53 protein-coding genes (2 of these 53 only partly in view) are annotated in these 54,746 nt (G+C 64.7%); 32 read left to right on the plus strand and 21 right to left on the minus strand.

The window, feature by feature from the left end:
• The 5 genes in view from lysA to ACZ415_RS05290 are tightly spaced (at most 55 nt apart) and all read left to right on the plus strand, a layout consistent with a single transcriptional unit that may run on beyond the window.
• On the plus strand, positions 1–16 hold the 3' end of the coding sequence (gene lysA, locus ACZ415_RS05270; protein WP_344704815.1) for a diaminopimelate decarboxylase. It extends 1,262 nt beyond the left edge of the window; the window shows 16 of its 1,278 coding nt (coding positions 1,263–1,278); the start codon falls outside the window, past its left edge; it ends in the stop codon at positions 14–16.
• Entirely contained in the window at positions 16–849 is an 834-nt protein-coding gene (dapF, locus tag ACZ415_RS05275) for a diaminopimelate epimerase (protein WP_344704816.1), read from the plus strand. Before lysA ends, dapF begins: the two co-directional genes overlap by 1 nt.
• 55 nt (positions 850–904) lie before the next feature.
• Positions 905–1,633 (plus strand): DUF484 family protein, encoded by a 729-nt coding sequence (locus ACZ415_RS05280; protein ID WP_344704817.1) that lies wholly within the window; start codon positions 905–907, stop codon positions 1,631–1,633.
• On the plus strand, positions 1,623–2,552 hold the full coding sequence (locus tag ACZ415_RS05285; protein WP_344704818.1) for a tyrosine recombinase XerC: 930 nt from the start codon (positions 1,623–1,625) through the stop codon (positions 2,550–2,552). Before ACZ415_RS05280 ends, ACZ415_RS05285 begins: the two co-directional genes overlap by 11 nt.
• Before the next feature lie 17 nt (positions 2,553–2,569).
• Positions 2,570–3,304 (plus strand): HAD family hydrolase, encoded by a 735-nt coding sequence (locus ACZ415_RS05290; RefSeq protein WP_344704819.1) that lies wholly within the window; start codon positions 2,570–2,572, stop codon positions 3,302–3,304.
• A gap of 28 nt (positions 3,305–3,332) precedes the next feature.
• On the opposite strand, the gene yihA is transcribed toward ACZ415_RS05290, so the two are convergent.
• Positions 3,333–3,968 carry a ribosome biogenesis GTP-binding protein YihA/YsxC gene (gene yihA, locus ACZ415_RS05295; protein WP_344704820.1) on the minus strand — a complete coding sequence of 212 codons (636 nt, stop codon included), beginning with the start codon at positions 3,966–3,968 and terminating at the stop codon, positions 3,333–3,335.
• A gap of 299 nt (positions 3,969–4,267) precedes the next feature.
• Here yihA and ACZ415_RS05300 point away from each other — a divergent pair, with 299 nt between their 5' ends.
• From ACZ415_RS05300 to dtd, 5 genes are all read left to right on the plus strand, one after another.
• The gene (locus ACZ415_RS05300; protein ID WP_344704821.1) at positions 4,268–4,900 is read left to right on the plus strand and encodes a c-type cytochrome; all 633 of its coding nucleotides are present in this window, start codon (positions 4,268–4,270) and stop codon (positions 4,898–4,900) included.
• 56 nt (positions 4,901–4,956) lie between these two features.
• Positions 4,957–5,610 (plus strand): thiol:disulfide interchange protein DsbA/DsbL, encoded by a 654-nt coding sequence (locus ACZ415_RS05305; RefSeq protein ID WP_344704822.1) that lies wholly within the window; start codon positions 4,957–4,959, stop codon positions 5,608–5,610.
• 45 nt (positions 5,611–5,655) lie between these two features.
• Entirely contained in the window at positions 5,656–6,459 is an 804-nt protein-coding gene (locus ACZ415_RS05310) for an endonuclease/exonuclease/phosphatase family protein (RefSeq protein ID WP_344704823.1), read from the plus strand.
• Between the two features lie 135 nt (positions 6,460–6,594).
• Complete coding sequence (gene thiD / locus ACZ415_RS05315) at positions 6,595–7,425, plus strand: bifunctional hydroxymethylpyrimidine kinase/phosphomethylpyrimidine kinase (RefSeq protein ID WP_344704824.1); 831 nt, start codon at positions 6,595–6,597, stop codon at positions 7,423–7,425.
• Positions 7,426–7,452: 27 nt separating this feature from the next.
• Entirely contained in the window at positions 7,453–7,902 is a 450-nt protein-coding gene (dtd, locus tag ACZ415_RS05320; protein ID WP_344704825.1) for a D-aminoacyl-tRNA deacylase, read from the plus strand.
• 18 nt (positions 7,903–7,920) lie between these two features.
• On the opposite strand, the gene ACZ415_RS05325 is transcribed toward dtd, so the two are convergent.
• Entirely contained in the window at positions 7,921–9,891 is a 1,971-nt protein-coding gene (locus ACZ415_RS05325) for an ABC-F family ATP-binding cassette domain-containing protein (protein ID WP_344704826.1), read from the minus strand.
• 45 nt (positions 9,892–9,936) lie between these two features.
• Here ACZ415_RS05325 and ACZ415_RS05330 point away from each other — a divergent pair, with 45 nt between their 5' ends.
• The 3 genes from ACZ415_RS05330 (at position 9,937) to ACZ415_RS05340 (ending at position 12,555) form a co-directional block, all read left to right on the plus strand.
• Complete coding sequence (locus tag ACZ415_RS05330) at positions 9,937–10,455, plus strand: TIGR02444 family protein (RefSeq protein ID WP_464387773.1); 519 nt, start codon at positions 9,937–9,939, stop codon at positions 10,453–10,455.
• 150 nt (positions 10,456–10,605) lie between these two features.
• The gene (locus ACZ415_RS05335; protein ID WP_344704828.1) at positions 10,606–11,187 is read left to right on the plus strand and encodes a TRAP transporter small permease; all 582 of its coding nucleotides are present in this window, start codon (positions 10,606–10,608) and stop codon (positions 11,185–11,187) included.
• 84 nt (positions 11,188–11,271) lie between these two features.
• Positions 11,272–12,555: a TRAP transporter large permease gene (locus ACZ415_RS05340; RefSeq protein WP_344704829.1), complete on the plus strand. Its 1,284-nt coding sequence runs from the start codon at positions 11,272–11,274 to the stop codon at positions 12,553–12,555.
• A 125-nt stretch (positions 12,556–12,680) separates the two neighbouring features.
• Here the strand turns inward: ACZ415_RS05340 and dctP are convergent, their stop codons facing one another.
• Positions 12,681–13,715 (minus strand): TRAP transporter substrate-binding protein DctP, encoded by a 1,035-nt coding sequence (gene dctP / locus ACZ415_RS05345; protein ID WP_344704830.1) that lies wholly within the window; start codon positions 13,713–13,715, stop codon positions 12,681–12,683.
• Positions 13,716–13,903: 188 nt separating this feature from the next.
• Here dctP and ACZ415_RS05350 point away from each other — a divergent pair, with 188 nt between their 5' ends.
• Positions 13,904–14,581, plus strand: a complete 678-nt coding sequence (locus ACZ415_RS05350) for an FKBP-type peptidyl-prolyl cis-trans isomerase (protein ID WP_344704831.1) — start codon at positions 13,904–13,906, stop codon at positions 14,579–14,581.
• A 20-nt stretch (positions 14,582–14,601) separates the two neighbouring features.
• On the plus strand, positions 14,602–15,573 hold the full coding sequence (locus ACZ415_RS05355; protein ID WP_344704832.1) for a PHB depolymerase family esterase: 972 nt from the start codon (positions 14,602–14,604) through the stop codon (positions 15,571–15,573).
• A gap of 28 nt (positions 15,574–15,601) precedes the next feature.
• Here the strand turns inward: ACZ415_RS05355 and ACZ415_RS05360 are convergent, their stop codons facing one another.
• A complete protein-coding gene (locus ACZ415_RS05360) occupies positions 15,602–16,108 on the minus strand; it encodes a hypothetical protein (RefSeq protein WP_344704833.1) in 507 nt (168 codons plus the stop codon).
• A gap of 210 nt (positions 16,109–16,318) precedes the next feature.
• On the opposite strand from ACZ415_RS05360, the gene ACZ415_RS05365 reads away from it, so the two are divergent.
• On the plus strand, positions 16,319–17,221 hold the full coding sequence (locus ACZ415_RS05365) for an AEC family transporter (protein ID WP_344704938.1): 903 nt from the start codon (positions 16,319–16,321) through the stop codon (positions 17,219–17,221).
• A 222-nt stretch (positions 17,222–17,443) separates the two neighbouring features.
• Here the strand turns inward: ACZ415_RS05365 and trmB are convergent, their stop codons facing one another.
• Genes trmB through thiS form a run of 3 tightly spaced genes read right to left on the minus strand, consistent with a single transcriptional unit; the run spans position 17,444 to position 19,236 of the window.
• Positions 17,444–18,193 (minus strand): tRNA (guanosine(46)-N7)-methyltransferase TrmB, encoded by a 750-nt coding sequence (trmB, locus tag ACZ415_RS05370; protein ID WP_344704834.1) that lies wholly within the window; start codon positions 18,191–18,193, stop codon positions 17,444–17,446.
• A gap of 17 nt (positions 18,194–18,210) precedes the next feature.
• Entirely contained in the window at positions 18,211–19,005 is a 795-nt protein-coding gene (locus ACZ415_RS05375) for a thiazole synthase (protein WP_344704835.1), read from the minus strand.
• A gap of 21 nt (positions 19,006–19,026) precedes the next feature.
• Positions 19,027–19,236, minus strand: coding sequence for a sulfur carrier protein ThiS (thiS, locus tag ACZ415_RS05380; RefSeq protein WP_344704836.1), 210 nt, complete (start codon positions 19,234–19,236; stop codon positions 19,027–19,029).
• 129 nt (positions 19,237–19,365) lie between these two features.
• Here thiS and ACZ415_RS05385 point away from each other — a divergent pair, with 129 nt between their 5' ends.
• Complete coding sequence (locus ACZ415_RS05385; RefSeq protein WP_464387774.1) at positions 19,366–19,812, plus strand: DUF423 domain-containing protein; 447 nt, start codon at positions 19,366–19,368, stop codon at positions 19,810–19,812.
• A gap of 51 nt (positions 19,813–19,863) precedes the next feature.
• On the opposite strand, the gene ACZ415_RS05390 is transcribed toward ACZ415_RS05385, so the two are convergent.
• The gene (locus ACZ415_RS05390; RefSeq protein WP_344704838.1) at positions 19,864–22,044 is read right to left on the minus strand and encodes a malate synthase G; all 2,181 of its coding nucleotides are present in this window, start codon (positions 22,042–22,044) and stop codon (positions 19,864–19,866) included.
• Between the two features lie 309 nt (positions 22,045–22,353).
• On the opposite strand from ACZ415_RS05390, the gene ACZ415_RS05395 reads away from it, so the two are divergent.
• Positions 22,354–23,358 carry an alpha/beta hydrolase gene (locus ACZ415_RS05395; protein ID WP_344704839.1) on the plus strand — a complete coding sequence of 335 codons (1,005 nt, stop codon included), beginning with the start codon at positions 22,354–22,356 and terminating at the stop codon, positions 23,356–23,358.
• Between the two features lie 112 nt (positions 23,359–23,470).
• Complete coding sequence (locus ACZ415_RS05400) at positions 23,471–24,139, plus strand: TetR/AcrR family transcriptional regulator (protein WP_344704840.1); 669 nt, start codon at positions 23,471–23,473, stop codon at positions 24,137–24,139.
• Here the strand turns inward: ACZ415_RS05400 and ACZ415_RS05405 are convergent.
• The 3 genes from ACZ415_RS05405 to ACZ415_RS05415 all read right to left on the minus strand — a co-directional run bounded on the left by ACZ415_RS05405 (position 24,136) and on the right by ACZ415_RS05415 (position 27,669).
• Positions 24,136–25,518, minus strand: coding sequence for an NCS2 family permease (locus ACZ415_RS05405; protein ID WP_344704841.1), 1,383 nt, complete (start codon positions 25,516–25,518; stop codon positions 24,136–24,138). The two genes, ACZ415_RS05400 and ACZ415_RS05405, sit on opposite strands and share 4 nt — an antisense overlap.
• A gap of 110 nt (positions 25,519–25,628) precedes the next feature.
• Complete coding sequence (locus ACZ415_RS05410) at positions 25,629–27,140, minus strand: YifB family Mg chelatase-like AAA ATPase (RefSeq protein WP_344704842.1); 1,512 nt, start codon at positions 27,138–27,140, stop codon at positions 25,629–25,631.
• Between the two features lie 178 nt (positions 27,141–27,318).
• Positions 27,319–27,669, minus strand: coding sequence for an accessory factor UbiK family protein (locus ACZ415_RS05415; RefSeq protein ID WP_344704843.1), 351 nt, complete (start codon positions 27,667–27,669; stop codon positions 27,319–27,321).
• A gap of 229 nt (positions 27,670–27,898) precedes the next feature.
• On the opposite strand from ACZ415_RS05415, the gene ACZ415_RS05420 reads away from it, so the two are divergent.
• The 3 genes from ACZ415_RS05420 to ACZ415_RS05430 all read left to right on the plus strand — a co-directional run bounded on the left by ACZ415_RS05420 (position 27,899) and on the right by ACZ415_RS05430 (position 29,791).
• Positions 27,899–28,237, plus strand: a complete 339-nt coding sequence (locus tag ACZ415_RS05420; RefSeq protein ID WP_344704844.1) for a P-II family nitrogen regulator — start codon at positions 27,899–27,901, stop codon at positions 28,235–28,237.
• Positions 28,238–28,366: 129 nt separating this feature from the next.
• Entirely contained in the window at positions 28,367–28,795 is a 429-nt protein-coding gene (locus tag ACZ415_RS05425; protein ID WP_344704845.1) for a host attachment protein, read from the plus strand.
• A gap of 219 nt (positions 28,796–29,014) precedes the next feature.
• On the plus strand, positions 29,015–29,791 hold the full coding sequence (locus ACZ415_RS05430) for a ferredoxin--NADP reductase (protein WP_344704846.1): 777 nt from the start codon (positions 29,015–29,017) through the stop codon (positions 29,789–29,791).
• 62 nt (positions 29,792–29,853) lie between these two features.
• Here the strand turns inward: ACZ415_RS05430 and hemE are convergent, their stop codons facing one another.
• Positions 29,854–30,966, minus strand: coding sequence for a uroporphyrinogen decarboxylase (gene hemE / locus ACZ415_RS05435; protein WP_344704847.1), 1,113 nt, complete (start codon positions 30,964–30,966; stop codon positions 29,854–29,856).
• Between the two features lie 278 nt (positions 30,967–31,244).
• Here hemE and ribA point away from each other — a divergent pair, with 278 nt between their 5' ends.
• Positions 31,245–31,880 carry a GTP cyclohydrolase II gene (gene ribA / locus ACZ415_RS05440; protein ID WP_344704848.1) on the plus strand — a complete coding sequence of 212 codons (636 nt, stop codon included), beginning with the start codon at positions 31,245–31,247 and terminating at the stop codon, positions 31,878–31,880.
• Positions 31,881–31,900: 20 nt separating this feature from the next.
• Here ribA and djlA read toward each other — a convergent pair whose 3' ends face one another.
• The 4 genes from djlA to xseB all read right to left on the minus strand — a co-directional run bounded on the left by djlA (position 31,901) and on the right by xseB (position 35,974).
• On the minus strand, positions 31,901–32,662 hold the full coding sequence (djlA, locus tag ACZ415_RS05445) for a co-chaperone DjlA (protein ID WP_344704849.1): 762 nt from the start codon (positions 32,660–32,662) through the stop codon (positions 31,901–31,903).
• A gap of 80 nt (positions 32,663–32,742) precedes the next feature.
• Positions 32,743–34,665 carry a 1-deoxy-D-xylulose-5-phosphate synthase gene (gene dxs / locus ACZ415_RS05450; RefSeq protein ID WP_425552763.1) on the minus strand — a complete coding sequence of 641 codons (1,923 nt, stop codon included), beginning with the start codon at positions 34,663–34,665 and terminating at the stop codon, positions 32,743–32,745.
• Between the two features lie 128 nt (positions 34,666–34,793).
• Positions 34,794–35,687: a farnesyl diphosphate synthase gene (locus ACZ415_RS05455; RefSeq protein ID WP_344704851.1), complete on the minus strand. Its 894-nt coding sequence runs from the start codon at positions 35,685–35,687 to the stop codon at positions 34,794–34,796.
• Positions 35,681–35,974, minus strand: coding sequence for an exodeoxyribonuclease VII small subunit (gene xseB, locus ACZ415_RS05460; RefSeq protein ID WP_344704852.1), 294 nt, complete (start codon positions 35,972–35,974; stop codon positions 35,681–35,683). The genes ACZ415_RS05455 and xseB overlap by 7 nt, the downstream gene beginning before the upstream one ends.
• A gap of 261 nt (positions 35,975–36,235) precedes the next feature.
• On the opposite strand from xseB, the gene serA reads away from it, so the two are divergent.
• The 4 genes from serA (at position 36,236) to ACZ415_RS05480 (ending at position 42,091) form a co-directional block, all read left to right on the plus strand.
• Positions 36,236–37,471, plus strand: coding sequence for a phosphoglycerate dehydrogenase (gene serA, locus ACZ415_RS05465; protein WP_344704853.1), 1,236 nt, complete (start codon positions 36,236–36,238; stop codon positions 37,469–37,471).
• A gap of 156 nt (positions 37,472–37,627) precedes the next feature.
• Positions 37,628–38,629 (plus strand): oxygen-dependent tRNA uridine(34) hydroxylase TrhO, encoded by a 1,002-nt coding sequence (trhO, locus tag ACZ415_RS05470; RefSeq protein WP_344704854.1) that lies wholly within the window; start codon positions 37,628–37,630, stop codon positions 38,627–38,629.
• Between the two features lie 152 nt (positions 38,630–38,781).
• A complete protein-coding gene (locus ACZ415_RS05475) occupies positions 38,782–39,621 on the plus strand; it encodes an IclR family transcriptional regulator (protein WP_344704855.1) in 840 nt (279 codons plus the stop codon).
• A gap of 97 nt (positions 39,622–39,718) precedes the next feature.
• Complete coding sequence (locus tag ACZ415_RS05480; RefSeq protein ID WP_344704856.1) at positions 39,719–42,091, plus strand: mechanosensitive ion channel domain-containing protein; 2,373 nt, start codon at positions 39,719–39,721, stop codon at positions 42,089–42,091.
• An 85-nt stretch (positions 42,092–42,176) separates the two neighbouring features.
• Here ACZ415_RS05480 and ACZ415_RS05485 read toward each other — a convergent pair whose 3' ends face one another.
• The 4 genes from ACZ415_RS05485 to ACZ415_RS05500 all read right to left on the minus strand — a co-directional run bounded on the left by ACZ415_RS05485 (position 42,177) and on the right by ACZ415_RS05500 (position 47,939).
• A complete protein-coding gene (locus ACZ415_RS05485; protein ID WP_344704857.1) occupies positions 42,177–43,745 on the minus strand; it encodes a BCCT family transporter in 1,569 nt (522 codons plus the stop codon).
• 193 nt (positions 43,746–43,938) lie between these two features.
• Positions 43,939–45,603, minus strand: a complete 1,665-nt coding sequence (locus tag ACZ415_RS05490) for a BCCT family transporter (protein ID WP_344704858.1) — start codon at positions 45,601–45,603, stop codon at positions 43,939–43,941.
• Positions 45,604–45,755: 152 nt separating this feature from the next.
• Positions 45,756–47,498 (minus strand): methyl-accepting chemotaxis protein, encoded by a 1,743-nt coding sequence (locus ACZ415_RS05495; RefSeq protein ID WP_344704859.1) that lies wholly within the window; start codon positions 47,496–47,498, stop codon positions 45,756–45,758.
• Between the two features lie 66 nt (positions 47,499–47,564).
• A complete protein-coding gene (locus ACZ415_RS05500; protein WP_344704860.1) occupies positions 47,565–47,939 on the minus strand; it encodes a hypothetical protein in 375 nt (124 codons plus the stop codon).
• Between the two features lie 202 nt (positions 47,940–48,141).
• Between ACZ415_RS05500 and ACZ415_RS05505 the strand changes: the two genes are divergently transcribed.
• The 5 genes from ACZ415_RS05505 to ACZ415_RS05525 all read left to right on the plus strand — a co-directional run bounded on the left by ACZ415_RS05505 (position 48,142) and on the right by ACZ415_RS05525 (position 52,626).
• Positions 48,142–48,483, plus strand: a complete 342-nt coding sequence (locus tag ACZ415_RS05505; RefSeq protein ID WP_344704861.1) for a zinc ribbon domain-containing protein YjdM — start codon at positions 48,142–48,144, stop codon at positions 48,481–48,483.
• 161 nt (positions 48,484–48,644) lie between these two features.
• The gene (locus tag ACZ415_RS05510; RefSeq protein ID WP_344704862.1) at positions 48,645–49,706 is read left to right on the plus strand and encodes an HlyD family secretion protein; all 1,062 of its coding nucleotides are present in this window, start codon (positions 48,645–48,647) and stop codon (positions 49,704–49,706) included.
• A 52-nt stretch (positions 49,707–49,758) separates the two neighbouring features.
• Entirely contained in the window at positions 49,759–50,760 is a 1,002-nt protein-coding gene (locus ACZ415_RS05515) for a DUF2955 domain-containing protein (protein ID WP_344704939.1), read from the plus strand.
• 43 nt (positions 50,761–50,803) lie between these two features.
• Positions 50,804–52,501, plus strand: coding sequence for a sodium:solute symporter family protein (locus tag ACZ415_RS05520; protein ID WP_344704863.1), 1,698 nt, complete (start codon positions 50,804–50,806; stop codon positions 52,499–52,501).
• Complete coding sequence (locus tag ACZ415_RS05525) at positions 52,498–52,626, plus strand: putative transporter small subunit (protein ID WP_344704864.1); 129 nt, start codon at positions 52,498–52,500, stop codon at positions 52,624–52,626. Before ACZ415_RS05520 ends, ACZ415_RS05525 begins: the two co-directional genes overlap by 4 nt.
• On the opposite strand, the gene ACZ415_RS05530 is transcribed toward ACZ415_RS05525, so the two are convergent.
• Positions 52,623–54,746 carry the 3' portion of a heavy metal translocating P-type ATPase gene (locus ACZ415_RS05530; RefSeq protein WP_344704865.1) on the minus strand. Its footprint extends 51 nt past the window's final position, so 2,124 of the gene's 2,175 nt are visible here — the last part of the coding sequence; the start codon falls outside the window, past its right edge — the gene reads right to left on this strand; its stop codon occupies positions 52,623–52,625. The two genes, ACZ415_RS05525 and ACZ415_RS05530, sit on opposite strands and share 4 nt — an antisense overlap.

Here is a 54,746-nt window from a genome sequence, read left to right on the forward strand (position 1 = left end):
CGGAGCGTCGCGCTGATGCTTGTGCACTTCACCAAGATGCACGGGCTGGGCAACGACTTTGTGATGATCGACCTGATCACCCAGCGCGCCCGCATCGACGCCGCCCAGGTGCGCCGCCTGGCGGACCGGCGCTTCGGCATCGGCTTTGACCAGCTGCTGGTGGTGGAGCCGCCGCGCGACCCGGACATGGACTTTCGCTACCGCATCTACAACGCCGACGGCAGCGAAGCGGAGAACTGCGGCAACGGCGCGCGCTGCTTCGCCCGCTTTGTGCGCGACCAGCGGCTGACCCACAAGCGCGAGATCCGCGTGGAAACCGCCGGCGGCCCGCTGATGCTGGCCGTGCAGCACGACGGCCGGGTGCGGGTGGACATGGGCCAGCCGCGCTTTACGCCCTCGGCGCTGCCCTTTGACGCCCCGGGCGACCGGCCGCTGCACGCGCTGGAGGTGGACGGCGCGCGTTTGGAAATCGGCGTGGTATCCATGGGCAACCCCCACGCGGTGCTGCAGGTGGCCGACGTGGACAGCGCACCGGTGGCCGAGCTCGGGCCGCTGATCGAGGCGCATCCGCGTTTTGCCTGCAACGTCAACGCCGGCTTTATGGAAGTGGTCGCGCCGGACTATATTCGCCTGCGCGTATTCGAGCGCGGCACCGGCGAGACGTGGGCCTGCGGCACCGGGGCCTGCGCGGCGGTAGCCACCGGCATTCGCCAAGGGCTTTTGAAAAGCCCGGTGACGGTGGCGCTGCCCGGCGGCGAGCTGTCCGTCGAGTGGGCCGGCCCTGACGCGTCGCTGGTGATGGTCGGCCCCGCCGAGCGCGTGTTCGACGGCCGCGTGGCGCTGCGCTGAGGGCATGCCCGACGGCCGGGCAGGGCTTTACTGGTTTGACAGGGAGAATATGGCGATGACCCGGACCCCGGAACCCCGCAAAACGCTGGAACCGGATCAGGTGGCGTTCTGGCTGGCGCGCCACCCCGACTTTTTCGTCGGCCGCGAGGGGCTGTTGCAGCAGCTCAAGGTGCCGCACCCGCACATCGACGGCGCGGTATCGCTGCTCGAGCGGCTGGTGCTGGATTTGCGCACCCGGGCCGAGCGCGCCGAAGGCCGGCTCGATCACCTGCTGGACACCGCCCGCCACACCGAAAGCCAGTACCGGCGGCTGCGCGATACCCTGCTGGTGCTGCTGGAAGCACCCGACCGGGACGCGCTGGCCCAGGCGCTGGCCACCCAAATGAGCGAGCGCTTTGCCACCCCGGCGGTAGCGCTGTGGTGCGCCCCCGAGCTCAGCGACGCCGAACCGGCCATGCCCCAGCCGCCGCGCCAGGTGCTGGATCACCACGCCGGCACCCGGCTCAACGCGCTGCTCGACGGCCGCACCAGCCGCTGTGCCCGGCTGGGGCTGAGCGACTGGAAGCGCCTGATCCCCCACGCGCCGGCCCCCGAAAAGCCCGGCTCCTGCGCGATTACCCGGCTTGCCGCCGGCGATACGCTGGGGTATCTCGTGCTGGCAAGCCCCGACGCCGAGCAGTACCGTGCGAGCATGGATACCCAGTTCAGCGAGTATCTGGGCGACGTGGTGGCCCGGCTGCTGACCCGGCTGGGGCCGGTGGAAAAGGCCTGGCATGAGCGCTGAAGACGTGAGCGCCGAGGCGGAAGGCCGCTCGTCGCTGAACGACGGTATCGCAGCCTTTCTGGCCGACCTTGGCCGGCACGCAAGCCCGGCGACCGTGGACGCCTACCGCCGGGATTTGGCCGCGTTCGAAGCGTTCGCCCGGCGGCGTGAGGCCAGCGCTGTCAAACAGATCGACACCGCCCTTGCCCGGGGCTTTTTATCCGCCGAACGCACCCGCGGGCTGGCCCCGCGCAGCCTCGCCCGCCGCCGTGCGGCGCTGTCGCGGTTTTGTCAGTACGCCGTGGCCGAAGGCCTGCTGGCAGATAACCCGGTGACGCTTCTGCGCACCCCCAAACAGCCCGATCATCTGCCGCGCCCGGTAGACGTGGACGTGCTGGCGCGCTTTCTCGACACCCCTCACGACGGCTCGGCGCTGGCGCGGCGCGACCAGGCGGTGCTGGAGCTTTTCTATACCGCCGGGCTGCGCCTGGCCGAGCTTGCCGCGCTGGACACGGGCGATATCAAGGCCACGCACGCCCGGGTGCTGGGCAAGGGCGGCAAGCCTCGGCAGGTGCCGGTGGGCCGGCGCGCCGGCGAGGCGCTGGATGCGTGGTACCGCGTGCGCGGCGAGCTTGCCGCGGCGGGGGAGACGGCGCTGTTTGTCAGCCGCCGGGGCGGGCGGCTTGGCCACCGGGCGATTCAAAAGCGCCTGGCGCGTCTTGCCCTTGAGCGCGGCCTGCCCGAGCACCTGCACCCCCACCGGCTGCGCCACTCCTTCGCCAGCCACCTGCTGGAGTCCAGCCAGGACCTGCGCGCGGTGCAAGAACTTCTGGGCCACGCCAACCTGTCCACCACCCAGGTGTATACCCGGCTGGACTGGCAGCACCTGGCAGAAAGCTACGACGCCGCCCACCCCCGGGCGAGGCGGCGCGATACTTGAGCAAAAAGGCCGGTTTCATGCTTGATGCGATGACCTTTGATCTGGACGATACCCTGTGGGACAACGCCGGTGTGATGGCGCGCACCGAGCACGGCCACTATCGCTGGCTGCGCGAAGCCCTTGCCGCCTGGTGCCGGGCCCGGGGCGAGCCGGAACGGATGCCGAGCCATGAAAACGGCTTGGCCGACTACGCCGAACGCCGCCGGCGGCTGGCCCGGGAAGTGCCCGAGCGAGGCGGGGACTTTACCTGGCTGCGCCTGCGCGCGCTGGAAGAGCAGCTGCAAGCCTGCGGGCTCAACCGCAGCGCGGCGCTGATGTGGGCCGGGGCGGCGATGAACGAGTTTCACCGCCTGCGCCTGGGCGTAACCCCGCACCCGGAGGCCGATGCGCTGCTTGAAGCGCTGGGCCGGCGCTATCGGCTGGCGGCGATCACCAACGGCAACATCCAGCTGGCCCGTCAGCCGCTTGCGCATCGTTTTCCCGTGGCGATTGCCGCCGGCGAGCTGCTGATCCCCAAGCCTGACCCGCGCGCGTTTCTTACCGCGCTTGAGCGCCTTGATGCTGCGCCTGCGCGCGCCATGCACGTAGGCGATTCCTGGGAAGAGGATATTCTTCCGGCCGCCGAGCTTGGCATGTACGCCGCCTGGGTGTCCGAGCGCGATGACCGGGCGCTGCCTGCTGGGGTGGCGCGCATTGCGCATATCAAAGAGCTGCCGGAGCTGCTTGAGTGGCGAGAAAGGCGCGGCAGGTAAAGGCGCTGCGCGGCCCGCCCGGCCTTAGTTAGAGCATGGCGTCCGGGTGGGCTCCCAGCCACTGATCCAGCCGGTGGGAAAGCGTGTCCAGGCCGTCTTTTTTCAGCGCCGAAAACAGCTGCACTGTCACCAGGTCTTCCCATTCAAACAGCTGGCGGCGGACTTTTTGCAGGGTGGCCTTGGCCGGGCCTTTTTTCAGCTTGTCGGCCTTGGTCAACAGAATATGCACCGCCAGGTCACGCTCGTCGGCCAGCTCCAGCAGCAGCTGGTCAAACTCGGTAAGCGGATGGCGTACGTCCATCAGCAGCACCAGGCCACGCAGGCTCTGGCGACGGCGCAGGTAGTCGGAAAGGTGCGCCTGCCACTCGCGCTTGACCGCTTCCGGTACTTTGGCATAGCCGTAGCCGGGCAGGTCAATTAGCCGCAGGGCATCGTTGCCCATCAGGCTAAAGCTGTTGATAAGCTGAGTGCGCCCGGGCGTGCGCGAGGTGCGCGCCAGGGCCTTTTGCCGCGTCAGGGTGTTGATGGCGCTGGACTTGCCGGCGTTGGAGCGCCCGGCAAAGGCCACCTCGGCGCCGCTGTCCGGCGGGCACTGGGCAAGGGTCGGGGCGCTTTTCATAAAGTGCGCGGTGGCGTAGTTCAGCGTCTGGGGCGATGCGGGCATGGTGTGGGTCCTGGGAAACGGTCTCCGGCAAAAAGCCGGCAAGCGGTGGTGATACAGGCGACGAATCCGCCGATCACAGGCGTATCGCCGGCGGTCAGCACGTTTTAGGATAGTTGTCAGCGTGAACGCGCATTCCCGCAGCCTGGGGGATTCGTTATACTCGGGCGAGTTTATACCTGCGCTCCGGGGCGCTAGTCTAGCACTGTGCGTCCGTCTTGGTGCACGGCCGACTCCGGGGAGCGCCCAGGGCATATTCGCCATCGATCAACGGGATTACACAACGAGATAATGGAAGCGCAATGAGAAAGTTACTGGCAAGCCTGGCAATTATCATGGGTGCCGCGGGCACCGCTCATGCACAGTCGGCAGAGCTCTCCGCCAATGCCGACGCGGCGGCAGGCGAGGAGATGGCGCAAGCGTGCGCAGCCTGCCACGGGGACGGCGGCGTAAGCCAGATGGGCATGTTCCCCAATCTCGCCGGCCAGCAGGCGTCCTATCTGGCCAAACAGATCATGGATATTCGCGACGGTGATCGCGTGGTCGCCCAGATGGCCGGTCAGGTAGACAACTATTCCGATCAGGACGCCTGGGACGTAGCGGCGTACTTCGCCAAGCAGACGCCCAGCCGCGGCCAGGCCGACGACGCCGATTCCGAAATGCTGGAACGGGGGCAAAACCTGTACCGGGCGGGGGATCTAAGCCAGGGTATTCCCGCCTGTGCGGCTTGCCACACGCCCACCGGTAAGGGCATCGGCAGCGCGGTGTATCCGGCGCTTTCCGGCCAGCATCCGCAGTACGTGGTCTCGACGCTTAGCGACTTTGCCGCCGGTGAGCGTGCCAACGATCCGGGGGCTGTGATGCGCAACATCGCCGACAAGATGCGCGACAGCGATATGGAAGCGGTGGCCAACTACGTGCTGGGCCTGCACTGATTGCTTGGCCGCGCCGCCACGGCGGGCGAACGGCTTTTTTCAAGGAGAATCAGCGTATGTTCAAATCCGCTATCGTGGCGCTGGCAGGCTTGGGCCTGTCGGCGGCCGTCAGCGCGCAAACCCTGACCGAGGGTGAGGACTACACGCGGCTGGAAACGCCGGTCACGACCCAGGCGGCAGACGACCAGATTGAGGTGACCGAGGTGTTCTGGTTCGGCTGCCCGCACTGCTATCGTCTGCAGCCGGCGGTGACCGAGTGGTACTCGACCCTGCCCGACGACGTTGTGGTCGTGCAGCAGCCGGCCACCATGGGCGGGGCCTGGAACGTGCATGCCGGGGCGTTTTATGCCGCCCAGGCGCTGGGCATCGAAGACGAGCTGCACGCAGATTTCTTCGACGCCCTCCATGAGCAGGGCCGTGAACTGACCGATACCGACACGCTCGCTGCGTTTTTTTCCAACTACGGCGTCAGCCAGGACGCGGCTCGCAAGGCGCTTGATTCCTTCGGCGTGAAAGCCCAGGTCAACAAGGCCCACGCTCGGCTGCGCAACATGCGCCTGAAAGGCGTGCCGGCGCTGGTGGTCGACGGACGCTACGTCGTTACGCCGCAAAGCGCCGGCAGCCTTGCCAACATGCCCAAGGTGGCCGAGGCGCTGATCCAGCGCACGCGAAAAGAGCAAGGCGGCGGTAGCGACAGCGACGACGCGTAGCGGCGCCCGGGCCAACGTTATTTTCTCAAACAGGCGGTCATACCCATGTCGGATACTCTCACCTCACCGTTGAGCAGCGGCCATTTGCGGCTGCTGACGTTCAACCTTCAGGTGGGTATCCAGACCTCGGCGTATCACCACTATTTCACGCGGGGCTGGCAGCATTTGCTGCCGCATCCGCACCGAACCCGCAGGCTTGCGCTGATGAGCCGGGTGCTGAGCCGCTATGACGTAGTGGGGCTGCAGGAAGCCGACGGCGGCAGCTTTCGCTCCAACAGCGTCAACCAGGTGGAATACCTTGCCGCCCAGGCGGGGTTTGCGCACCACTATCAGCAGCTCAATCGCAATCTGGGCCGCGTGGCCCAGCACAGCAACGGGCTGCTTTCGCGGCTGGCGCCGGACGCCGTGGAGGAGCATCGCCTGCCGGGTATGCTGCCCGGGCGCGGGGCGATACACGCGCGTTTCGGCACAGGGCCCGAAGCGCTGCACATTTTTGTTGCCCATCTGGCACTCAGCCAGCGCGGGCGCAGCCGCCAGTTCGACTACCTCAGTGAGATCATCCGGCCGCTGCGCCATGTGGTGGTGATGGGGGATCTGAACACTACGCCGGAGCAGATCCACGCCCACAAGCGGTTTCGCACCTCTCTGGATCTGCATCCGGTCAAGCCGCTTTTAAGCTATCCGGCCTGGCAGCCGCGCCGAGCGCTGGATCATATTCTGGTCTCGCGCAGCATGGAGGCAACCGAGGTGCGCGTGCTGAACCATCTGTTTTCCGACCATCTCCCCATCGCGGTAGATCTGCCGCTGCCGCTTGCCTGCCTGGATGTGATACGCAACGCCCGGGCCTGATCCCTCGATTGATAATGCCACGAGACTTCGCTATGCCCCGACCCACCCTGCCTCCTTGGCTGAGCGCCGCTGGACCGGTGATCAGCGCCGGCTCGCGCCCTTGCTTTTTCGTCCCTTTGTTCATCAAGGAGCGTCATGTCTAGCCCCTCTTTCATCCCCCGCGTGCTGACCGTTGCCGGGTCGGACCCGTCCGGCGGTGCCGGCATCCAGGCCGATCTGAAGGCGTTTTCGGCGCTGGGCGGCTACGGCGCCAGCGTAATAACCGCGCTGACCGCCCAGAACACCCAGGGCGTGCGCGGCGTTCACCCGGTACCGGCGGCGTTTATTGCCCAGCAGCTGGAGGCCGTGCTCGATGACATTCGCCTTGACGCGGTAAAGATCGGCATGGTGGCAAGCCTTGAGGTGGCCGAAGTCATTGCCGAGGCGCTGCGTGCGCGCCGCCCGCGCTGGATCGTGCTCGACCCGGTGATGGTCGCCAAAAGCGGCGATGTGCTGGTGGACGATGCCGGCATTCGCGCGGTGCGCGACGTGCTGGTGCCGCTGGCTGATGTGATCACTCCCAACCTGCCCGAAGCCGCCGTGCTGCTGGATGCGCCCACGCCCACGACGACCGCGGAAATGGCGTCGCTGGTGAAGCCGCTGACGGCGCTGGGCGCGCCCTATGCGCTGCTCAAGGGCGGGCATCTGAAAGGCGAGCAGTGCTCGGATCTTCTGGCCACGCCGGCGCGCTACGAGTGGCTATCCGCGCTGCGGGTGGCCACGCACAACCTGCACGGCACCGGCTGCTCGCTGTCCTCGGCCATTGCCGCCACCCTTGCCCGCCTGCCGGCCGCCAGCACGGACGCCGACGCCGTGGCCGCCATTGGCAAGGCCAAGCGCTGGCTGCACGCAGCGCTTGAGGCAAGCGAGCGGCTGAACGTGGGCCAGGGTTGCGGCCCGGTGCATCATTTTCATGCCTGGTGGTAGGCGCTATTCGCTCAAGGAGAGCGGCCCATGAAAGCATTGATTCAGCGCGTGCGCCGCGCAAGCGTTGAGATTGACGATGAAGCCGGACGCCGCACGGCAGGCGCTATCGGTAGCGGGCTGCTGGCGCTTGTCGGCGTGGAGAAAGGCGACACCGAGCAAAGCGCCGATAAGCTTTTGCACAAGCTTTTGCACTACCGGGTGTTCAGCGACGAGGCCGGCAAGATGAACTGCAACGTGCAGCAGGTCGAAGGCGAGCTTTTGCTGGTATCGCAGTTCACCCTGGCGGCGGACACCCGCAAGGGCCTGCGGCCGAGCTTTTCCAGCGCCGCGCCGCCCGCTGACGGCGAACGCCTGTTTGACTATCTGGTGGCGCAGGCGCGCCGCCATTCGCTTGCGGTGGCCACCGGCGAGTTCGGCGCGAACATGCAGGTGGCGCTGGTCAACGACGGGCCGGTGACGTTTTTGCTGGAAAGCTGACGTTGCCTTGCGGTTGCGCTACGCGCCGCTGTTCTCAAGCGCTTCCTCTGCTTCCAGCCACGCCTGCTCGGCGGCGTTGAGCCGGCTCTGGGCCTTGGCCTGCTCGGCCAGCGTCTGTTCCAGCTCGGCCTTGCGCGCGGCGTCGGTGTAAAGTGCAGGGTCGGCCAGGGTTTGTTCCAGCGCGGCCAGCGAGCGCTGTTCTTTCTCTACGGCTTTTTCTGCCCGGTCGCGCTGCTTTTTCAGCGGGCGCAGCTTTTCGCGCGCCTCGGCGGCGGCCTTGCGCGCCGCTTTTCGCTCATCGGCGGTGGCGCCGGCGGAGGCGGCCGGCTCGGAGCGGGTTTCCGCTCGGGGGGCCGGCTCGGCCTTGGCGCTCTGGCTTTTACGTTTGGCCTCCCGGCGCTGGGCGTCCAGGCGGGTTTTCAGCCAGACGTGATAGTCGTCCAGATCGCCGTCGAAGGGCTCGACTCGCTGATCGGCGACGACCCAGAAGTCGTCCACGCTTGCGCGCAGCAGGTGGCGGTCGTGAGAGACGATGATCACGGTGCCGTCAAAGCCGGCGATGGCCTGGGTCAGCGCCTCGCGCATTTCCAGATCCAGGTGGTTGGTGGGCTCGTCGAGCAGCAAAAGGTTGGGTTTTTGCCAGGCGATCAGCGCAAGCGCCAGCCGGGCTTTTTCGCCGCCGGAGAAGTTGCCCACGGTGGCGAAGGCATCGTCGCCTTTAAAGCCAAAGCCGCCGATGAAGTTGCGGATGGCCTGATCGCTCGCCGTGGGCGACAGGCGCTGCACGTGAACAAACGGCGTGGCGCCGGTATCCAGCCCTTCGAGCTGGTGCTGGGCGAAGTAGCCGATGGACAGGTGCTCGCCGGGCACGCGCTCGCCGCCGAGCAGGGCAAGCTCGCCGGTGAGTGATTTGATCAGGGTGGACTTGCCCGCGCCGTTGGGGCCCAAAAGGCCAATGCGGCTGCCGGGCAGCAGCGTGAGGTTGACGTGGTCAAGCTGGGTGCGCTCGCCTGAGTCGGTGACGTAGCCCAGCCTGGCCTGATCCAGCACCAAAAGCGGGTGGGAGGTCTTGTCTGCGGCGGGCAGAGTGAAGTGAAACGGCGAATCCACGTGGGCCACGGCGATGTCTTCCATGCGTTCGAGCATCTTCACCCGGCTCTGGGCCTGGCGGGCCTTGGTGGCCTTGGCCTTGAAACGGGCGATGAAGCGCTCGATCTCTTCGCGCCGGGCCTGCTGTTTTTCAGCTTCGGCCTGCTGCAGGGCGAGTTTTTCGGCCCGGGTGCGCTCAAAGCGCGAATAGTTGCCGCGGTAGAGCTCCACCGTTTTATGGTGCATGTGGACGATGTGATCGCACACCGCGTCTAAAAAATCGCGGTCGTGAGAGATCAGCAGCAGCGTGCCCGGGTAGCGCTTGAGCCACTGTTCCAGCCACAAAAGGGCGTCGAGGTCCAGGTGGTTGGTGGGTTCGTCAAGCAGCAAAAGATCCGACGGCATGAACAGCGTGCGCGCAAGGTTGACGCGCATGCGCCAGCCGCCGGAAAAGTCCGAAAGCGGCCGGTCCAGATCAGCCTGAACAAACCCCAGCCCCACCAGCAGCTGGGCGGCCCGGGCCTCGGCGGTGTAGCCGTCGAGGGTGTCGATCATGCCGTGCAGCTCGGCTTCGCGATGGGCATCAGCGGCGGCCTGTGCGGCTGCCAGCTCGGCCTCGACCCGGCGCAGGGCGTGATCGCCGTCCAGCACGTAGTCGAGAATCGAACGCTCAAGCGCCTGGATTTCCTGGGCCATGTGGGCAATGCGCTGGCCGCCGCTGATGACCACCTCGCCCTGATCGGTGCCGATTTCACCCAGCAGCAGCTTGAAAAGGCTGGTTTTACCCGTGCCGTTAGCGCCGATGATGCCGGCCTTGATGCCGTCGTGCAGGGTCAGCTCGGCGCCGTCCAACAGCGTTTGCGTACCGCGTTGCAGCGCGACTTCGCGCAGTGCGATCATGCGTTCTCCCGTAACCGATTGGCGTGTTTTGTGAATAGGGCAACCATGATGGCCGATTCTACCCGATTGACCGGCGTTCAGCAGGATGCGCTGTGGGCGTTTGCGCGGGATTTTTATGCGCGCCCCGGCGTGGCCGGCCGCCTGCTCTTTTTGCAGGATGAGGCCGGCATGGACGTGTGCGTGCTGCTGTGGCGTTTGTGGCTGTGCGAACGCGGCCTGATGCCTGCCGCCTGTGCCGAGCGCGACCTGGATGGCCTTCATGCCTGGCAGCGTGACTATACTCGCCCGCTGCGCGAGCGCCGCCGCTGGCTGAAGCCGGCGGCGGCCAGTGATCCGGCGCTTGCCCGGCTGCGCCAGACCCTCAAGGACGCCGAATTGCAGGCGGAAAAGCAGGCGCTTGCCCGGCTGCAGGCCATGGCCTGCAGGCCCGGCGGGGTAGTCAAAGCGAGCGCAGGAGAGCCCGTTTCCTGGCTGGCCCCGGGCATGGCGCTGACCCCGGCACAGCGTGAAGCGCTGGAGGCATTGGCCGAAGGGCTTGAGGCCTGCGGCGCGCAATCGCGTTGAAGCACCTGCCCGGGTACGCTACCGTTAAAACGTAGAGTGAGGATTTTTCGTGTTTGCCGCGCTATGTCCCAACGGTGGCCGTCGGCAGCCGTTTCAAACATCTGCCGACATTGATGCCGCGCTTTGGCGGCAAACCAGAAGGTAGCTTCCATGACCGATAAGCCTGCAACGCAACACTTGTCACAAAGCGGCCTGCTGCGCGCGCTAAGCGCGCTCGATACGGCGCTGGGCGCCGTGGAGAAATGGATCATTACCGTTTGTATCCTGGGCATGGCGCTTTTGATGAGCACCCACGTGGTCAGCAACCTGGTGTTTCAAACCGGTATACCCGGCACCTACGAGGTGACCGAAATGCTGATCGTCATCATCACCTTCGTTGGCGTGAGCTATGCCGCGCGCCATGCACGCCATATCAGCATGTCGGCCATTTACGAGCAGCTCAGCGGCCGGGTACGCAAAGGGCTTTTGATCATTATTTGCCTTGGCAGCGCGGCACTGATGTTTTACTTCGCGTATCAATCGGTGGGCTATGTGACGACGCTGCACGACCGGGGGCGCACAAGTTCATCGCTGCATATTCCGCTGTGGATGGTCTACACCGCGCTGCCCGTCGGCTTTTCGCTGGCCGGCGTGCAGTATGTGTTGACCGCCGTGCGCAACATGATCAGTGGGGATATCTATCGCAACTTCCGCGAAAAGGAAGGGTTTGCCGAAACGCCGGTGGAAGAGTAACGCGGCGGTCGTCTACCGAAGACAGCTGCTGCCACGCTGTTTGGCAACCGATATGGAATCAATAACAACACTGAGGATACGCGCATGCTAGCCGGACTGGGTATTTTAATGCTGGTGCTGCTGCTGATGGGCTTCCCGATGATGGTGCCGCTGGCGGTGGGCACGTTTTACATGATGTTCACCGACATGACCTTTTTCGGGCCGGATCAGGCGGTGAGCTGGATGATCAACGGCGTCGGCAGCTGGGTGCTGGCGGCGGTGCCGATGTTTATTTTTGCCGCCGATATCTTGACCAAAGGGCATACGGCCAACCGCCTGCTCGACGTGGTGGATGCCTTCACTCGGCATATTCGCGGCGGTTTGCCGATCACCACGGCGGCCTCCTGTGCGCTGTTTGGCGCCGTATCAGGGTCTACCCAGGCAACGGTGGTGGCCATGGGTGGCCCCATGCGCCCGCGGCTTTTGGCCAAGGGCTATACCGATAGCTTTACGCTTGCGCTGATCATCAACGCAAGCGACATTGCGCTGCTGATTCCGCCGAGCATCGGCTTTATCATCTACGGCGTGGTGATGAAGGAATCCATCGGTGATCTGTTTCTGGCCGGCGTGCTTCCCGGCGTGATGATCCTGATGCTGTTTTCCGTTTACTGCTACATCGATGCCCGCCTCAAGGGTATCGAGCCCGAAACGCGTACGAGCTGGGCCGAGCGCGCCACGGCGATTCGCAAAGTGCTGTTGCCGATGGGCTTTCCGGTGCTGGTGGTCGGCGGTATATACGGCGGCTTTTTCAGCGCGGTAGAAGCCTCGGCGGTGGCCGTGGCCTACGCGCTGGTGCTGGAAGTTATCATCTATCGCCAGGTTTCCATCCGTGACCTGGGAGGGTTGGCGCTGTCGACCGGCATGATCACCGCGGTGGTGTTCATTCTGGTGGCGATCGGCGCGGCGTTTTCCCAGACGCTGGGCACCGCCGGCGTGCCCGAGCAGGTGCTGGGCCCGCTGATTGACGGCATAGGCGATAACCAGCTGCTGGCGCTGATGCTGATTGCCGCGGCGTTTTTCATCGGCTGCATGTTCGTCGACCCCATCGTGGTGATTTTGATTCTGGTGCCGATCTTCAAGCCGCTTATTGTCTCTACCGGGCTTGATCCGGTACATGTGGGCGTTATCGTCACGCTGCAGGCGGCGATCGGTTCGGCCACGCCGCCGTTTGGCTGTGACATCTTCACCGCGATTGCCGTATTTCGCCGGCCGTATATGGACGTGATTCGCGGCACGCCGCCGTTTATCGTGATTATGCTGCTGGCCACCATACTGCTTATTCTCTTCCCGCAGATCTCGCTGCTGCTGCCCTCGCTGGGCGGCGAGTAACGCGCACCCAGGCCCGCCGGGTAACATGGCAGGCCTGGGTGCGGGGCCAATACCGGCGCAAAAAAGCCGAGCGGAACGCTCGGCTTTCTATTGCGCAGGCTGCATGGCTTTCAGGCTGCGTGGCTTTACTGCTCGCTGCTTTCTTCGCCTTCGGCGCTGTCAAACGCTGTCAGCAGCTTGTCCAGCGCTTCGCCGCCGCGTTCACCGACGTCGTCGACAAAGCTTTGGCGTACCGGCTTGGCCAGCTTGCGGAACTCGTCGCGCTGCTCTTCGGTGAGCTCGATGATTTCGATGTCGCTTTTGTCCTTGATGGTCTGCAGGCGCTCGGAGTTGAACTGCTCCTGGATGCGGTAGCCCTTCTCGACGAGCTCGTCGGTCACGGCATCAAGCATGGACTGCTGATCGTCGCTGAGGTCTTCGTACCAGTTTTCGTTGGCCATGAGCGTGGCAACGAACTGGGCCTGCTTGGCAAAGATCATGTAGTCCTGCACTTCGTAAAAGCCCATTTCCTCGTGGGCGAATACCGGCTGAATGTTGCCTTCTGCCTGGCCTTGCTGCAGCGCGCTGTAAAGCTCGCCGTAGGCAATGGAGATCGGCGCTGCGCCGTAGGCTTTGTAGCCTTCACGCAGTAGGCTGTTATCCATTACGCGAATCTGCAGGCTTTCCATGTCCTCGGGCTTGTTGATGGCCTTGTTGGTCGTCCACACCTGGTAGCCTTCCGCGAGCTCGGCAAGCGGCACCAGGCCACGCTGGCGAAACGATGCTTGCCAGGCGTCGCTTTTGAGAAATGCGTCGGAGTTGAGCACCTCGGCCGTTTTCATCTGGTCGGCCGGCATGACGAAGTTAAGGCTCAGCAGCTGGCTTTCCGGTACGGTGCCGCCCAGCGCCCCGGAGCCGAAGCCCAGCTGAATAGCGCCGCTTTGTACGGCGTCGTAAAGCGCGGTATACGAGGAGCCCCAGGTGCCGTAGGGCAGCAGGTTGACGGTAATGTCACCGCCGGATTTTTCTTCGATGAGCTTTTTGAACTCCACGGCATAGCCGTGCTGCACGCTGCCTTCGATTTCTTCCAAGCCAAAACGCCATGTTTCCGCGTTTGCCGCGGCGGCGGCGCTGAGCAGGCCACATGCGGTAATACCGACAACCAGTTTGTGCAGTTTCATGATGTGCTCCTTTTTGTAATGACATGTGTAGAGAAGAGGAATCCTGCCGCTGTGTCAAGGCTGCGGCATCGGGCTGTGCCGGTGCGTCAGGCGCGCAGATGCGCTGGACGGACTGCCCTGTTAAGGTAGCGTGGAGCGCGTACTTTCCGTGTAGTTGCCCTCTACGTTGCAATAAAAAAGGTGCCCCGATGAAAACATTGCTAACCGCTATTCCGTTTGCCGCCCTGGTAGCGGCACCGCTGGCGCTTGCCGCGCCGCAGACAGACGACGAGCGTCTGGCGTATAGCCTTGGCGTCACCCTGGGAAAAAGCATGCATGCCGATATCGAAGAGCTGGATATCGATACCTTCAGCCAAGGGATGCGCGATGTCTTCGAGGGCAGCGAGCTGGCCCTTGGCGAAGACGAAATGAAAGAGGCGCTGGCGGCCTTTCAGCAAAACGCTATGCAGGCCCGCCAGCAGGAAGCCGCCGCGCTGGCAGCGGAAAATCTTGAGCAGGGCGAAGCCTTCCTGAAAGAAAACGCCGAGCGTGAGGAGGTCACCGTGACCGACTCCGGCCTGCAGTACGAAGTGCTTGAATCAGGCGATGGCGCAACGCCGGCCGCCGATGACAGCGTCAAGGTGGACTATGAAGGCACGCTGCGCGACGGCACCGTGTTTGACAGCTCCATCGAGCGCGGCGAGCCGGTCAGCTTCAAGGTCAATCAGGTGATCAAAGGCTGGCAGGAGGCGCTGCAGCTGATGAGCGAAGGCGACGTGTGGAAGCTTTACATTCCCGCCGATCTGGCCTACGGCGAGCGCGGCCAGGGCCCCATCGGCCCCAACAAGGTGCTGATCTTCCACGTTGAACTGCTGGACGTCGAATAGTCATGCAGGCCCCGGCGAGTGTGAGCCACAGCGTGCCCCGGCTGTTAGCAGCGGCCGGTCTGGCGCTGCCGCTATCGGTAATCGCAGCAGAGGAGGTATCGCCGCCCCCGGCGCTGCCGGCGCTGGGCACGATAAGCGAGGCGGCAAGCGCGGTGGGCATGGGATCAGGCGGCTATATGGCGACCCAGCTGGCGGTGGCCTGGCCCGAGCGCTTTCACGGCCTGGGAGCGCTGGGGGCCGGCCCCTGGGGCTGCGCCCAGGGCAAGCTCAGCCTGGCGCTTAACCAGTGCATGATGGTCCGGCGCGGCGAGCCGTCGCTGGCCGCGCTTGACGCCCGCCGCGCGGACTATCAGTCTCGGGGACAGGTGGGAGACGACGCCGCCCTTGGCCGGCTGCGTGGCTATGTCTGGCACGGCCAGCAGGACGACGTTGTGGCCCCGATACTGGGTGATCTGCTGGCCGAGCAGCTTCAGGGCTGGCTGGGTGACGCCCGAGTCAAGAAGGTGAATGACGCTGACGCCGGCCACGGCTGGCCGCCGGCGCCGGTGGCCGGCGAGATGATGAACTGGCTGTACCCGCAGCGGGCGTTACGCAGCGCGCCCGAGGCGGGTGCGCTGCGCGCCTTCGATCAGCGCGATTTCAACGCCCGGGGGCTTGCCGATACCGGCTACGTCTACGTGCCTGAGGCCTGCACGGACGGCGGCTGCGGGGCGACGCTTGCCCTGCACGGCTGTAACGCGAACGCGGCCACGCAAGGAAAAGCCTTTGCCGGGCAGACGGGGCTCAACGCCTGGGCCGATGCCCATAACGAGGTAGTGCTCTATCCTCGGGCCGAAAGCACTCTGGCTAACCCGCAGGGCTGCTGGGACTGGTGGGGGTTTGCCGAGAGTTCCTGGCAGCTTTACCCGCTTCACGATACCCGGGAGGGTACCCAGGCCGGCGCGCTGCTGGCCATGCTTGAGCGCCTGCAAGAGGCCGTCGCACGCGACTAGCTGCTGTTTGACCTGTGCACTGCGCGGGTCAGCTTTTGACCACGTCAAAATCAAACCAGCTGCCGATGCGCCCATCCGGTGTATCCACCACGACCCGGGCACGCCAGGGCATCACGTCGTGAACGCAAAGGCCCACCTGCCCCTGGCCGGTAAAGCGATCTTCGCGGCGCGCCTGCAGCACAAAGCGATGAAGGCCCATGTCCATCTCGCGGCCGATAAAGTCCACCGTGGCGCTGCGGGCGTCGATGCCCTGAACGGTCACTTCCAGCGGCAGCATTTCCAGCGCCTCGATGCGCCCGTCCGCGGTGGCGACGGTAAAGGTGAGCTGACCTTTTTCGCCGAGCACGGCCGTACAGCTTTCCTGATGCAGATTGCAGCCTTTTGCAGGCGGGTACCAGGCGGTTTCCTCGCTACCGTGCAGCCAGTGGGACAGGGCGTACCAGCCAAACGCGGCCAAAGCGAGGCCGGTGACCAGGATCAGCGTTGGCAGTACGGGAAAAGACGGCCGGCCGGCAGGATCGGACGTCTTTTTCATGGCAGAGCACGTGGTAGCGTGCATGACGGATATAACATTCACAGCGACCTGAGTCGTGGGACGTAAAGGCGCCCGGAAGGCAGCATGGATACCGGCATGATAGCAGCTATTATGGCCGCTCCCCTGTGCTGGGATGTCGCAGGGCCAGCGTCCGGGAGCTAAGCGCCAAACAAGACGGCAAAAGCCAAGGAGAGACGGGTGAGCGAAATTATGGAGGCCCTGCTGCCGCTGTTTGCGCTGATCGCCCTGGGCGCTGTGCTGGGTGCCGGCCGTTTTCTGCCGGCGGCTTTCTGGCCGCAGCTTGAGCGGCTGGTGTATTTTGTGCTGTTCCCCGCCATGCTGGTCGCGACGCTGGCCACGGCCGATATCCGCCAGGTGCCCGTAGTGCGCCTGGCCGCCGTGCTGCTGGGAGCGATGGCGGTGTTTGCCTGGGGGCTATGGCATCTGCGCCAGCGTTTGGGCCTGGAAGCGGCGGCGTTCACCTCGGTGTTTCAGGGCGCGCTGCGTTTTAATAGCTACGTAGGCGTCGCCGGCGCGGCGGCGCTGCACGCAGGCCCGGGGGCGACGGTGGCGGCGGTGGCACTGGCGCTGATGGTGCCCACGGTCAACGTGATCTGCGTGGCGGGCTTTGTGGCCGCCGGCACGCTGGGGCGCGGCGGTGTGAAAAAAAGCGCGCTGGCGGTGATGAAAAACCCGCTGATTCTCGCCTGCCTGCTGGGCGTGGGGCTCAACCTTGCCGGCCCCGGGCTACCCGGCTGGAGCGAGCAGGCCGTCTCACTGGTGGGGCGCGCGGCGCTGCCTCTTGGGCTGTTGGCGGTGGGGGTGGCGCTGCGCCTGTCAGCGCTGATGCGGCTGAACCCAGGGGTGCTGGCAGCGCTTGCCATTAAGCTGGTATTGATGCCGGGGCTTGCGCTGGCGCTGGCCTGGGGGGTGGGGCTGGACCCGGTTGCCCGGGATGTGGCGCTGTTGTTCGCTGCGCTGCCCACCGCCACGTCGGCCTATATCCTGGCGCGCCAGCTCGGCGGCGATGCCGAGCTGATGGCCGCGATTATTACCGGACAGACGCTGCTGGCGATGGTGACGCTGCCGCTATGGCTGCGGCTGGTTGCCTGAAAAGTAAATAAAAAGCGTTCGCATTTGTATTGACGTATAAAATGCGACGTTTTACAGTAAAGGCGTGGCACGTAATGAGGCGCCACGGCCACGGCAGCCACCGCCAGTTGGCTGCCACGGATTCTCCCTCTCATTGCTATTCAAGATAGCGATTCACGGCTTTGCACCGCTCCTCCGGGAGCGGTTTTTTTTGTGCCGCCAAGCGCTGCGGCAAAGCCAGATTCAGCCGATGCGGCGGTAGATCAGATCCCAAACGCCGTGCCCCAGCTTTTCGCCGCGCTGTTCGAACTTGGTCAGCGGGCGAAACGCCGGGCGCGGCACGTAAGGCGCGCTATCGCCGCTGGCGGTGTTGGTAAAGCCGGGTGCTGCATCCAGCACCTCGGCCATCCACTCGGCGTAGGGCTCCCAGTCCGTGGCCAGATGAAACTGCCCGTTGATGGCCAGCCGCGAGCGTACCAGCGCGACAAACGCCGGCTGCACGATACGCCGCTTGTGATGTTTGGTCTTGGGCCAGGGATCGGGAAAAAACAGCTGCAGCGTGTCGACGCTGTCGGCGGGCAGGCATTGCTCCAGCACGGCCAGGGCATCTTCGCGGTAGACGCGAATATTGCGCAGGCCGCGCTTGTCAGCCTCGTCGAGCAGCTTGCCCACGCCCGGGGCGTGGACCTCGATGCCGATAAAGTCGGTCTGGGGGTGGCGCTCGGCCTGTTCAATCAGCGAGGTGCCCATGCCAAAACCGATCTCCACCACCCGCGGGGCACGGCGGCCGAAAAGCGCGTCGAGATCCTGGCAGCCGTCGGCAATGGATAGCCCCAGCCGTGGCCAGATGTCGGTTAGCCCGCGCGTTTGCGCTTGGGTCATGCGCCCGGCGCGGGTGACATAGCTTTTAATGCCGCGCCGGTGCAGCGGGGCATCTGCGCTTTCCGGGCCGGTGGTGCTGTGAGGCGGTGCGTGTGTGTCTGTGTCTGTCATGTTGCGCTGGGTGTCCGTCAGCCGTTGATACGGCCGGCAAAAGGGGTGGAAGGATCGGCGCTCTGGCGCCGCGGCATGCGCCCGGCAAGAAAGGCGTCGCGCCCGGCCTGTACCGCCTGCTGCATGGCGCGCGCCATGCGTACCGGGTCGTTGGCCTGGGCAATGGCGGAGTTGAGCAGAACGCCGTCGCAGCCCAGCTCCATGGCCATGGCGGCGTCCGAGGCGGTGCCGATGCCGGCGTCAATGAGCACCGGCACGCGGCTGCGCTCGACGATCAGGCGCACGTTATGCGGGTTTTGAATGCCGTGGCCGGAGCCGATCAGCGAGCCCAGCGGCATGATGGCCGCGCAGCCCATGGCCTCAAGCTCCCGGGCGACGATGGGGTCGTCGCTGGTGTAGACCATGACATCGAAGCCGTCGTCGAGCAGCGTCTGTGCCGCTTTAAGGGTTTCGCTGACGTTGGGATAGAGGGTCTCATCGTCGCCCAGCACTTCAAGCTTGACGAGGCTGTGGCCGTCGAGCAGCTCCCGGGCCAGCCGGCAGGTGCGCACGGCCTCCCGGGCGCTGTAGCAGCCGGCGGTATTGGGCAGCAGGGTGTAGCGTTTTGGCGATATGTGATCGAGCAGGTTCGACGCGTCGGCGTTTTGGCCCAGGTTGGTGCGGCGCACGGCAAAGGTGACGATCTCCGCAGCGCTCTGCGTGATGGCGGCACCGGCCTCGGCGAAGTCTTGATACTTGCCCGTGCCGACCAGCAGGCGAGAGCGGAATTCGCGGCCGGCAACGGTCAGCGGCGCGTCATGCAGTGTGGTCATAAGCCTTCCTTTGTGTACGTGCTAGCCGCCGCCGATGGCATGCACAATTTCGACCTTGTCGCCGCTGGCCAGGCGCGTTTCGGCCAGCCGGCTGCGAGGGACGATTTCTTCGTTGATCTCAACGGCAATGCGACGCCCGCCAAGGCCAAGCTGCTCGACCAGATCGGCTGCGCTGGCCCGGGGCTTTACGGTGTAGGGTTCGCCGTTAAGCGCGATGGTATGCTGTGTCATGGCATTATTTTCCTACCGCTTGGGTGAGTATCGCAAGCGCCGGGCGCGAAAAACCGTCAACGCGCCCGGGCCGCCCTGACGGGGTGCTATTGTAGCCGTTTTCCAGACGTGTTTTTTCAGGAGTGTCTTATGCCCGTAAACGATGATCGGCCTGGCTTGGATAGGCCGCCTGCGAGCGGCGCGCTGGGGCCGTGGCACAAAGCGGCGTGGGGCTTGGTGGCATTGCTGGGTGCCACGGCGGTGGGGCTGGGAGCGTATGCCGCCCACGGCATGGCGTCCTGGGCGGAGCAGTCGACCATTGCCACCGTTAACACCGCCGTGCGCTACCAGATGTGGCATACGCTTGCGCTGATGGGGGCGCTGGTCTGGCAGCAGCTGGCCCCGCGCCTGCCCCTTTGCCCGGTGATTGCGCTGTGGCTTGGAGGAACGGCGGCGTTTTCCGGCTCGCTCTACGCCCTGGCGCTGGGCGGGCTCAGCGTTGGGCTGGTGACGCCGCTGGGCGGCCTTTTGCTGATCGCCGGATGGCTGGCGCTGGGCGTAACGGCCTGGCGCTCCGGGCGCTGCCGGCAGGCATAAAAAAGCCCCCTCAGGGCAGGGCCTTGAGGGGGCTTTGGCGATTGATGACGTTTACTGCGCCTTGGCTTTTTCCACTTGGCGCCACTGATGAAGCAGCGGTTCGGTGTAGCCGGAGGGCTGTTCCAGACCCTTGAAGATCAGATCGGACGCGGCCTTGAACGCGGTGGAATCGTCCAGGTGCGAGGTCATCGGCGTGTAATTCGGGTCACCGGCGTTTTGCTCGTCGACGACCTTGGCCATACGCTTGAGCGTTTCCTCGACCTGGGCGTGTTCCACAATGCCGTGATGCAGCCAGTTGGCAATGTGCTGGCTGGAGATGCGCAGCGTGGCGCGGTCTTCCATCAGGCCGACGTTGTGGATGTCGGGCACCTTGGAGACGCCTACGCCGTGTTCCACCCAGCGGACCACGTAGCCGAGAATGCCCTGGCAGTTGTTGTCCAGCTCCTGCTGGATAGCGTCAGCGCTCCAGCTCGGATCGGGCTCGACCGGGATGCTCAGCAGATCGTCAAGCAGGTCGGTCTCTTCCTGGCTTGCCAGCTCGTGCTGTACGGCGTCAACGTCTACCTGATGATAGTGCAGCGCATGTAGCGTTGCCGCCGTTGGCGAGGGCACCCAGGCGGTATTGGCGCCGGCCTTGGGATGGCCGATTTTCTGTTCCAGCATGTCGTGCATCAGATCGGGCATGGCCCACATGCCCTTGCCGATCTGGGCGCGGCCGCGCAGGCCGCAGGCCAGGCCCGTCTGCACGTTGTTTTTCTCATAGGCGTTAAGCCAGGCGGTGGCTTTCATATCGCCCTTGCGCACCATCGGGCCGGCTTCCATGACGCTGTGCATTTCATCGCCGGTGCGGTCGAGAAAGCCGGTGTTGATAAAGACCACCCGAGAGCTTGCGGCGTTGATGCAGGCCTTGAGGTTGGCGCTGGTGCGGCGCTCTTCGTCCATGATGCCCATTTTCAGCGTGTCGCGCGCCAGGCCGAGGAGGTCTTCGACGCGGCCGAACAGCTCGTTGGCAAAAGCGACTTCCTCCGGGCCGTGCATTTTCGGCTTGACAATGTACACCGAGCCGGTGCGCGAGTTGCGCGGCTGGTCGGCGGGTTTTTGCAGGTCGTGCATGGCGATCAGAGACGACATCACCGCGTCAAGAAGGCCCTCGGGCACTTCGTTGCCCTGGTCGTCGAGGATGGCCGGGGTGGTCATCAGGTGGCCGACGTTGCGGATAAACATCAGCGCGCGGCCCTGAAGCGTTACGTCGCTGCCGTCAACGCCCTGCCAGGTGCGATCCCCGCGCAGCTCGCGAATAAAGGACTTGCCGCCTTTTTCGACGGATTCCTGCAGGTCGCTTTTCATCAGGCCAAGCCAGTTGCGGTACACGCCGACCTTGTCTTCGGCATCTACCGCGGCGATGGAGTCTTCGCAGTCCATGATGGTGGACGTGGCGGCCTCCATGACCACGTCTTTGACGCGCGCCGGGTCGGTTTTGCCGATGAAGTTGTCGCCGTCGATCTGGATTTCCACGTGCAGGCCGTGGTTGACCAGCAGAATAGAGCTTGGGTCGGCGGCGTCGCCGTTAAAGCCGACCAGCTTGTCGGCCTCTTTGAGGCCGGTCTCACCGCCGCCGTCCAGCGTGACGACCAGCTTGCCGTCGCGGACGGCGTAGCGGGTGGCGTCGCGGTGAGAGCCGTCGGCCAGCGGTGCCACCTGGTCGAGCACGCCGCGGGCATAGGCGATGACCTTGTCGGCGCGCTTGAAGTTGAACTCGCGGGTGATGTCAGCGCCGTCGTCTTCGGCGATGACGTCGGTGCCGTAGAGCGCGTCGTAGAGGCTGCCCCAGCGGGCGTTGGCGGCGTTGAGCGCGTAGCGGCCGTTGTTGACCGGCACGACCAGCTGCGGGCCGGCCTGGGAGGCAAGCTCGGGGTCCACGTTGGCGGTGGTGGTGGTGACGCTTTCGGGGACATCGGTCAGATAGCCGATGTCGGTAAGAAAGCGGCGGTAGGCCGGCATGTCCGTAATCGGGCCGGGGTTGTCGCGGTGCCAGGCGCTGAGCTTTTCCTGCAGCGCGTCGCGCTTTTCAAGCAGCTGACGGTTTTTCGGCGTCAGGTCGTGAAACAGGGCATCGACGCCTTCCCAGAAAGCGTCCTGGTGAACGCCTGTTCCCGGCAGTGCCTGCTCGTTGATGAAGCGGTCCAGGTCGGCTGACACCTGTAAACGGTGACGCGTGATACGCTCGCTCATGAAAACTCTCCCTTAGCGTGCCCGTGGCCCGCTGTGGTACCCAAGAGTACCGAGGCCTGCCACGGCCATGGTGAATGCAAGTGCTGCCCTATGCCGGCCGGCGTGGCCATGGCGACACGGCCCCGAATACCGGCAAATCCATTTGCGGAAAATAATTCCACAAATGCGCAGGCATGTAAATAGCGCGGCCCGGAAGGGGGCGTGACCCTCGACTAAATGACGATGAACCACCGTATTTGACCGTTGTTTTTGACCGTTTTGACCGCTGTTGCCCGGCCTGTGCGGGCAGCGTTTGGAGAGGAGAGGCGGATGGACGAGTTTAGTGCGCTGCGGGCCGCGTTTGGCGCGACGGCCGGCGAAGGGTTGGCAGCGCTGGGGCAAAAGCGTGCCCTGGCGGATGCCGTGGCACCGTATCTGCAGCGCTATGGGCTAACGCCTTGCCGCCATCAGGCCCGCGAGGTGTATGCCGGCATGGTGCCGGCAGGGCGGTTTGTGCTGTGGTGTCAGGTGTGGGCGCCGCCGGCGCCGCGGGGCACGGTGTTTGTGGTGCACGGCTACTTTGATCACGCGGGGCTTTATCGCCACCTGCTGGCGATGCTGCTGGCCCGGGGCTTTCAGGTGGTGCTGTGGGATCTGCCCGGCCACGGGCTTTCCAGCGGTGAGCACGCAGCGATCGATGATTTTGCCGCGTACGTTGCGTGTTTGCGCACCGTGCAGGCGGCGGTGCAGGCCCAAACGCTAGCCCCCGGCCCTTGGCTTGGTATCGGCCAAAGTACCGGCGCGGCGATACTGGCAACCGATGCGCTAGAGCGCCCGCGCGTCGCGCCCTGGGCGGGGCTTGCGCTGCTGGCCCCGCTGGTGCGCCCCTGGGGCTGGCACCGGGCCAGCGCCCTGCATCGTCTGGTTCACCCGTTTACGCGCACGATAGCCAGACGCTACCGGCCCAACTCCCACGATGCGGCCTTTGTGGCCTTTATTCGCCGGCACGATCCGCTGCAGCACTGGCAGCTTAGCCTTGTGTGGGTGGCGGCGATGCGGCGCTGGATGGCCCGGTTCAAGCGGTATGCGCCCTGCGAGCTTCCAACGCTGATGCTGCAGGGCGAACAGGATCGCACCGTTGACTGGCGCTATAACCTGGCGGCTATGGCGGAGAAGTTTCCCCGGGCGCAGATCTACCGCCATCCCCGGGCGTGCCATCACCTGGTCAACGAAGCCCTGCCGATACGCGAGGCGCTGTTTGCCGAGCTGGGGGGCTTTTTGGAGCAGCGGGCCACACCGCAAGCAACGCTCGCCGGCGAGCGCGGCCGGCGGTAGCGCCGTGGCCCGCTTCGCAGGGCGTCTGCATTGCCTTGGCGACGGCTTTTCAGGCAAGCTTTGGCTTTTCTTTGGCGCGCCCACGGGCGGGCCGCCTAACAAAGCGAGAACCATGGCCAAGGCGGATTTCCCCCACGAACAGCAGGCCGGTGCCATTCGCCGGCGCAACGAGCAGGCGATTTTGCAGGCGGCCGAGGGCGTATTTGCCCGTCACGGCTACCGCGGTGCCAGCCTTCAGGACATTGCCCGGCAGGCCGGTCTGCCCAAGTCCAACGTGCTGTATTACATGGGCAGCAAGCGCACGCTGTACGTGCGCCTGCTTGAGCGCATGATGGCCCGCTGGAACGCGATGCTCGATCGCATCTCTCCCGATGATGACCCGGTGGAGGTGGTTTCGGCCTTTATTCGCGCCAAGATTCGCCTGGCGCGCAGCCACCCGGAAGGCTCGCGGCTGTTTGCCAGCGAGATTCTCGGCGGCGCGCCGTTTTTGCAGGAGTATCTGGCAGGTGATCTGCGCGCGTGGGTCAAAGACCGCGCGGCGGTGTTTCGCCAGTGGACCGAGCGCGGCCTGATGGATCCGGTAGATCCGGTGTGGCTGATCTTTTTGATCTGGTCGTCGACCCAGCACTACGCCGACTTTGAGTCCCAGGTGCTGGGCATTACCGGCCGCCAAACGCTTGACGATGACGACCTGGAGGAGATCACGCAGTTTCTCATTCAGATTGTGATCAAAGGCTGCGGCATCAAACGCCCGGAGTGGCCCGATCGGCCGCGCGCTTAGGTGGTGAGCAGCATCACCACCGACAGCGCGGCGGTGATCCACATGGCCGGTTTGATCTCCACAAAGCGCCCGGTGAGCACCTTGATCAGCACAAAGCTGATAAAGCCAAAGGCAATCCCCAGGGTGATCGAATAGGTCAGCGGCATCAGAATGATTGCCAGAAACGCCGGGAAGGCCTGGTCAAAATGCTCCCAGTCGATCTTGCGGATCGGCGCCATCATGAAAAGCCCCACCATCACCAGCGCGGGGGCTGTGGCAATGGCCGGCACCAGCGAGAGCAGCGGTGAGAGAAACAAAAACGGCAGAAACAGCAGCGCGACCACCAGCGCCACCAGGCCGGTGCGCCCGCCCTGGGCCACGCCGGCGCCGGATTCGATAAACGTCTGTGCCGCGCTGGTACCCAGCGGCGCGGCAATGATCGAGGAGAACGCATCCACGGTCATGGCGCGCTTGAGGTTGTGCGGGTTGCCGTCTGCGTCTTTGAGATCGGCCGATTCGGCCAGCGCCATAAAACACGACATGGCATCGAAGAAGTTGGTGAACAGCATCACAAAGATAAACGGCAGATAGGCGACCTTCAGCGCGCCCATGACGTCGACCTGCATCACCGCGCTGAAGTCCGGCCAGGCGGCAAGGCCGGTCCAGGCGACCATCACCTCCTCGCCCCACAGCCGGCCCATGGGCGCAGCGGCCAGGGTGGTCAGCGCAATGCCCATCACCAGCGCGCCGTTAAAGCGCAGAATCACCAGTACGGCGGTGGCGATCAGCCCCAGGAAAAACGTTGCCAGGTGGGCGTCGATCTCGCCAAGGGTGACCACCGTGGCCTCGCTTGACACGATAAAGCCGGCGTTTTGCAGCCCGATAAAGGTGATAAACAGCCCGATGCCGCAGGTAATCGCATAGCGCAGCGACAGCGGAATCGCCTCGATTACCGCCTTGCGCACGTTGAACAGCGCCAGCACGGCAAAAAGCACCCCGGACCAGAACACGCAGCCCAGTGCCACCTCCCAGCTAAGCCCCGCGCCCAGCACCAGGGTATAGGTAAACAGCGCGTTCATGCCCATACCCGGCGCTACCAGAATCGGATTGCGGGCGTAGAGCGCCATGGCCAGGCTGCCCAGAAAGCTGATGATGACCGTCGCGGAGAGTGCGGCGGTGAAGGGGATGCCGGCGTCGCTGAGCACGGCGGGGTTGACCACAATGATGTACATCCCGGCCAGAAAGGTCGCAATGCCGGCAAGGATTTCCGTTTTGACGGTAGAGCCGCGCCGGGAGACGTTGAAAAAGCGGTCAAGAGACGGCGGGCAGCGCTTCGCCCCGGCGGCGTCGGTACGGTCGCCACGCAAGCGCGGCTCGGAGGAGCGGGGGGGCTCGTTCATGTCTTGGTCTTTCGGTCCGGTCGTGAGTTCAGCCCGGCCACCCGCCCGGCGCCGGCCAAGGGGAGGAAAAACGCCGCAGGAAGTGTTGCAAAAACGCCTTTCCCACAGCGCTAACCGCCCTTCAGCATGCGATCAAGCTGGCGGTAGCCGATAGCTTCAATAAAGTGTGGCTGGACGGGCTTGGGCGCGCCCTCCAGGTCGGCAAGCGTCAGCGCGACGCGCAGCACGCGGTGATAGGCCCGCGCTGACAGCCTGAGTTTTTCCAGCACGCCGGCAAGCCAGGCGCGCTCGTCGTCGTCCAGCGCGCAGGCGGCTTCCAGTGCTTTGCCCGAAAGCCGGCTGTTGAGCGCGCCGCGCTGTTGCTGGCGCTGGCGCGCGGCCAGCACGCGCCGGCGTACGCTGGCAGAATCTTCGCCCTGGGTGTGCGCGGTGAGCTGCTCCGGCGGCAGCGCCGGCACCTCTACCTGCAGGTCGATACGGTCCAATAGCGGGCCGGAAAGCCTTGCCTGATAGCGCTGAATCTGGCTTTGGGTGCACTGGCAGCGGCTGCGCGGATCGCCCAGATGCCCGCAGGGGCAGGGGTTCATGGCGGCCACCAGCTGAAAACTGGCCGGGTAGCGGCGCTCGTGGCTGGCGCGTGCCAGATGAATCTCGCCGGTTTCCAGCGGCTGTCTGAGCACCTCCAGCACGTGGCGGGAGAACTCCGGCAGCTCGTCGAGAAACAGCACGCCGTGGTGGGCCAGCGAGATTTCCCCAGGCTTGGGCTTGGAGCCGCCGCCCACCAGTGCGGCGGCGCTGGCGCTGTGGTGGGGCTGGCGAAAGGGGCGCTGGCCCCAGTGGGTTTCCAGCGCCATACCGCATACCGAGCGCACCGCCGCGACCTCCAGCGCATCGTCGTCGGCAAGCGGCGGCAAAATGCCCGGCAGGCGGCTGGCCAGCATGGTCTTGCCGGTGCCGGGCGGGCCGGCAAAGATCAGGTTGTGGCCGCCGGCGGCGGCGACTTCCAGCGCCCGGCGGGCCTGCTGCTGGCCGCGCACGTCGGCAAGGTCGGCCATGGGAGCGCTGGCCGCAGGCGGCGTGGCCAGCCGATGCGGGGCAATGGGCGTTTGGTCGAGCAGGTGGGCGACGACTTCCCACAGCGAATCCGCCGGCAGCACGGTGAGCTCGCGGCCGGCAAGGGCGGCTTCGTCGGCGCACGCCTGCGGGATAATCAGCCGGTTGCCGGCGGCCTTGGTGGCAAGCGCCAGCGGCAGTACGCCGGGCACCCCGCGCAGCTTGCCGTCCAGCGCCAGCTCGCCGGCGCACTCGATGCCTTCAAGGGCCTCTACCGGCAGCTGGCCGGAGGCGGCAAGAATGCCAAGGGCAATGGGCAGATCAAAGCGCCCGCCTTCCTTGGGCAGATCCGCCGGGGCCAGGTTCAGGGTGATGCGCCGGGTATTGGGAAAATCAAAGCCGGCGTTGACCAGCGCGCTGCGCACCCGTTCGCGGCTTTCCTTTACCGCCGCCTCGGGCAGGCCTACCAGGGTCAGCCCCGGCAGGCCGTTGGCCAGGTGGACTTCTACCTGCACCGGCGGGGCCTCAAGCCCCAGCCCGGCCCGGGTCGTCACAATGGCAAGCGTCATGGCGTTCCCTCGCAGTTGACGTGTGTTTTTTCGACGCGACTACGCTAGCGGATTTCCGCGACGCTGGGTAGCAGACGCCGCCCCGGGATAGCGCCGTTGAAAAAAGCAGCCGGTGACGGCCGGGCGCAAAAACCCCCGGCACGGCGTACCGGGGATGCGCTCGGCGCCTGGCCCTTGCTTAGCCCTGGGCCGTATCGTCCTTGCTGCCGGCCGCCGGGCCGTCGTCGGCCCGAGGAAAAGTGCTGTCGGCGTCGTGGTGCTGTGCGGGAGCGTCGTCCTTGGTGTCGGGGTCGACGGCGGATTCCAGCGCGGCGACCTGGCTTTCCAGCGCCTCTACCCGGGCGCGGGTGCGCTGGAGCACGTCCATGAGGATGTCGAAGTCTTCCCGGGAAACCAGCTCCAGGCGGTCAAACGCGCCGCGCACCGCCTGCTGTACGCCTTTGTGGATGTCTTCCGGCGCCTGGGAGGCGTTTTGTAGACGCTCGCCGATCTGCTGGGCAAGCTGGCTGATGCGGTCTTGTGCGGCCATGGCATTCTCCTTGATGTTGCAAAAAAGCGGGGTCTTCCCCCGCAGGATACCCAACCCATCGCCGATACGCATGCACGAAACAAGCGCCGCCCGGCCGCGGTGCGGTTTTTTCTTCGCGCTCGATGGCAGTGTATGCTTGACGCTACCGTATCGCCGGGGTGACAGGCCTCGCGCTGCGTCGCTCTCGCATCAAGTCAAAAGTTCTTGCATCAAGTCAAAGGAAGCTGTCATGAAACTGATTTCTGCCATTATCAAGCCGTTCAAGCTTGATGACGTGCGTGAATCGCTCTCCGATATCGGCGTGCAGGGCATTACCGTCACCGAGGTCAAGGGTTTTGGCCGCCAGAAAGGCCACACCGAGCTTTATCGCGGTGCCGAGTACGTGGTGGATTTTCTGCCCAAGGTCAAAATCGAAGTAGCGGTAGACGATGTGCTCACCGAGCAGGTGATCGAGGCCATTACCCAGGTGGCCAACACCGGCAAGATCGGCGACGGCAAGATTTTTGTCATGCCGCTGGAGCAGGTCATCCGCATTCGTACCGGCGAGACCGGCAAGGACGCGGTTTAACCCACGCGGCCGTGTTGACCGGCGCCAGGACGCTTGCCATGGTGAGCGAGTCGCCAACGGTTTTGTTTTTCGTCTGTGATACCCAGGGCCACTTGGCAAGGCCCGCTTTCAACAGGAGAAAACCCAACGATGACAACGTATATCGTGGTAGCCGACACCGCGCGTGCGCGCCTTTTTACCCGCGATGCGCTGACGCTCATCGAGCAGGAAGACCTGGTGCACGCCGCCGGGCGTTTGCACGAGGGAGATCTGGTAACCGACAGCCCCGGCGCCTCGGTGCAGGAGTCTGCGTCAAACGCACCGCGCGCCTCGGCGGAAGGAGCCGCGCTGCAGCGCGAAAACGAACTGTTCGCCAAGCAAGTGGCCGAACGCTTGTACACCGCCCGCATCGACAACAGCATGGAAAAGCTGATTGTGGTGGCCCCGCCCAAGTTTTTGGGGCTGCTGCGCGAAAAGATCGACGGCGCGACGCAAAAGCTGATCATCCACACCCTGACCAAAAACCTGACCAAGTCCACCCTGGCAGAGATTCAGGACGCCGTAAGCGAGCTGCGCTGACGGCCTGACAGCGGCAGCGCCTGGCGGCCGTAGCCCCGGCGCCGCGCAAGGCCCGCAGTGCCGGGGCTTTCCGGCGAAACGCCAAGGGCTTGAGCCTGCGCCGGCCTGCCGCACCTCGGCGGCGGCGCGAAACGTTGCGGGCAGTGGTAAAGTAGGCGGCCAGAAAAGCCGGGCCGGCCCGCGGGCCGGCCGTGTACTGCCATTGTCAAAGGAGCCGTCATGAGCAAGTTCGCCAAGGCCGAAGTGCTAAGCGTTCACCACTGGAACGACACGCTGTTCAGCTTTCGCACGACCCGAGAACCCAGCCTGCGTTTCAAGTCCGGCCAGTTTGTGATGATCGGGCTGGAAGTCGACGGCAAGCCGCTGGTGCGGGCCTACTCCATCGCCAGCCCGCACTACGAAGAGCACCTGGAGTTTTTCAGCATCAAGGTGCAAGACGGCCCGCTGACTTCGCGCCTGCAGCACCTGGAGGTGGGAGATGAAATCCTCGTCGGGCGCAAGCCCACCGGCACCCTGGTCACCGATGACCTGCTGCCCGGGCGCAACCTGTATTTGCTGTCCACCGGCACCGGCATGGCCCCGTATTTGAGCCTGATCCAGGACCCGGACGTCTATGAACTGTACGACAAGGTCATTCTGGTCCACGGCGTGCGCTACGTTTCCGAGCTGGCCTACGCCGACTTCATCACCCAAGAGCTGCCCGAGCACGAATACCTGGGCGAGGAAATCCGCGAAAAGCTGGTCTACTACCCCACCGTGACCCGGGAAGACTTCCACACCCAGGGGCGGCTGACCGACCACATCCGAAGCGGCAAGCTGACCGAGGACAAGGGCCTGCCGCCCATTGATCCGGCCCACGACCGCGCCATGATCTGCGGCAGCCCGGCGATGCTCGACGATACCAGCGCGCTGCTCGACGAGCTGGGTTTCAAGATCTCGCCGCGCATGGGTGAGCCGGGCGACTACGTTATCGAGCGTGCCTTCGTGGAAAAGTAAGCGTCACACAAAAGCGCCCGGCCCGCAGAAGCGGCGCCGGGCGCCTGTGCGCAGCCGGTGGATCAGGTGTTTTGCCGGGCCGGAATGCCGCGATGGTATTGCGGGCTCAGCTCGTGCAGCGCGTCGATGAAGGCGCCGACGTGATCCGGGTCGGTGAACTGGCTGACGCCGTGGCCCAGGTTGAACACGTGGCCCGGGCCCTCGCCGTAGCTTTCCAGAATGCGCGCGACCTCGGCGCGAATGGCGCTGGGGCGGGCGAACAGCACGTTGGGATCAAGATTGCCCTGCAGCGCCACCCGGTGGCCTACCCGAGCGCGCGCGTCGGACATCTCGGTGGACCAGTCAAGGCCCACGCCGTCGGCGCCGACGGCTGCGATATGCTCAAGCCACTGGCCGCCGTTTTTGGTAAACACGATCACCGGCACTTTTCGACCGTCGTGTTCGCGGATCAGCCCCGAGATGATCTGCTCCATGTAGCGCAGCGAAAACTCCAGATAGGCCGGCGTGGACAGCGCCCCGCCCCAGGTGTCGAAAATCTGCACCGCCTGGGCGCCGGCGCGGATCTGGGCGTTGAGGTAGTCGGTAACCGCGTGGGCGAGCTTGTCGAGCAGCTGGTGCATGGCGTCCGGCGTGTCATAAAGCATTGACTTGACGTGGCGGAAGTCTTTGCTCGAGCCGCCTTCCACCATGTAGGTGGCCAGCGTCCAGGGGCTGCCGGAAAAGCCGATCAGCGGCACCCGGCCGTTGAGCTCGCCGCGAATGGTGGACACCGCGCGCATTACGTAGTCCAGGTCGCGCTCGGCGTCGGGCACCTTCAGCGCCTCGACTTCTTCAGGGGTGCGCACGGTTTTTTTGAACTTGGGCCCCTCGCCGGTGACGAAGTAAAGCCCCAGATCCATGGCGTCGGGGATGGTGAGAATGTCCGAAAACAGGATGGCCGCGTCCAGCGGGTAGCGCTCCAGCGGCTGCAGCGTAACCTCGCAGGCCAGATCCCGATTGCGGCACAGATCCATAAAGCTGCCCGCCACGGCGCGCTTTTCGCGATACTCGGGCAGGTAGCGGCCGGCCTGGCGCATCATCCATACCGGGGTGCGGTCCACCGGCTGGCGCGCAAGCGCCCGCAAAAAGCGGTCGTTGTGTAGCGGTGAAGCGGATGCCACAGATGCTGAAGTCATAGAATACAAGCTCTTGAAAAATAGCCTGCCTGATAGGCATGCCAAGGGTGTAAAATGGATTGTATGGCATGGAAGGTGTTTTGCTAAACTTGTCTGTCACCATCCGGCGCCCGTAGGGTCATGCGCCCGGCAGATGCCGCCCTGATTATACCTGTCCTGCGCCGGCGGTGCTGCCGCGGCGAGCGGCGGTGAAAACGCTGTTAAAACCCGGAAAGCGCACCTGCGCACCGTATCCGCAACGCTGGATCCGCAAGGGTGTCCGATTATCGAGGTAACCTGTGACAATTCGCTTCATTGCCGCATCCCGGCTGCCCACCCCCTGGGCAACATTTACCCTGCACGGCTTCGAGGATGAAGCCACCGGCAAAGACCACGTGGCCCTGACGCTGGGCGATGTCAGCGGCGAGGCGCCGGTACTTGGCCGGGTGCATTCCGAGTGCCTGACCGGCGATGCGCTGTTTTCCATGCGCTGCGACTGCGGCTACCAGCTGCAGGAGGCGCTTAAGCGCATCGCCGGCGAGGGCCGCGGGGTGCTTTTATACCTGCGCCAGGAAGGCCGCGGCATCGGCCTTTTGAACAAGATTCGCGCCTACCACCTGCAGGATAACGGTGCCGACACCGTTGAGGCCAACGAGCGCCTGGGCTTTGGTGCCGACATGCGCCGCTATGATCTCTGCGTGCCGATGCTCGATCACCTGGGCGTCCAGGCTCTCAGGCTGATGACCAACAACCCGCGCAAGGTCGATGCGCTGACCCGGGACGGCGTTAACGTCACCCAGCGCGTGCCGCTGACGACCGGGATCAACCCGCACAACGAAGGCTACTTGGCCACCAAGGCCGGAAAGCTCGGCCACATGATGGCGCTGGGGGATTTTACGCCCGTCAACCGGGTAGACGTAGAGCGCAAAAGCTGAGCGATGCATGACGGGGCGGCTTACTTGTTGCCCCGGGCCTTTTGAATCTGCTCGTAGGCGTTGCCGATTTCCGCTGTGCGCTCCTTGGCCACTTCGCGCATGCTCTCGGGCAGGCCCTTGGCGGCGAGCTTGTCGGGGTGGTTGTCGCTCATCAGCTTGCGATAGGCTTTTTTCACCTCCGCGTCGCTTGCGTTTTCTGAAACGCCTAATACCTGATAGGAATCTTCAAGCGATGGCCCCTCGTTGGCCGCTGTGTGGGCGCCGCCGCGCAGCATGGCCTCGACCTGTGCGATTTCCGCTTCGCTGCAGCCAAGTCCGCGCACCACGCGCATGATCATGTCGCGTTCGGCCGGATGCAGCTCGCCGTCGGCGGCCACGGCGGTAAGCTGCACCTGCAAAAACAGCTGGCGCAGCGCCGGCTGGCTGCTGGCCATCTGGCGCACTCGGGCAAGCTCGGCGTCCAGGTCAAAGTCCGCGCTTTTGCCGCGGTTGAAGTCGGTGCGCGCCCGGGCTCGCTGCGCTTCGTTCAGGCGCAGCTTGTCCCATAGCTGGCGCGAGGCTTCCAGCTCGTTTTCGGAGACCCGCCCGTCGGCTTTGCACAGACAGCCCATCACCGCAAAGATGGATGACAAAAACTGCTGCTGGGTACCCAGCAGCTTTTCGACCATTTTCCGGCGCAGGCGCCTGGCCAGCCAGTAGCCTGCCCCGCCGCCGATCAGCAGGCCGATAAAGCCGCCGAACTGGTAGCCGATGAAGGCGCCGATTAGCGTAAGAATCAACATGGCGTCTCTCTTGCAAGTAAGCAGTGAATAAAAAAGCAGCGCTGAGTACGTTCGGTGAGCGCGGCGAGTACGCCATGCGCTTACGCCCGGGCGGCCAGGCGCCGGCGCACGGCACGTTCGATGCCCGGGGCATCCAGTCCGCAGTCGGCCAAAAGCTCGGCCGGGGTGCCGTGTTCAACAAAGGCGTTGGGCAGGCCCAGGTGCAGCACCTCGGCGGCTACGTGCTCGGCGGCAAGAAGCTCGCTGACCGCACTGCCGGCCCCGCCGGCTACCACGTTTTCTTCTACGGTGACCAGCAGATCGTGCTCGGCGGCGGCGTCAAGCACCGCGTCGCGGTCCAGCGGGCAGACCGAGCGCATGTTGAGGTGCGTGGCGTCCAGTGCCCCGGCTACCTGGGCGACCGGGCCGTTCATGCTGCCAAAGGCCAGCAGGGCAACGCGCGGCTCGGCGCTGCCACCGGCCGTACGACGCAGCTCGGCCCGGCCGATCTCCAGCGGTTCCAGATTGTCGGCGACGGCTACGCCGGGGCCGGTGCCGCGGGGGTAGCGTACCGCCGCCGGCCCCGGGTGGTGATAGGCCGCACTCAGCATGGCGCGGCATTCGGCCTCGTCGGCCGGGGCCAGAATCACCATGCCCGGCACGCAGCGCAAATACGAAAGATCCATGCTGCCGTGGTGGGTAGGGCCGTCTTCGCCAACGAGCCCGGCGCGGTCGATGGCGAAGGTCACGTCCAGCGCCTGCACCGCTACGTCGTGAATCAGCTGGTCGTAGCCGCGCTGTAGAAATGTCGAGTAGATCGCCACCACGGGCTTGGCCGCCTCGCAGGCCATGCCGGCGGCCAGCGTTACCGCGTGCTGCTCGGCGATCGCCACGTCGAAGTAGCGCTCGGGGTATTCCTGGGAAAAGCGCACCAGGTCGGAGCCTTCGCGCATGGCCGGGGTAATGCCGATCAAACGCGGATCGGCGGCGGCCATGTCGCACAGCCACTCGCCGAACACCGCGCAGTACTTGCGCTTGGCCGGTGCCGGCGGGGCGGGCCTGGCGGGCGCTTTGCCGGCATCGCCGGGCTTTTCCAGCTTGGTAATGGCGTGATAGCCGATGGGGTCGGCCTCGGCGGGCAGAAAGCCCTTGCCCTTGCAGGTCTTGATGTGGAGAAACTGCGGCCCTTCGGCCCGGGAGAGGGCGTCGACGGTGCGGGTCAGCGCTGCCAGATCGTGGCCGTCTACGGGGCCTGTGTAGCTAAAGCCCATTTCTTCAAACAGCGTGGCGGGGCTGACCATGCCTTTCATGTGCTCTTCGGTGCGCTTGGCGATTTGCAGCGCGCCGGGCAGATGCGACAGCACCTTTTTGCTTTCTTCGCGCATTTTCAAATACGGCGGGCTGGAAAATATCCGTGCCAGATAGGTGGCCATGCCGCCGACGTTTTCTGAAATCGACATTTCGTTGTCGTTGAGAATCACCAGCATGTTGGCGTTGACGTGGCCGGCGTGGGCCAGCGCTTCAAACGCCATGCCGGCGGTGAGCGCGCCGTCGCCGATGATGGCGCAGACCTTGCGCGCTTCGCCCTTGGCGCGCGCCGCCAGGGCCATGCCCAGCGCGGCGGAAATCGAGGTGCTGGAATGGCCCACGCCGAAGGTGTCGTACTCGGACTCGGCCCGGCGGGGAAACGCCGCCAGTCCGCCGTAGCGGCGGATGCTGAGCATGGCCTCGCGCCGGCCGGTGAGCACCTTGTGCGGGTAGGCCTGATGGCCCACGTCCCACACCAGCCGATCGTGGGGCGTGTGATAGACGTGATGCAGCGCCACGCTGAGCTCAACCACGCCAAGCCCTGCACCGAAGTGGCCGCCGGAAACGCCGACGCTGTAGAGCAGGTAGGCGCGCAGCTCGTCGGCCAGCCGTGTCAGCTGATCCGGCGACATCGCGCGCAGCGCCGCGGGATGGTCAAAGGTATCGAGCAGCGGCGTGGCCGGGCGCTCGCGGGGGATCTCGTCGAACAGCTTCATGGGCATAACTTTGTGGGCGACCGTTTCGTGAACGACCGTTTTGTGAACGACAGCGTTGTGAACGATAGCTTCGTAAACGACAGCTTCGTAAACGACAGCTCTGTAAATAATCGCTTCATGGACATGGCCTAATGGTCGCGCTCGATGATGTAGTGGGCAAGGTCGGCAAGCGGGGCGGCCGGCTCGCCCAGCGGTGCCAGGGCGGCGATGGCGTCGTCGATCAGCGCGCGGGCCTTGCCTCGGGCGGCGTCCAGCCCCAGCAGGCCGGGGTAGGTGGGCTTGTGCCGAACGGCATCGGCGCCGGTGATCTTGCCCAGAGTGGTGCTGTCGCCGATGACGTCAAGCACGTCGTCGTGCACCTGAAACGCAAGGCCGATGGCCCGGGCGTAGCGCTCAAGCGCCTCAAGGCGCGGGTCGTTTTCGTCCACGGCGGCAAGCCCGCCCAGGCGCACCGAGGCTTCGATCAGCGCGCCGGTTTTGTGCGCGTGCATGGTGGCAAGCGCGGCGGCGTCGGCGGGCTGGCCCACGGCGGCCATGTCCAGCGCTTGGCCGGCAACCATGCCGTTACGCCCGGAGGCGCCGGCCAGAGCGCGGATCATAGCGCCCAGACGCGGATGATCATCGGCGGCGATGAGCTCAAAGGCCAGCGCCTGCAGGGCATCGCCGGCAAGAATCGCGGTGGCCTCGTCAAAGGCTCGGTGCACCGTGGGCTGGCCCCGGCGCATAGCGTCATCGTCCATGGCCGGCAGGTCGTCATGAATCAGCGAGTAGGCATGGATCAGCTCTACCGCTGCCGCCGGGGCGTCAAGGGCGGCGTCGTCAGCGCCCAGCGCCCGGCCGGCGAGATACACCAGAAGCGGCCGCAGGCGCTTGCCGCCTCCCAGCAGGCCGTGGCGCATGGCCGCTTCAAGCCGGGGCGAGGCGGCCGGGCGGGCATCGAACAGCGCGGCGAGCGTAGCTTCCACGCGGGCAATGCTGGCTTGGCGGCGCGCGTCAAGCGTTGCGGCGTGAACGGCTACCATGGCGGGGTCTCCTCACTCGATGGGTCGTTATCCGCGTCGGCGCTGCTTTGCGACGGCGAAAACGGCGTGACGGCAAGCCCGCCGGCGCCGTCTTCGCCCAGGGCGCGCACCTTGAGCTGGGCATCGTCCAGGCGTTGCTGCGCCTGGCGGGCCAGGCCCACGCCCTGTTCAAACGCGGCGAGAGCGTCTTCAAGCGACAGCGTGCCGGACTCCAGCCGCTCGACCAGCGTTTCCAGCTGCTCCACCGTGGTGGCGAAGTCCGGCGCCGGCGTGGATGTATCACTCATGGGTAAAAGCCTGCTGCGTCAACATGGAACAAAACATAAAACCGACGGACAAGGCAGAAGTATACACCGACCACCCGGGGGCGCGTCTGCCCGGCCGGGCGAATATGCGCCGGCTTCATGGCCGGAAGGCGCACTTTTCATCTGCCCCGGCCCGCCCGAGCGGTGCGCTGTGCTACGATAGACGCCTTTCTCCATGCACTTTCCCGTGCTTGTTCACCGATTGATACGCGGCGCGCGCCGTTTATAGAGGTTGATTCCGCCATGGCTAAAACGTCCCTGGACAAGAGCAAGATCAAGATCCTGCTGCTCGAGGGGGTTCACCAGAGCGCAGTGGATACGTTCCATAATGCCGGTTATACCAACATTGAGCACCTGCCGACATCGCTTGACGAAGCCGCGCTGATTGAAAAAATTCGCGACGTGCATTTTGTCGGGCTGCGCTCGCGCACTCAGCTCAACGAGCGCGTGTTTGCCGCCGCGGAAAAACTCGTCGGCGTGGGCTGTTTTTGTATCGGCACCAACCAGGTCGATCTTGATGCGGCGCTCAAGCGCGGGATTGCGGTGTTCAACGCGCCGTATTCCAACACCCGCTCGGTGGCCGAGCTGGTGCTGGCCGAGGCCATCATGCTGCTGCGCGGCATTCCGCTGAAAACCGCACGGGCCCACGAAGGCGGCTGGTTAAAGTCGGCGAAAAACGCCCACGAAGCGCGCGGCAAGACCCTGGGCATTGTCGGCTACGGCAATATCGGCGCGCAGCTTTCCGTGCTGGCCGAGTCGACGGGCTTTAAGGTGCTGTATTACGACGTCGTCGCCAAGCTGGGCATGGGCAACGCCACCCAGGTGGCAAGCCTGGATGAGCTGCTGCGCCGTGCCGATGTCGTCAGCCTGCACGTGCCGGATGTGCCCTCTACCCGCTGGATGATCGGCGAGCGTGAAATCGCCACGCTCAAGCCCGGGGCGATTTTCATCAACGCCTCGCGCGGCAGCGTGGTTGAGATCGAGCCGCTGGCCGAGGCGCTCAAGGCAGGCAGGCTGCACGGTGCAGCGGTGGATGTGTTTCCGGTAGAGCCCAAAAGCAACGATGAGGAATTTCACAGCCCGCTGCGCGGTTTGGAAAACGTCATTCTTACCCCGCACATCGGTGGCTCCACCCTGGAAGCCCAGGAAAACATCGGCGTGGAAGTGGCCGAAAAGCTGGTCACCTACTCCGACAACGGCACCACCGTCACCTCGGTGAACTTTCCGGAAGTGGCGCTGCCGGCCCACCCGGAGCGCCATCGCCTGCTGCACATCCACCACAACGTGCCGGGTGTCATGTCGGAGATCAACCGCGTGATGTCGGAAAACGGCATCAACATTGCCGGCCAGTACCTGCAGACCAACGAAACCGTGGGCTATGTGGTCATGGATGTGAACAAGGCCTACAGCCAGGCCGCCCTGGAAGCTTTGCGCAAGGTAGAAAACACCCTGAAAGTGCGCGTGCTCTACGCGCCGTAAGGCGCACTCGGTGCCTTGAAGAGCGCCAACCGGCGGCCGGCGTTGGCTGGTCGCCGTGGCGACGCTGGGGTAAAATGCGCGGTTTTGACGCTATGTTCGTTGAGCCATTTTACTGACCCGGGCCGCCCTTTACGCGGGCGAACCCCAGGAGCCTCCATGACCGCCTCTATTTCCCCCGTCTCTGCCTCCAGCGCAGCGCCGACCGTCGTCGCTGCGCTGTACAAGTTTGTCACCCTTGACGATTTCGAAGCCCTGCGCGAGCCGCTGCGCCAGGCGATGCTGGACAACGGCGTGAAAGGCACGCTGCTGCTGGCGCGCGAAGGCATCAACGGCACCGTGGCCGGCAGCCGTGAAGGCATTGACGCGCTGCTTGCCTGGCTTGCCGCCGATTCGCGTCTGGCCGATATCGACCACAAGGAGTCGCACTGCGACGCGCCGCCGTTTTATCGCACCAAGGTCAAGCTCAAGCGCGAGATCGTGACCATGGGCGTTGACGGCATCGACCCCAACGATACCGTGGGCACCTACGTCGAGCCCGAAGACTGGAACGACGTTATCCGCGATCCGGAAGTGCTGGTGATCGATACCCGTAACGACTACGAGGTTGAAATCGGCAGCTTCAAGGGCGCGATGGACCCCCAGACCGCCACGTTCCGCGAGTTCCCCGACTACGTGCGCCGCCACTACGACCCGGCGAAACACAAAAAAGTCGCGATGTTTTGCACCGGCGGCATTCGCTGCGAAAAAGCTTCAAGCTTTATGCTCAAGGAAGGCTTTGACGAGGTGTTTCACCTCAAGGGCGGGGTGCTCAACTACCTGGAAAAAGTGCCCGAAAACGATTCGCTGTGGCAGGGCGAATGCTTTGTCTTTGACAACCGCGTCACCGTGCGCCATGACCTCTCCGAAGGCGAGTTTGAGCAGTGCCACGCCTGCCGCCGGCCGATCTCCGCTGAGGACATGCGCGATCCCGCCTATGAGCCCGGCGTTAGCTGCCCGCACTGCATAGATGCACTGCCCGAGAAAACCCGCGCCAGCGCCCGGGAGCGCCAGCGCCAGATTGCGCTGGCCCGTGCCCGGGGTGAGCCCCATCCCATAGGTCGCCATCCGCGGGATTTCCGTGCCGGCAAGCGTGACGTGCCGGCAGACGCGGACCGCTGAGTGGCGCCTGCTGACGCCGCCCGCTGCTGCAACTTTTGTGGAAATTATTTCCATAATGGCGACAGCGGCGGCCGATGTACGCTACCCTGACCGCCTTTGCGCATGGCGTTTGGCCATCGCGTTTGCCCAACCAGGATTGAGGAGGAACTCGGGTGACTGAGGTAAAGCGCCGAACCGCTGGCCGGCCGGCCGGCACAGCCAAAACCAGCGGCGGCCATAGCCAGTCGCTGGTGCGTGGTCTCAAGCTGATGGAGCAGATTTCGGCCAGCCCCCAGGGGCTTTCGCTGTCAGAGCTTGCCGATATGGCGGGGCTGGCGCCGTCCACCGCTCACCGCCTGCTACAGGCGCTGCAAAGCCAGGGCTTTGTCACCCAGGAAAACGAGCAGGGCCTGTGGCGCATCGATGTCAAGGCGTTTCGCATTGGCAACAGCTTTCTGGAAGCGCGCGATGTGATTGCCACCGGCCGCCCCTACCTGCGCCAGCTGACCCGCATCACCGGGGAAACCGCCAACCTCGGTATTCGCGATGGCGCCACCGCGGTGTTTCTCGCCCAGCAGGAATCCCCGCAGATGATGCGCATGATTACCCGGCTGGGCTCACGGGCACCGCTTCATGCCTCGGGTGTGGGCAAGGCACTGCTCGCCTGGATACCCGACGACGAGCGCGCCCGGCTGCTGGCCGGGCGCGAGCTCACTCGGGTAACGCACAACACGCTGTACACCGCCCCGGCGCTGAAAGAAGAAATGGCCCGCATTCGCGCCCAGGGCTTTGCCTGTGATCGCGAAGAGCATGCCATCGGCCTGCACTGCGTTGCCGCCTGCGTGTACGACGAGCGCGCCACGCCCTTGGCGGCCATTTCGGTATCCGGCCCGATGGCGCGCATTCCCGAAGCGCGGCTGATCGAGCTTGGCGCTCTGGTGCAGGACACCGCCGCTGAGATTACCGCTCAGCTGGGCGGGCGGGTGCCCAATCCAGACGTTGCGCGCGTCTGAAGGATGGCGCATCGCTTGATTCTCCCGGGCACAGCAAAGATCATCAGCACAAGCTGTAAAGCCTGTTTGCTTTTATCTGACCCAAGGAGACAACGGTGTGACGCCATTACGACTGCTACCCAAGCTCGGGGGCTGGCTCGGCCTATGGCTGCTGGCCGTGCTGATGCTTGCCGCCCCGGCGCTGGCCCAGCAAACCCCCGACAGCGCGGCCGGTGCCAAAAACGGCGAGACAACCTACACCGCGCTTGCCAACCTGCTGGAAAACGACACATCCCGCCGCCAGCTCATTGAGCTTCTGCGCGATCAGGCCGGCGAGCTGCCCCAGAGCGCGCTGGCGCGTGAGCTGCCTGACAGCCTGCCGGCCGAGGCCGCCGCGGGCAGCGATATTGCCGCCGAAGAGGTCTCTCTGCCGCGCCAGGTAGCGGAGATCACCAGCCGTATTGTCGGCGACGTGGGCCGCCACTTTCAGCAGCTGGTTGAAATTGGCGGCGCTCTTTTCAGCGGCCAAAGCGCCGGGCGCTTTGATACCGCCGCCTTTATCCGCGCTGCGATCAACCTGGGGCTGGTGATCGCCGCCACCTTTTTGCTGTTCACGGCCTGCCGCCGGCTGGCCAAGCCGCTGTTTCGTCGCATCAGCGCCTGGTCCCGCCGGGGGGATTACACCCCGGTGATGCGCCTGGTCGTCTGCGTGGCGGTGGCTGCGCTGGTGGATGCGCTGCTTGTCGCGCTGGCCTATGTCGGGAGCAACCTGATTGCGACCTTTGCGGTAGGCGAGACGGGGGATCTGTCGACCCGGGCTTCGCTTTTTTTAAACGCTTTTCTGGTCATCGAGCTGATCAAGGCGGCGGTGCGCATGCTGTTTTCCTCGCGCTATGAGGGGCTTCGCCTGCTGCCTATTTCGGCCGCCGAGGCGTCCTACTGGAACCGCTGGATTGCCCGGCTGGTGGGCATGGTCGGCTACGGGCTGATGGTGGCCGTGCCGCTGGTCAACTATTATCTGGCCGCCTCGCTGGGCAGTGCGCTGGGCACGCTGATTACCGTTGTGGCGTTTATCTATGCGGTTGTGGTGGTGCTGAAAAACCGCCTGCGCCTGCGTAAAAGCATCAGCGCGACCGCTGCCCGGTCTACTCTGGCGCCAACCCGCCTTTCCTTGCAGCTGCTGGCACGTACCTGGCACTTGCTGGCGCTGCTGTATTTTACCGGGGTGTTCGTCATTACGCTGTTGAGCCCGGTGGAAGCGCTGCCGTTTGTGCTGTTTGCCACGCTGCAAACCCTGGCGGCGGTGGTGGCAGGGCTGCTGGTGTCGTCGTTTCTCACCCAGACCATCGGCCGGCGCATTCGCCTGTCCGCGGAGGTCAATCGCAAGCTGCCCATGCTGGAAAAGCGCTTGAACAGCTACGTGCCCATGGCGCTATTGGTGCTGCGCGGGCTGACCCTGATCGGGGTGGTCATGACGATACTCGACGGCTGGTATCTGTTTGATATCGCCGCCTGGTACGCTTCCAAGCAAGGGGTAGTGCTGATCAGCAAGCTGATTCACGTAGCAATTATCCTCACTGTGGCGCTGGCGATATGGCTGGGCCTTGCCAGCCTGATCGAGCACAAGCTCAATCCTGACACCGGCAAGGGCCAGCCCACGGCTCGGGCCAGAACGCTTTTGAGCCTGTTTCGCAATGCGCTGATCATCACCATGATCACCATGACGGGGATGATTGTCCTGGCCGAAATCGGCATCAATATCGGCCCGCTGATTGCCGGTGCCGGGGTATTGGGGCTGGCGATCGGCTTTGGCGCGCAAAAGCTTGTGCAGGATGTGATCACCGGCGTGTTCATTCAGATTGAAAACGCCATGAACACCGGCGACGTTGTGTCTGCCGGCGGCGTCACCGGCACGGCAGAGCGCTTCAGCATCCGTTCGGTAGGGATTCGTGATCTGTCCGGCACCTATCACATCGTGCCGTTTTCAAGCGTGGATACCGTGGCCAACTACATGCGCGATTTTGCCTATCACGTCGGCGAATACCGCATTTCCTATCACGACAGCATTGACCATGCGGTAGAGACGCTGCAGCGGGCCTTCAACGACCTTCAGACAAGCGATGAGTACGGTCCTAAGCTGCTTGAAGAGCTGACCGTGGCCGGGGTGACCTCGCTTGACGACAGCTCGGTCAACATCCGCGTGATGATCATGACCACGCCGGGCGATCAGTGGGCGGTGGGCCGCGCTTACAACCGTCTGGTCAAGCTGCGCTTTGATGAGGCCGGCATTGAGATGCCGCGCCCGCATACCACGCTGTCCTTTGCGCAGCGCAAGGACGGCAGCGCTGCGCCGGCCAATATCCGCGTGCTTGACTCCAGCGTGGTAGAGCGCACCGGGCCCCGGCGTCGTGACGACCCCAGCCAAAGCATTCAGTCGGGCAAGGGAGCCGATTATCTGCGGCCGTCGGAAGACGAGGTGGACGACACCTGAAGGCGTCGCAGAAGTTGCCACTGAAAACGCCAAGGGGCCGCTAAAAGCGGCCCCTTGGCGTTGACGACAGCAGCACAACAAAGGCCTAGTCGATAATGCCCTGCTCGCGGGCCATGGCGTAGGCGGCCTTGGGGCCGTTCCACAGCGTCGGCAGCAAAATCACCGATACCGGTACCGCTGCCAGCACGATAAACTGCTGCAGCGCACCGACCTGGCCGGCGCCCATTTCCAGCAGAATGCCCGCCATCAGCGCCATGGCAATACCCCAGAAAGCGCGCACTTTCGGGCTCGGCTCGTCGTGGCCGGCACCGACTACGGCAATCGAGTAGCTCATGGAATCCCCGGTGGTGGCAACGAAGATGGTGGTCAACACCAGAATCGCCAGCGCCATCCAGGTACCGCCGGGCAGCGCCTGGGCCACGGTCAGCGTGGCGACGTCAAACTGGAAGTTGTTCAGCGCCTCGGTCAGATCAATCACCCCTTCCAGCTGATAGTAGATGCCTGAGCCGCCCAGCAGCGTAAACCACACGGTAGTGGCAATCGGTGCGATAACGGCGACGGCGATGATCATCTCGCGGATGCTGCGACCGCGGGAAATGCGCGCAACGAAGATCGCCATCAGCGGCGCATAGCCGATAAACCAGGCAAAGAAGAATACCGTCCACCACTGCATCCACCAGTCCGGCGCGGTATCGGCCGTGGTGGTGGCCATGGCAAAGAAGTTGGTGGCGTAGGCGCCCACGCCGGACAGATAGGTATTGATGAAGTAAAGCGTCGGACCAAAGAGGATAATCACCGCGCCGATCGCCAGCGCCAGAAAGACGTTGAAGCGGCTGAGGATCTGGATGCCGCGGTGGATACCGGTCATGGCCGAAATCACATAGATCGAGCCCAGGGCAATCAGCACGGCGACCTGGGTGACGTAGCTGTTGGGCGCGCCGAACAGCTCATGCAGGCCAAAGCTGACCTGGGTCGACAGAAAGCCGATGGGGCCTACGGTGCCGGCCACCATGGAGATCACGCACAGGGCATCGATCACCCCGCCCAGCGGCCCGCTTAAAAGGCGCTTGCCCAGCACCGGATACAAAAGCGTACGCGGCTGCAGCGGCTGGCCTTTTACGTAGTGCGAGTGTGCCAGCACAATCGAGGCCAGCGTGCCCAGTACCGCCCAGGCCAGAAAGCCCCAGTGGGTGAACGCCTGGGCCAGCGCGCCGGAAACGGCTTGCGGGGTGCCCGGCTCGGTATCGAACGCCGGCGGGGTGACCACAAAGTGATAGACCGGCTCGCCTGCGGCAAAAAACACCCCGCCGCCGGCCAGCAGCGTGCAAAGGATGATGGAAAGCCACTTGAACGTGCTCATTTCCGGCTCGTTGAGGTTGCCGATCTTGGCTTTCGCCGCCGGCGTTACCGCAAGGCCGATGGCGATGAAAAACGTTGCCAGCAGCAAAAACTGGAAATACGAGCCCAGCGTATGGGCGGTCCAGGCAAAACCTGTGCTGACGCCGTTGGCGACCATGTCAAGATCGTAAAACGAAAGCAGCACGAAAGCGACGATAAAGCCGACGCTGAGTATCAGCACGACCGGATCACCAAGGGCGCGCAGACCCTTGTCGTTGGACGCCCTGTCGGGCGTGCTAGGGGATGAGTTAGGCATGCAGATTACACCGTTTAGGTTGAAGGAGAGGTTGCGTTGAAAATCGCGGATGAAGGATGGAGCTGCTTGCCAATCGGTACAGAAAAGCGAGCGTGTGGAAAATAGTGAAAAAAAAACGCCATTCATCGAATGGCGTAATTATGCATATAGCGTAACACGGCTTGACCGGCAGGTCGACCGGCGCTGCACCGCCTTAACCGGGAAGCGCGTCGCGCGGCTCGCTCATCAGCCCTTTGACCACGGCGTAGCAGCACGCCAGCAGCACCAGAGAAAAGGGCAGCCCGGTGGAAATCACCATGGCCTGCAGCGCCGTGAGGCCGCCGCCCAGCAGCAGGGCAATGGCGATGGCGCCTTCAATCACCACCCAGAATACCCGCTGTACCCGAGGGGCGTCGATCTTGCCGCCGGCCGTAATGGCGTCGATGACCAGCGAGCCCGAATCCGAGGTGGTGGTAAAGAACACGATCACCAGCACAATGCCCAGAAACGAAGTGATCGAGGCCAGCGGTAGCTGGCTGAACATCACAAACAGCTGCAGCTCCACGGCGGCCTCGGCCAGGGCGTCAAACTGCTGGGTGATCAGCTGATCCAGCGCGGTATTGCCAAAGGCCGTCATCCAGATAGCGGAAATCACCGAGGGCACCAGCAGCACCGCGATGAGGAACTCGCGCACGCTGCGCCCGCGGCTGATGCGCGCCACGAACATGCCCACCAGCGGGGCCACGCTGATCCACCAGGCCCAGTAAAAGGCCGTCCATCCCTGGCTGTAGTTGGCGTCCGCCCGGCTGAACGGGTTGGACAGCGCCGGCAGATGGCGCACATACGCGCCGAGGTTGTCGAAAAATCCGCCGATGATGCCAACGGTCGGCCCGACGGCAATGACGAACAGCAAAAGCAAAAAGGCCAGCACCATGTTGAGCTGAGACAATCGCTGCACGCCCTTGTCGACCCCGGCCAGCACCGAAATCAGCGCGACCAGGGTGATACCCGAAATCAGCAGCACCATGGTGAGGTTGCTGTCCGGGATGCCGAACAGATAGCCAAGCCCGGCGGTGGCTTGCGAAGCGCCGATACCCAGCGAAGTCGCCAGCCCGAACAGGGTGGCAAACACCGCCAGAATGTCCACGATGTGGCCCGGCCAGCCCCACACGCGCTCGCCCAGCATCGGGTAGAGCACCGAGCGCATGGTCAGCGGCAGGCCCTTGTTGAACGAAAAAAGCCCCAGCGCCAGGGCGCTGACCGCGTAAATCGCCCAGGGGTGCAGGCCCCAGTGGTAGATGGTGGCGGCCATGGCCAGCGACGAGGCGGCGGCGCTGTTGCCCTCGGCCCCGCCCAGAGGCGCCCAGTCCGTGCGCAGGCCGTTCTCGCCGGTGCTCACCCCGCCCATGGACGAGGAGAAGTGCGTCACCGGCTCGGCCACGCCGTAGAAAATCAGCCCGATGCCCATGCCCGCAGCGAACAGCATGGATACCCAGCCCAGAAAGCTGAAGTCTGGCCGGGCCTTGGGGCCGCCCAGGCGCACCTTGCCCAGCGGCGAGACAATCAGCCCCAGGCAGAGAACGACAAAAACGTCAGCGCTGGCCAGAAAAAACCACGACAGGTGGTCGGTCAGCCCGTTGCGCATCAAGGTAAAAATCGGCTCGACCTGATCTTGCAGGGCAAGGGTCAGTATCACGAAAAACAGCACGACCAGCGCTGAGATCGAAAATACCTTGCCGTGCAGGTCCACCTCCAGCCCGAAGCGGCTGGCGCTGATATTGTCTTGACCGATCTGATAGTCGGTATCAATCAGTCGGGTAGGGCCCTCCGGTGCGGGAATGCCCTCCGACGGGGAGGCGTGTTCATCCTGGTGCGCCATAAAAAAGCTCCCTGTTGGATTATCACCACAGCCGCGTAGCCTATCATGGCCCTGTAGCGTTTTATTGCCGCTGCAGGCCGCCTTTGGTCGAGGATAAAACGGGCGCAACGCCTCCGACGGCCTGCCTGAGCACCGGGTTTATCCGCCGCGCGTCAGAACTCTTCCCAGTCGTCCTGGGCGCTGTGGCTAAGCGCCGGCGCCGGCCGGGTGCGCGCGGCGGGCGAGGGGGCGGCCGGCCGGTGCGGCACGGGGTTGGCGTCGTCGTCGCCCAGCACGAAGGTGTCCACCAGCTCGCTTAGGTGAGCGGCCTGGTCGCGCATGGACTCGGCCGTGCTCGATGTCTGCTGAACCATGGAGGCGTTTTGCTGGGTCATGGTATCCATCTCGGTCACGGCGGTATTGACCTGGCCGATGCCGGCGCTTTGTTCCTTGGCGCCGGCGCTGATTTCAGCGATAACGTCGGTGACCTGGGTGACGCTTTGCACAATCTCGCGGATGGTCGCACCGGCTCGCTTGACGGCTTCGCTGCCGTGCTGGCTGTGGGTGACCGCGGTGCTGATCAGATCGCGAATCTCGCTGGAGGCCTCGGCGCTGCGGCTGGCCAGATTGCGCACCTCGCTTGCCACCACGGCAAAGCCGCGGCCGTGCTCGCCGGCGCGGGCTGCCTCTACCGAGGCGTTGAGCGCGAGGATGTTGGTCTGAAAGGCGATGCCGTCAATCATGGTGATGATTTCGCTGATGCGCGCCGCTGAATCGCTGAGGTTGTCCATGTTCTGTTCGACCTCGTCCATGGCTTCGCCGCCCTGGCGTGCCACGGCCACGGTGGAGGTGGCCAGCTGATTGGCCTGCTGCGCCGACTCGGCGCTGTGGTTCACCGTTGAGGTGATTTCTTCCATGGAAGACGAGGTTTGCTGCAGGTTGGAGGCCGCCTGCTCGGTGCGGGTGGCCAGCTCTTCGCTGCCCTGGGCCATTTCGCTGGCGCCGTGATGCACTTGGTACACGCTGCGGCGCACGTCCAGCAGGGTTTGCTGCATCCGCGTGACAAAGGCGTTGAACTGTTCGGCCAGCGCGCCGATTTCGTCTCGGGTGGTGACCTCCAGCCGCTGGGTCAAATCGCCGCGCCCCTGGGCAATATCGCGCATGGCCTCTGCGGTGCGGTTGATCGGGCGGACCAGCCGGCGCACCAGCCAGGCGGCCGTCAGTGCGGCTGCGAGAAACAGGCCCAGCGCGACGAGCACCGCGGTGAACATGCTCTTTTGCATGGTGTCGTTGGCGTCGGCGCGCACGCCGGCCATGATGCGCTCGATGTCGTGTGTGTATACCCCGGCCCCCATGACCCAGCCAAGCGCGGGTATGTTCATGATGTAGGACTGTTTGGGCCCGACTTCACCGGTTTGCGGGTGCTCCCAGCGATAGCGATAAAACCCGCCGCCGCTGCGCCCGGTCTCGATCAGGTCTTGCACGATATAGGTGCCGTCCTGGTCCTGCATGTCGTAGCGGTTGGTGCCCACAAAGCCGGCATCGCCGCCGCGTACGGTGCTGGTGCCGTCATAGTCGTAGGCCCAGACGTAGTTGTCGCCGTCGAAGCGTACGTTTTGCAGCAGCCGATAGACTTGCTGGCGCTTGGCTTGCCGGCCTAGCGTGCGGTCATTGACGATGGGGCGGATGGCACTGTAGGTGCTTTCCACAATGCTTTTGACCTTGTCTTTGCGCGCCTGAATCAGCTGGCTGCGCTGCTCGGCTACCGCCTGCCGGGTAGCGGCTTGCTGCCCCAGCGCAAAGGCGGCTACCAGCACAGCGGTAACCAGCAGCAAGGGAATCAGCACAAGCGAGAGTATTTTGCTTTGCAGACCGGAAAAGCGGCGAGCGCTGCGGGGCGCACCGGGAAGAGCCATAGTGTGTGTTTCCTTTTTGTTGAATAAACGCTGCTGAATACGCGGGGCATGTTGGCCGGTGCAAGGCTAGAAGGGCACTTCTCGCCGGCCGGTTTGAAAGGCGACCACTTTACGATAGATCTCCTTGGCGCGCTCGACGGCATCGGTTTCCATGGGGTCAAGGGCAACGTGGCGGCCGCCTTTGCTGCCGCCGCTTTGCAACAGCGTTTGCACATCGGCTCGGTGGCGAGCCAGAAGATGCTCCAGGTTGGTGTTGATCGCTTGGAGTTCGAGCGTAAAGCAGCGGCGCTGCTCCAGCCGTTTGGCCAGCTCGGCGCTGCTGGCGGCGTCGCGGATCAGGGTGTCCAGCGTCTGATTGACCAGTTTCTGGGCCCGGTTGAGACGCGGCACAATGACGTATACCACGTCGTCAAGCGCAAGGGTGGGGCGGTCGGTGTGCATAGGGCTTCAATAGAATGGACGAAAAGAGCGCCGTCAATTCTACGCGACGCCGCCCGACCGGCAAGCCTCGCCGCAGCGCGGGGCGATGCGACCGGGCCCGCCGCGGCTGAGGTATCAAGACGTGCCGGCTCGTCCGGCAGCGGTTTTTGCTAGACTGGCGCTGCAACATCTGTGTTTTTTATCGATCTGTTGAGGACATACCATGAGTCAGTACCCTGCCTGCCCCCAGTGTGGCTCCACCTATACCTATGCCGATCAGCAGCTTTTGATCTGCCCCGAGTGCGCCCATGAGTGGGTCGTTGACGGGGCGGTGGAAGACGACAGCGATACCCCCATGGTCAGCGATGCCAACGGCAACATGCTGCAGGACGGCGACAGCGTGACGGTTATCAAGGATTTGAAAATCAAGGGGTCTTCCTCGGTGGTCAAGGTCGGCACCAAGGTCAAGAACATCCGTTTGGTGGCGGGGGATCACGACATCGATTGCAAGATTGACGGGGTGGGCCCGATGAAGCTGAAATCGGCCTTCGTCAAAAAGGTGTAGTCACCGCCGGCCAGGCCCGCCGGGGCGTGGCGCTGCAGGCGGGGCAGCGGAACGCATTTATTCAGCCGGCTACTTCATGCTATGTTTAGCCGGCTAATTTTTACCTCGGCCGCTTTTGCCGGCCGTGCCGCCTTTCCGCTAGACCACGCTAAGAGAATGCCATGTCCCCGGAGCAGCGTTTCGCCCGCTGGGTGCGCGCGGCGATCGTGCTGTTCGTCGTGATGTTTGTGTACTTTGTGTTCGCCGATACCTATATGCCGGCCACGCCCCAGGCGCGTGCCCTGCGCGATGTGGTGCGCGTCGCCCCCCAGGTCAGCGGTGAGGTCGTGGCGGTGCCGGTGCGCAACAATACGCGGGTGCGCCGTGGCGAGGTGCTGTTTCGCATTGACCCGGAGCCGTTTGCGCTGGCGGTCGATAAAGCCAAGCTGGCACTCGATCAGGTGCGCCGGGACAACGCCGGGCTGGATGCCGCGCTGGCCGAGGCCAAAGCGAGCCTGGCCCGCCAGCAGGCACTCACCCAGGAGTTAAACCGCGAGCGCCGCCGGGTGCAGGCGCTGGTGGAGCGCGGCAGCGTATCGCGCCGGCGGTTCGACGCGGCAAGCGCTGACGCACGGGCCGGCGACGCCGCCGTCAACGCCGCCAAAGCCAAGGTGCACGCGCTACAGGTCCAGCGCGGTGCAAGCGGCGAAGACAACCTGCAGCGGCGTAAAGCGCGCAACGCGCTGGCAACGGCAAAGCTGGATCTGCGCCGCACCGCTGTGCGTGCCAGCCAGGACGGCTATATCAGCAACCTGCAGCTGGACGCCGGCGATAGCGTCAGCGCCGGCGTGCCGGTGATGGCCAACGTCGGCGATCGGCTGGATATCGTGGCGGACTTTCGCGAAAAAAGCCTGCTTCACGTCGCCGAAGGCGACCGTGCCTGGGTGGCCTTCGATGCCCGCCCCGGGGAGGCGTACCCGGCGCGGGTGGCCTCTATCGATGCCGGCGTGCGTGACGGCCAGCTGCCCCCTGATGGCAACCTCGCCCATATTCCGACCACTGACCGCTGGGTGCGCGACGCCCAGCGCCTGCGTATCCATCTTGCGCTGGATCATCCGCCGCCGGAGCTGCCGCCTACCGGCGCCCGGGCCACCGTGCAGCTGGCCCCGGTGAAAACGCCTGTTGCCCGGGGGCTGGCGCGGATGCAGGTGGCCATATTGAGCCTGCTGCATCATGTCTACTAGCGCACGCGCCTTGGCAAAAGCGGGCAAAGCGGCGCCGGCGCTGCCCCGGGGCATGGATGACAACGACCTGCGCCAGTGCCTGCGCGTGGCCTGCGGGGCGTCGCTGGGCTTTGTGATCAGCCAGCTGATGAACTGGAATTACGGCGTGTTCTTCACCGTCTTTCCGATGTTTCTACTGGGCATTCTGCCGGCGCTTAACGGGCATGTTGTGCGCCAGTTTCTGGGCAACGCGCTGATCAACTGCGTCGAGGTCAGCCTGGTGGTGGGGCTGACCCAGCACCTGCCGCCGGTGATGCTGTGCGCGGTGTTTGGGCTGTTTTACACGCGCTTTCGGCTGATGGCCCGGGGGCCGTTTTTTCTCTTCGGCGCCAACGGCGTGCTGACGCTGAGCATTCTTCTGCACTTTGCCAGCTACCCGGACGTAGACCTTAGCGATCTGTTTACCAGCAACGTGGTGGCAAGCGTGCTGGCGGTGGCCATTGCCGGGCTGATGCACGTGGTATTTCCCGATGTAGCGCCGCGCCAGCCGCCGCCCGGCGTGAACAAGTCGCTTTCGCGCATTCGCCACGAAACCCTGATCGGGGCGATCACCGTGACGCTTTCGTTTATCGTGTTTCAGGTATTCGATCTGCGCGATTCGCTGTCCGCTCAGATGTCTACGGTGCTGATTCTTTTCGCGCTGGGCTATCCCGGCGCGCGCAAATCGGCGGGCAAGCGCGCGGTGGGTACGCTGCTGGGGTGTCATCTGGCGGTTTTTGCCCAGCTGATGCTTTATACCCAGAGCCAGCACTTTTTGCTGGTCACGCTGGTGTACTGGCTGGGGCTGATGATGTTTGCTCGCCTGCACGTGCTTGAGCGTGCCGGGTCCGGCGTGGGCTTCGGCGCACTGTCCACGCTTGGCATTCTTTTCGGCCAGTATTTGTCTCCCCATCAGGACCTGGTGTACAGCGCGCTGTATCGTTTTACGTCCATGAGCGTGGCGATGGCGCTGACGGTACTGGTCATGGCGCTGCTGGACCGTGCCCTCAACGCCTGGGCGCCTACCCGGGCTTAGCCGTGGCTGCGGGTAGCGGCGTTCCACCAAGGGGGAGCTTGCCTTGAATAGCCAATCGTTATATCAGTTCTCGATCGGGACGGTGCTGTTGCTGCTGCTGGCGTTTTACGGCGGCACCTATCTGTTGACGCTGGGTATCCGCAAGAAAAAAGAGGATGCCGAGGCGTTTATGGTCTCCAACCATCGCATCGGCTTTGGCATGGGGGCGGCCAGCATGACCGCCACCTGGATCTGGGCGGCGTCGTTTTATGCCGCGGCCACCTCCGGCTACACCTACGGCGTGTCCGGCCCTGTTCACTACGGGCTGTGGGGCGCGCTGATGATTCTGTTCATTTACCCGTTCGGCCGGCGCTTTCGCGCGCTCGCCCCCAGTGCGGCGACGCTTGGCGAGCTGATCCACGCCCGCCACGGCAGCTCAAGCCAGCTGATTCTGGCGATTTCCAACGTTTTGGGCAGCATCATCAGCCTGATGGTCAACTTTACCGCGGCCGGTGCGCTGGTCGCGGTGCTCTCGCCGCTGTCGTTTCAGGCCGGGGTGGTAATGGCCGGCGCCGGCGTACTGCTGTATACCCTGTGGTCGGGCTTTCGCGCCTCGGTAATGACCGATTTCGCCCAGCTGGTGGCGCTGATGGCCATCGCCGTGGTGATTATTCCCGCGGTGTTTTTTTCCATGGGCGGGCCTGCCGCGCTTGCGGCCGGGCTGGATCATCTGACCGCCGAGCAGGCCAACTTCTTCTCCGGCAAAGCGATTCTGGAGCAGGGCGCGCCGTTTTTCGTCGCCGTGCTGGCCTACGCCATCGGCAATCAGACGATCTCCCAGCGCCTGTTTGCGGTCAACGAAGACCACATCAAGCCGACGTTTTTGACCGCCACCGTGGGCTACGGCGCGATCGTCATCGGCCTTGGCATGATCGGGCTGATGGCGCTGGCCGCCGGCATTGAGCCGATGAACGGCGACATGAACAATCTTATTCCGCAGATGGTGTCGGGCTACCTGCCGCCGGTGTTCATCGCTTTGTTTTTCATTCTGGTGATCGGTTCGCTTTCCTCCACGGCGGATTCGGACCTCTCGGCGCTGTCCGCGATCATGATGGCCGACGTCTACGCCAAGAACATCGCCAAGGGCCGCCCCGATCCTGATCGCATGCTGTGGGTTGGCCGGCTGACCATGATCATCGCCACCGTCATCGGCGTCGTTTTTGCCAGTTTCTCGCTGGATATTCTGGTAATGCTGGTGTTTGTCGGCGCACTCTGGGGGGCGATTGTTTTTCCGGTGATTGCCAGCTGCTTCTGGAACCGGGTGACCAACAGAGCGTTTACCACCTCGGTGGTGGCCGCCATGATCATGTTTTGCCTGGCGCGCTTTGAAGCGCTGCCGCTGGGCGGCGGCTTCGGCCTGATGTTCGAGCTTTTGGCCAGCATCGGCGGCGGCATCATCATCGCGCTGATGGTATTCGGTTTTCTTGGGCGCGCGGCCGGTGGCGTGGCCGGTGCGGCCGCGCTGATCGCGATGCTGGTGTTTGCCACCGGTTTTCTGCGCGACTACACCGTGCTGCTGGCCTCGCTGACGGCCTACGGCACCAGCACCCTGGTATGCACGGCGATGAGCCTTGCGAGCAAGAAAGCGCCGTTTGACTTTGACTCCATCCGCGACCGCGTGGGCCACTACCGCGATCACGCCGATGCAGCACCCGGGGTCGCCACGCCGGGCCGTCACGTGCAGCAGGAGATGTCTCCATGACCTTTTTAATGGGGTTTTACGTACTGATCTGGCCGGCGCTGACGCTTGGCGTGCTGGTGCTGATCTGCCGCGCGGTACTGCGCGACCGTCGCCAGGCGAAAAGAGAACGCCGCGACATGGTCTAGCGGGCGGCTTTCATGCGCAGGCTGTTGAGCAGCACGCACAGGGTGCTCAGCGTCATGGCAGCGGCTGCGATCACCGGGGCCACCAGGCCGGCCACGGCCAGCACCAGGGCCAGCGCGTTGTAGCCAAGCGCCCAGCCCAGGTTTTGGCGCATCAGCCGCCGGGCGCGCCGTGCCAGCGCCAGCGTGGCGGGCACGCGGCCTACGCCGTCGGGCAGGTATACCGCGGCGGCGGCCTGGGCGGTCGGCGTGGCGTCGCCCACGGCCATGCCCAGCCGGGCACCGGCCAGCGCCAGCCCGTCGTTCAGGCCGTCGCCGACGAACGCCACGGCCCGGCGCTGTTCCAGCCCCTCGATAAAGCGCTGCTTGGCTTCAGGGGTTACGCCGGCCACCACGCGCTCCGGGGCAATGCCCAGCCGCTCGGCCTGGCGCAGGCAGGAGGCGCGGTGGTCGCCGCTGAGCAGGTACACTTCGTGGCCGGCGCGCTTGAGCGCGGCGACCGTCTCGGCGGCGTCCGGATGCAGGGCTTCGTCAAAGTGAATCACGCCCCGGTAGCGGCCGTTTTCGGCCAGGTGCAGGGCCATGCGCGCATCGTCTGCGGGCGGGACGCTCACGCCCTGCTCGCCAAGCCATGCGGCGCGGCCGGCAAGCCGCGTGTGGCCGTCGCGCTCCCAGCGGGTGCCGAGCCCGGCCTGCACTTGGCGTACGCCGCCGCCCGCCCGGGCCGACGGTGGCGCATGTGCGGCCAGGCTGTGCGCCACGGGGTGGTCGGTGCCGTGAAGGGTGTCGGCGGCAAGGGCCAGCAGCGTCTCCGGGGTATCGTCGCCGGCGGGAAGCACCTCGGCTATGGCCGGCGTGGCGGTGGTCAGGGTGCCGGTTTTGTCGAACACGACGACGTGAGCGTCGGCGGCGGTTTCCAGCGCTGCCGGATCGCGGAATATCACCCCCTTGGCCACCATGCGCGCATGCCCGGTGACCACTACCAGCGGGATCGCCAGGCTCAGCGCGCAGGGGCAGGCAATGATCAGCACGGCAAGCCCCCGGGTTAGCGCTTCGTCGGCTGCAAGCCCCAGTGCGGCCCCAAGCCCCGTCGCCAGGACGGCGGCTGTGACGATAATCGGCAAGAGCACCCGGGCGGCGGCATCGGTCAGGCGCTGCAGCGCAGTCTTGCGGCTTAAAAGCCCGCGCACCGAGCGCGCCAGCGCGTCAATGCGCCGCTCGCCTACCGCCGCGATAACGCTGAGTTCGAGCTCGCCGGTTACCAGCGTGCAGCCGGCGCGCAGGGTGTCGCCCGGGCCTGCCGTGCTGGGTTCGTACTCGCCGGTGAGCAGCGCCTGGTCAACCTCGCCGTGGCCTTCAAGCACCGCGGCATCCAGCGCCAGGGGTTCGCCGGCGGTGAGCACAATGCGTTCGCCCGGGGCGATCTCGGCGGCGGGCAGGGTCTCGCGGCGGCCGGCGGGGTCAAGCCGCGTGGCGGTTTCCGGGGCCTGGCTGAGGTAGCTGCGCACCACGTCGGCGGCCCGGCGGCGCACCCGGCCGTCGATGAAGCGGGCGATCAGCTGAAAAGTGATCAGCATCACCGCGGCGTCGAAGTAGACGTGGGCGCTGCCGCGCGCCAGCTGCCACACCGACACCGCCGTGGCGGCCAGCACGGCCAGCGTAATCAGCGCGTCCAGCCCCGGCGCGCCCACGCGCAGGGTGTTAAAGCCGACGCGATAGAAGTGCGCGCCGGAATACACCAGTACCGGCAGCGCAAAAAGGCCGCTGGCAAGCGCCAGCGGCCAGGTGATGCTTGGCTCGACGATACCCAGCGGGGCAAGGTAGACCAGATAGGCCGGCATCATGCACCACATGCCGAACACCAGTGCCACCGCCAGGCGGATCAGCAGCCGGCGATGCAGACGCTTGCCGCCGCCGGCATCGCGGCCTTCCTCGCCCGGGGCCAAAAGCCGGTAGCCCAGCCGGGCGACCGCCTTTTGCAGCCGGGCCAGATCGGTCTGTGCGGTGTCAAAGCGCACCGTGGCGCTGTCGGCGGCGAAGTTGACTGCCGCCTCCGCGACGCCGGGCTGGCGCTTGAGCATGGCCTCCACCGCGGCGGCACAGCTGCCGCAGTGCAGGCCTTC

The organism is Halomonas cibimaris, from assembly GCF_055379665.1.

What these genes read in the sequence shown, in the direction of transcription:
- xseB (WP_344704852.1), bottom strand. Translation starts at nt 35,974, where the DNA reads ATGAGTGATACATCCACGCCGGCGCCGGACTTCGCCACCACGGTGGAG.
- ACZ415_RS05310 (WP_344704823.1), top strand. Translation starts at nt 5,656, where the DNA reads ATGTCGGATACTCTCACCTCACCGTTGAGCAGCGGCCATTTGCGGCTG.
- ACZ415_RS05420 (WP_344704844.1), top strand. Translation starts at nt 27,899, where the DNA reads ATGAAACTGATTTCTGCCATTATCAAGCCGTTCAAGCTTGATGACGTG.
- ACZ415_RS05500 (WP_344704860.1), bottom strand. Translation starts at nt 47,939, where the DNA reads ATGCACACCGACCGCCCCACCCTTGCGCTTGACGACGTGGTATACGTC.
- ACZ415_RS05280 (WP_344704817.1), top strand. Translation starts at nt 905, where the DNA reads ATGACCCGGACCCCGGAACCCCGCAAAACGCTGGAACCGGATCAGGTG.
- serA (WP_344704853.1), top strand. Translation starts at nt 36,236, where the DNA reads ATGGCTAAAACGTCCCTGGACAAGAGCAAGATCAAGATCCTGCTGCTC.
- thiS (WP_344704836.1), bottom strand. Translation starts at nt 19,236, where the DNA reads ATGACACAGCATACCATCGCGCTTAACGGCGAACCCTACACCGTAAAG.
- thiD (WP_344704824.1), top strand. Translation starts at nt 6,595, where the DNA reads ATGTCTAGCCCCTCTTTCATCCCCCGCGTGCTGACCGTTGCCGGGTCG.
- dapF (WP_344704816.1), top strand. Translation starts at nt 16, where the DNA reads ATGCTTGTGCACTTCACCAAGATGCACGGGCTGGGCAACGACTTTGTG.
- dtd (WP_344704825.1), top strand. Translation starts at nt 7,453, where the DNA reads ATGAAAGCATTGATTCAGCGCGTGCGCCGCGCAAGCGTTGAGATTGAC.
- dctP (WP_344704830.1), bottom strand. Translation starts at nt 13,715, where the DNA reads ATGAAACTGCACAAACTGGTTGTCGGTATTACCGCATGTGGCCTGCTC.
- trmB (WP_344704834.1), bottom strand. Translation starts at nt 18,193, where the DNA reads ATGACAGACACAGACACACACGCACCGCCTCACAGCACCACCGGCCCG.
- ACZ415_RS05290 (WP_344704819.1), top strand. Translation starts at nt 2,570, where the DNA reads ATGCTTGATGCGATGACCTTTGATCTGGACGATACCCTGTGGGACAAC.
- ACZ415_RS05390 (WP_344704838.1), bottom strand. Translation starts at nt 22,044, where the DNA reads ATGAGCGAGCGTATCACGCGTCACCGTTTACAGGTGTCAGCCGACCTG.
- ACZ415_RS05455 (WP_344704851.1), bottom strand. Translation starts at nt 35,687, where the DNA reads ATGGTAGCCGTTCACGCCGCAACGCTTGACGCGCGCCGCCAAGCCAGC.
- ACZ415_RS05485 (WP_344704857.1), bottom strand. Translation starts at nt 43,745, where the DNA reads ATGCCTAACTCATCCCCTAGCACGCCCGACAGGGCGTCCAACGACAAG.
- ACZ415_RS05330 (WP_464387773.1), top strand. Translation starts at nt 9,937, where the DNA reads ATGATGGCCGATTCTACCCGATTGACCGGCGTTCAGCAGGATGCGCTG.
- ACZ415_RS05340 (WP_344704829.1), top strand. Translation starts at nt 11,272, where the DNA reads ATGCTAGCCGGACTGGGTATTTTAATGCTGGTGCTGCTGCTGATGGGC.
- ACZ415_RS05490 (WP_344704858.1), bottom strand. Translation starts at nt 45,603, where the DNA reads ATGGCGCACCAGGATGAACACGCCTCCCCGTCGGAGGGCATTCCCGCA.
- ACZ415_RS05410 (WP_344704842.1), bottom strand. Translation starts at nt 27,140, where the DNA reads ATGACGCTTGCCATTGTGACGACCCGGGCCGGGCTGGGGCTTGAGGCC.
- ACZ415_RS05415 (WP_344704843.1), bottom strand. Translation starts at nt 27,669, where the DNA reads ATGGCCGCACAAGACCGCATCAGCCAGCTTGCCCAGCAGATCGGCGAG.
- ACZ415_RS05525 (WP_344704864.1), top strand. Translation starts at nt 52,498, where the DNA reads ATGACCTTTTTAATGGGGTTTTACGTACTGATCTGGCCGGCGCTGACG.
- ACZ415_RS05365 (WP_344704938.1), top strand. Translation starts at nt 16,319, where the DNA reads ATGGAGGCCCTGCTGCCGCTGTTTGCGCTGATCGCCCTGGGCGCTGTG.
- ACZ415_RS05405 (WP_344704841.1), bottom strand. Translation starts at nt 25,518, where the DNA reads ATGAACGAGCCCCCCCGCTCCTCCGAGCCGCGCTTGCGTGGCGACCGT.
- ACZ415_RS05430 (WP_344704846.1), top strand. Translation starts at nt 29,015, where the DNA reads ATGAGCAAGTTCGCCAAGGCCGAAGTGCTAAGCGTTCACCACTGGAAC.
- ACZ415_RS05285 (WP_344704818.1), top strand. Translation starts at nt 1,623, where the DNA reads ATGAGCGCTGAAGACGTGAGCGCCGAGGCGGAAGGCCGCTCGTCGCTG.
- dxs (WP_425552763.1), bottom strand. Translation starts at nt 34,665, where the DNA reads ATGAAGCTGTTCGACGAGATCCCCCGCGAGCGCCCGGCCACGCCGCTG.
- ACZ415_RS05360 (WP_344704833.1), bottom strand. Translation starts at nt 16,108, where the DNA reads ATGAAAAAGACGTCCGATCCTGCCGGCCGGCCGTCTTTTCCCGTACTG.
- ACZ415_RS05300 (WP_344704821.1), top strand. Translation starts at nt 4,268, where the DNA reads ATGAGAAAGTTACTGGCAAGCCTGGCAATTATCATGGGTGCCGCGGGC.
- djlA (WP_344704849.1), bottom strand. Translation starts at nt 32,662, where the DNA reads ATGTTGATTCTTACGCTAATCGGCGCCTTCATCGGCTACCAGTTCGGC.
- ACZ415_RS05305 (WP_344704822.1), top strand. Translation starts at nt 4,957, where the DNA reads ATGTTCAAATCCGCTATCGTGGCGCTGGCAGGCTTGGGCCTGTCGGCG.
- ACZ415_RS05505 (WP_344704861.1), top strand. Translation starts at nt 48,142, where the DNA reads ATGAGTCAGTACCCTGCCTGCCCCCAGTGTGGCTCCACCTATACCTAT.
- ACZ415_RS05395 (WP_344704839.1), top strand. Translation starts at nt 22,354, where the DNA reads ATGGACGAGTTTAGTGCGCTGCGGGCCGCGTTTGGCGCGACGGCCGGC.
- ACZ415_RS05425 (WP_344704845.1), top strand. Translation starts at nt 28,367, where the DNA reads ATGACAACGTATATCGTGGTAGCCGACACCGCGCGTGCGCGCCTTTTT.
- ACZ415_RS05375 (WP_344704835.1), bottom strand. Translation starts at nt 19,005, where the DNA reads ATGACCACACTGCATGACGCGCCGCTGACCGTTGCCGGCCGCGAATTC.
- ACZ415_RS05325 (WP_344704826.1), bottom strand. Translation starts at nt 9,891, where the DNA reads ATGATCGCACTGCGCGAAGTCGCGCTGCAACGCGGTACGCAAACGCTG.
- hemE (WP_344704847.1), bottom strand. Translation starts at nt 30,966, where the DNA reads ATGACTTCAGCATCTGTGGCATCCGCTTCACCGCTACACAACGACCGC.
- ACZ415_RS05515 (WP_344704939.1), top strand. Translation starts at nt 49,759, where the DNA reads ATGGATGACAACGACCTGCGCCAGTGCCTGCGCGTGGCCTGCGGGGCG.
- ACZ415_RS05495 (WP_344704859.1), bottom strand. Translation starts at nt 47,498, where the DNA reads ATGGCTCTTCCCGGTGCGCCCCGCAGCGCTCGCCGCTTTTCCGGTCTG.
- yihA (WP_344704820.1), bottom strand. Translation starts at nt 3,968, where the DNA reads ATGCCCGCATCGCCCCAGACGCTGAACTACGCCACCGCGCACTTTATG.
- trhO (WP_344704854.1), top strand. Translation starts at nt 37,628, where the DNA reads ATGACCGCCTCTATTTCCCCCGTCTCTGCCTCCAGCGCAGCGCCGACC.
- ACZ415_RS05385 (WP_464387774.1), top strand. Translation starts at nt 19,366, where the DNA reads ATGCCCGTAAACGATGATCGGCCTGGCTTGGATAGGCCGCCTGCGAGC.
- ACZ415_RS05400 (WP_344704840.1), top strand. Translation starts at nt 23,471, where the DNA reads ATGGCCAAGGCGGATTTCCCCCACGAACAGCAGGCCGGTGCCATTCGC.
- ACZ415_RS05335 (WP_344704828.1), top strand. Translation starts at nt 10,606, where the DNA reads ATGACCGATAAGCCTGCAACGCAACACTTGTCACAAAGCGGCCTGCTG.
- ACZ415_RS05510 (WP_344704862.1), top strand. Translation starts at nt 48,645, where the DNA reads ATGTCCCCGGAGCAGCGTTTCGCCCGCTGGGTGCGCGCGGCGATCGTG.
- ACZ415_RS05350 (WP_344704831.1), top strand. Translation starts at nt 13,904, where the DNA reads ATGAAAACATTGCTAACCGCTATTCCGTTTGCCGCCCTGGTAGCGGCA.